The following is a 56,179-nucleotide window of genomic DNA, read 5'->3' as shown; positions in this document are numbered from 1 at the left end:
GGGGCTCGCGGAAGCGGGCGCGGAGTCTTAGATATAAGGTGGGAAGGTAACAATCTGGTTTGCCCCACCGCAATAATTGGAGTGTGTATGACTGACAATTCTGGCGCTTCTGAGAACAACAATTCTTTCCGTAGCACCCTGCATGATGAGCACGTAAGCCTTGGCGCAGAAATGCGCAATGTTGGTGGCTATGAAGTGCCGTTCCGCTACTCTTCGGAAATTGCAGAGCACAACGCAGTGCGTGAGGCCGTTGGTGTTTTCGACCTGTCGCTGATGGGTATCATCCGCGTCACTGGTGAGGATGCGGCGGCGTTCCTTGCACACTCCCTGATTTCGGCAATCAAGCCGCTGGCGTTGGGCCGTGCCAAGTACACCATGATTGTGCAGGAAGACGGCGGCATTATTGATGACCTCATCATTTACCGTCTCGGTAGTCACGAATTCATGCTGGTGCAGAATGCCGCAGCCGCTGAAGATGTGTACTCGACGCTGCGCGAGCGCGTTGGTGGCTACAACGTCGAGGTTGAGCGCATGAATGACAAGAATGTGCTCCTGGCCATTCAAGGGCCGAAGGCTGCGAAGCTTCTGCGCCGTCTGTTGCCACAGGATCTGCACGCGACTCTCGATGGCATGAACTACTACTCTTGCACTCTGCTCGAGGTCGCAGGTGTGGAAATGATTGTTGCCCGAACCGGCTACACCGGTGAGGACGGCTTCGAGATCTTCCCGCCGGCTGACCGCGCCGTCGAGGTCTGGCGTGCAATCATTGCAGCAGGTGGCAAGGTGGAAAACCCGGAGGATCCGGCTGACAACGGCGCTGACCTCGGCCTGCTGCCGTGTGGTCTGGCCTGCCGCGACACCCTGCGTCTTGAGGCTGGTATGCCGCTCTATGGCTACGAGCTGACTCGCGACCGCACTCCGCTGGAGGCCGGCCTGAAGTCCATCATGGGGCCGACCAAGGGGCAGTTTATTGGTCGCAACGCACTGATTAATCGTCCGCAGTCGAAGGAGCTACTGGTTGGTCTGCGTTTCTCCGGTGATGAAGCTCCCAAGCGTGGCACCAAGCTCATTGATGCGGAAGGTAACGAGGTTGGCGTGCTGACTTCCGCCAAGGTGTCGCCGACTTTGGGGCACCCCATCGGTTTTGCATACGTTCAGCGTTGGCAGTCCTCCACTGGCACGGAGCTGACCGTTGAAGGCGCCGACATTACCGCCACCGTCGTTCCGACGCCGTTCTACAATCGCCGTCACCGCAAGTAGGGGAGCGCGGGTGCTCCGCCGCATTGTGGCGGGCTCAGATCTGTTCAGGTTCGTCTCTTCGTATCTGTTGGGTAAATAAAAAATCCGCTGCAGTATTGTTGCAGCGGATTTTGGTTTTTAGGGCGAGCTAGCGCACCTTACCTAACTAAGTCCCGAGCCGACGAACCTCGCAGCCAGAGACGAACCTAGCGGAACAGGCCGGTGAGCCCATGATTATCTTCGCTTGGCTGCTCTTCCTGCTCCGATTCCGATTCTGTCGGCTCGCCGGAGGTTGTCGGAGTCGTTGAAGTATCGGGCGGCGTGGAAGTATCAGAGGTCGTCGAGCTCTCCGTCTCACTTGTCTCCGTTGTGCTCTCGCTCGGAGTCGTCGGCTCAGGTTCCTGAGGCAGTGGCTCAGTGGTCGTCGGAGTAGTGGAAATCCACATTTGCTGCGATGTCGGGTTCGCGGGGGTTTGCTGCAGCACCGTCCATACTTCCTGCTCGCCGACTTGTGCGCATTCAAGATTCTGGCCGTTGGCGCTCATTCGTATTTCCCCGGTCTGGTTCGGGCACAGCTGCCCGATGCGCGGCGTACCGCCTTCTCGAACCTTTGGTCCGGTCGTCGTCGGCGAACTCGTCGTCGACACCGTAGTAAGTTGGCTTGACGACGAGGTTTGCGTCGCGGCAACCTCCTCGCTTTCGCTGTTGGCGCAGCTGGTGGCCGTGGCTGCGAAGGTGAGGAAGCAGCAGGCCAGCGCCAGCTGCCGGCGGTTCTTGCGCCGGACGGCAGTGAGTTTAGGGTGCTGTACGGCTGACAGCTGAGTTCGCGTATTCACATCCATCTCACTTTCTGGGCTTCTCGGGCCTGCGTCGCGTGGTTTAATTCTCGGCTTTCTGGGGCGGCGTCTCCTGAAAAACCACTGGGGGTGCCAGCTATAGGGGAACTTGCCAAGTTATTGGCAAGGTAGTTGCTGACACCCAATAGATAGGTTGATTCAACCGGCAACTATACAGTCAACTTTTCGATTTGCATACTGGATGCTTCTAATCGTGGCAGAACGGGTGCGGTAGGGAAAGGCAATTCGTCTGTGAAGTCATAAGTGGTTTTGATAGCGTGTGTCCCATGTATCGGCGCACCCCGAATCGATTCCCCGTAAAGAGTAATGCGGATTTGTTCGCTCGGCGCAGTGGCGCGTGGATACTGGATTCGTTCCTTGTAGGAATCTTTGTTGCCATCATTATGGCACTTGGCAAACTTGCGTGGGAAGCAGCCATGGCGAACTGGGCGCTGCCGAGTCCGCCAGAGTTCAGGATTTTGTATGGTGTCATATTCCCAGCTGTCTTTTTCTTTGTGCGCGTGGTTGCAGAGGCTCGCGGTGAACAGACGTTTGGTAAAAGCGCATTTTTGCTACACGTTGTTCCAGCGCGGAAAGCAGACTCTGGGGCAACTCCGTTCGAAGTCGCTCAGCCAGAGGGAACATCGGAGCTCGAATCAGGAGACGATTCTTGGCACAGAGGTTGGCGGGCAGCGGTACGTAATTGTTACCTATTGTCGCTGATTTTCTTGCCTACGGGTTTTGAGCCAAACGTTGAACTGTTTTTTGGTGTCCTGATGATTTGGGTTGCTGTTTGCCGCTGGCACCCATTCGACTGGTTGGCAGGAAAACGCGTCGTTGTTGAAAGGCGTAGCGAGCGCTAACGTTCGAGCAAGCGTCAGGCCCTGGCTCTTTCCTCCTCGGCCTCAACCTCAGCGTTGAATTCTCGTTTAGAAGACTGCCACTGGTCTTCGGTCATACCGATACGCCAGTAGCCAGAAATGGAAACGTCTTTCTTCGGGATCTCAGATTCGACGAAGAGGAAGCGGCGCAATTCCTTGATCATCTCGGCGACACCGTGGATGAACCAGCTAGTTTTCTTACCTTCTGGAATGCCCGCCTCGCGCACTGCGCGGGATAGCTCTGTGCCGTGGGTTGCGCCGTTGCGGAGGACCCAATGGACTTCCACACCCTCTCGGGTTGGGAGCTCAAACTTCCGATCTTCGGACTCGATTTCGATGTATGCGGTTGCGGTCGTGCCTGCTGGGAGGTGCTTCAGTCCGGCGCTGATAGCTGGCGCTGCGGACTCGTCTCCGGCGAGTACAAAGTGTTCATATTCTGCTGCAGGTCCCCATGCGCCTCCTGGCCCTAAGAAGCCACGCTTGTCTCCGATTTCGGCTACGCGTGCCCACGGTCCAGCCAGGCCGGAATCGCCGTGGGTGACGAAGTCGACGTCAAAGTCGCCGGTTTCGGAGTCCACATTAATCAGAGTGTATGTGCGGGTGATTGGCAGTTTGTCTCGCGGCTGTTCGGCGCGAATTTTCGCAATATCGAACGGCCAGGAGTAATCAGCGTCCTCTGGCACAAACAATAATTTGATGTAATGGTCGGTAAACTCCAGCTCCTTGCCCACAAATGCAGGCGAGTTCATGCTCAAACGAACAAGGTCTGGGGAAATCTGGCGACGTCCAGTAACTGTTGCCTCGTGTGCCTTACGGGGCTTACGCTTCGGTGCTGCTGCTTTAGCTAGGCCAGCCATAGTTGTCACTGTCCTTCAACAAGTCTTGGGCTGTTTTGTACTGGCGGAAGTCTACACGCCACGTGATTAGGTAAGCCTAACACAAGTGTTTCTGGAAATTGCTGGGTGATGCGTTCTCAGGAGGGGGCGTAGTGGCCGGTCGTGAGAAAAACAAAGAACCCTCGCGCCCTATATGTAAAAGGTCACGAGGGTATTTGTGCCCCAGAGAGGAATCGAACCTCCGACACCGGCTTTAGGAGAGCCGTGCTCTATCCACTGAGCTACTAGGGCAATCATCTTCCGGGTAAAACAGCCGTGAAAACACATTCTCGGCGGCCGGAAAATTACTTCATCACTTTAACGCATCTGCGAGCTCTAGTGGCAATTGGGTCCTCGACCTGACACGCAAACATGCAGGAAGCTCGCTATTACCCCCATGTGCTTTTGTGCTCGGCGGTGCCGCCCGGAATCTGGCTAACATGGTTTATAACGAGCGACTTTCTTGCGCTTGCGGTCGCAACAGCGCTACTTATTTTCCGGTCGCTGTTTTGGAGGAGGATGACAATATGATTAAGCCAACTTTCACGGATGTCAACGGTGTCAAGATTAAGTGCTCCATGACCACGGACTCGGACAAGCCGCACCTTTTGGTTTCGCGCATGGAAGATGATGGCTCTTTGACTCCGATTCTGGAGATGAACGTGTACGACTCCAAGTACATGGCCAACGCTTGCGAGATTTACTTGAAGCAGGCCGCTTCGGCTAACCTCCAGGGTTCGATGGCTGGCCTGTCTCCAGATGAGATGGCTGAACAGTTCGGTTACGAGGGAGATCCGACCAATCACTAGTCGAAACGACGCCGCCCGCACTCAGGCCGAGAGCCCTGTATACAGCGGGTATGTCGATGTAGACGTCATCGGAATCGGCGCCGGTAGTCCGAGCCACATTACGCTCGAGGCTATCGGCGCTCTTGCTGATGTCGACGTAGTTTTTGCTCTCGACAAGGGTGATGCCAAAGCGGACTTGTTGGCTGCGCGACAGGCGATCGTCGATAAGCATGCGCCGCATGTCGAACTCGTTACCGTTCCCGACCCGCCACGTGACCGCACGCCCGATAACTACGGCGCAGTCGTCCGTGACTGGCATCAGCGCCGTGCAGAGCTGCTTGCCGACGCCTTCGTCGCTCACCTCGGACGAGAGGGCAAGCGCCGCGGTGCGTTCTTGGTCTGGGGTGACCCTTCCTTGTATGACTCAACATTGCGGATTTTGCAGCGCGTCCGCGACCTTGGACTGGACGTGCGCTCGCGAGTTATCCCCAGTGTGACGGCGATTTCCGCGCTGACCGCAGCGCATGGAGAATGCCTGAACCAGATTGGTAAGCCGGTATTGATTACCACTGGTCGGCGCCTGGGGGAGCGCGCGCCTGGTACGGATGCGGTGGTAATGCTCGATGGTGGGGCAGCCTGGCTCGAGCACGCGGACCCGGAGGAAGAGATTCTCTGGGGTGCATTCCTGGGAACGGAGCTGGAGACGCTCCGCCGTGGTCGTGTTGGCGATGTCGGCGAAGAGATTGCGGAGCTGAAAAAGGAGCTACGTGCGGAGCACGGTTGGATTATGGATATCTACCTGCTGCGCTCCGGCGCCTAGGACTGAGCAGTCGCAGCCGTGTTAGTTCGGCTAGCTGACTTTCTTACCCAAGAAGCCCTCTGCCCATCGATGGAGGGCTTTTTCGGCGGCTTCGACGCCGTCGGCGACGGTTACCTTGGTGAGGACCTGATCGTCGTTAGGCAACACGCGTGCGGGATCGCCTGCGGGACGGACGGTGATGCTGACGTGGTCGGCATTGATGACCTCGACGGTTGCTAGTGCGAGCATCTCGACGTTCGTCTGCTCAGCAACCGCAAAGCGGTAGGCGGTGTCGTTTTCCCACTCGGTGGTGGAGTTCCGAAGGAACTCGGCGACGGAGTCAGGGGCCAATTCTGTGAGTAATTGGGTTGCGACCGGGGCGTCATCGACGCGGGAATCGTGGCGCAGCGGACGGCAGTAGAAGCGGCCGGCATTTACTTCCATGGGTTCCATACCGTCCACTCTAGACGTCCTGAACAGTGTTTAAGGGCGCCGGGGGAGGGGCTGAAAAGAATCAAGCGGGGCTGGCTGCGAACCCCATCGCAACCAGCCCCGCTTAGAGCTTTAGAATTACTTCAGTTCCATCAGGACATCGCCCTTGCCGACACCCGAGCCAGCCTCGGTAGCCAGACCAGTGACAACGCCGTCCTTGTGAGCCTTGACTGGGTTTTCCATCTTCATGGCCTCAAGGACAACGACGGTATCACCCTCGGAGACTTCCTGGCCCTCTTCGACGTTGACCTTAATGACGGTGCCCTGCATCGGAGCAACCACAGCGTCACCGGAAGCAGCCTTCTTGGAACCGCCAGCGCGCTTCTTCTTGCTCTTCTTCTTGGCACCAGCGTTGCCGCCACCCAGGGCCAGGTCGCCCGGCAGGGCTACCTCGACGCGGCGACCGTCAATCTCGACGACGACCTTCTGAGCCGGGACGGTGTCGGTGTCAGCGTCAGAGTCACCGTCGTACGGAGCGATTGGGTTGTCCCATTCCTCTTCAATCCACTTGGTGTAGACGTCAAACTTCTCGCCATCGCCGACAAACGCCGGGTTTTCAACAATGTGGCGGTGGAATGGAATTACCGTTGCCAGACCCTCAACCTGGTACTCGGACAGGGCGCGAGCGGAGCGGCGCAGAGCCTCTTCACGGTTCTCGCCCCAGACGATCAGCTTGGCCAGCATGGAGTCGAACTGGCCGCCGATGACATCGCCCTCCTTGATGCCGGTGTCCATGCGGACACCCGGGCCGGACGGTTCGATGTACTTGGTGATGGTGCCCGGAGCCGGCATGAAGTTGCTGCCGGCGTCCTCGCCATTGATGCGGAACTCGAAAGCGTGACCGTGCATCTCCGGGTCTTCCTTGATGGACAGTTCCTTGCCTTCGGCAATGCGGAACTGCTCACGGACCAGATCGAGGCCGGTAATTTCCTCGGTGACCGGGTGCTCCACCTGCAGGCGGGTGTTGACCTCGAGGAAGTTGATCAGGCCATCAGCGCCGACCAGGTACTCAACGGTGCCAGCACCGTAGTAGCCAGCCTCGCGGCAGATGTCCTTAGCGGACTGGCGCAGGCGCTCATCCTGCTCCGGGGTCAGGAACGGAGCAGGTGCTTCCTCGACGAGCTTCTGGAAACGACGCTGTAGAGAGCAGTCACGGGTGGAGGCGACAACGACGTTGCCGTGCTTATCAGCGAGAACCTGGCACTCGACGTGGCGTGCCTTGTCCAGGTAGCGCTCTACGAAGCACTCACCGCGACCGAAGGCGGCAACGGCCTCGCGAGTAGCGGACTCGTAGAGGTCAGCGACCTCTTCCATCTCGTGTGCGACCTTCATGCCGCGGCCACCGCCACCGAAAGCAGCCTTAATGGCGATTGGCAGACCGTGCTCCTTAGCGAACGCGACGACCTCGTCTGCATCCTTAACCGGTTCCTTGGTGCCTGGAGCCATCGGAGCGTCAGCCTTCAGCGCAATGTGGCGAGCGGTGACCTTGTCGCCCAGGGCGCGGATGGACTCTGGCGACGGGCCGATCCAGATCAGGCCAGCGTTCTCAACAGCCTCAGCAAAGTCGCCGTTCTCCGACAGGAAGCCGTAGCCCGGGTGGATGGCATTAGCGCCGGACTTCTTTGCGGCATCCAGAATCTTATCGAAGACTAGGTAAGACTCAGCGGAAGTGGTGCCACCGAGAGCAAAAGCCTCATCCGCCATAGTTACGAATGGAGCGTCCGCATCCGGCTCAGCGTAAACGGCGACGGAAGGAATGCCTGCGTCCTTCGCAGCGCGAATAACGCGAACGGCAATCTCGCCACGGTTGGCGACGAGAACCTTCGTGATTTTTTCAGTGGTCTGCTCGGACACGAAATCCTCCATTTTTCGTGGGCACCCCGAGAATTGGCCCTCGGGGCAAGGTTGCGACAGTCATTTGTAGGAATCACAAGCAGCACTGCAGTTAACTGAGCGGTGAACCGCAATGCGGTTAACCACGCGGTAGCTAACAGCGTGTGACCCAATGCCTCCATTGTGTCACAGGTGCGGTAAGCAACCTCTTTTTGCTCGCTACATAAGGGGGTAGGGATTGTGACCTTGAGCAGCGTTCAAGTGAGTATGGGGGCAGCTGAAGTGGCTATTTTCCGCCCAAAAACCTAGGTTTGCGGCTAAAATTATCGCCCAAGAGTGCAACTGCCGCCCCCTTGATTGGGGGCGGCAGGGGGAAACCAAATCTCCGGTGTAGCGCCAGTCGCTGACGCTGGAAAAACGGTGGGGGAAGCGCCCACCGGTTGCGTCGATCGCCTACAGGCTTCCCGGCTCCGAACCGTGGGCAATGGGCATGCCAATCATATTGCCCCACTCAACCCACGAGCCGTCGTAATTGCGAACATTCTCGTGGCCGAGCAGGTGGTGCAGTACAAACCAGGTGTGCGCGGAGCGCTCGCCGATGCGGCAGTAGACAATCGCCTCATCTTCAAATTGAACGTGCGCGTAAATCTGCTCGAGCTCTTCGCGGTCGCGGAAACGCGAGTTCGGGTGAACGGACTGATTCCATGGAATGTTTACTGCGGTTGGAATGTGGCCACCACGCAGGACGCCTTCCTGCGGGTAATCGACCATGTGGGTTCGCGCACCGGCATACTCCTCCGGGGTGCGCACGTCGATAATCGGAGCCTTTCCAATGAGTTCACGTGTATCGCTGAAGTAGGCACGCAGTGTCTTATCGTCGCGCTCGACGACAGGGTAGTCAGTGTGTGGGTAATTGGGGACCTCGAAGCTGGTGTCTCGTTCTTCAGTCATCCAGGCGTCGCGGCCACCGTTGAGAAGGCGCACGTCGGGATGTCCAAAAAGCTCGAAGACCCAGAGTGTGTAGGCGGCCCACCAGTTGGACTTGTCGCCGTAGATTACGACGGTGTCGTCGCGCGAGATACCCTTCTCGCGCATGAGCTCGGCAAAGCCTTCAGCGTCGATATAGTCGCGGCGCACGGGGTCGTTGAGGTCGTGATGCCAGTCAATGCGAACCGCGCCCGGAATGTGTCCAATGTCGTAGAGCAGTGAGTCCTCGTCGGATTCAACAACGCGCAGACCGGGAGAGCCCAGTCGGGCAGCAAGCCAGGAGCTAGAGACGAGGCGCTCAGGGTGGGCGTACTGCTGGAACTGGGGGTGCGGGTCGTGCGGAACAGCCATCGGATACTCCCTTGGCGCAAGTTGGGTGGGTGGGACTTTCTGACGTTTATCGTCAATTGCATATCTAGTTTACGGGTCGCGTGGCGAACGGCGGAATAGTCCCCGGTGTGAGCGCTTTCCAACGGCAACAATTGCGTCCGCGGCCACCCCCTGGGATACGCCTCACAGTTGGGGGTAAAAGGAGTGTTTTCAGCGCGCTCGGAGTCAAGGTAGTGTCCTAAAATTTAGCTGAGAGTTAGCGCAAAAACTGTGTTGATTCGTATCACTGGAAAATGGGCTGAAATGGGCTATCTGCCTGGGTATTCGCTGCGTTACGGAGACAATTGAGTGCCGGAAGTCCATGTATTTTCTTAAAAGGAGTGCCTGTGCACAAGAACATTGTTGTATTCGAGATCGAGGGCGGCTCGGACAAGTACTTCGACGGACACCGCAAGGACACCATGCCAATCGTCAACGCTATCCGCGAAGCCGGTTGGTCCGCTGAGGTCGTCTACTACCGACCAGAGTGGAAGGACGACCTGTACGACTACGTCTCTCAGAACTTCGACGGCTACATCTCCCGCGTTAACCCGGGCAACATCCCGGGTGGTGAGAGGGGCTACTTCGAGCTTCTGACCAGCCTCTCGGTCGCTGGTTTGGTCGGTATGTCCACCCCGGGCGAGATGATGGCTTACGGCGCAAAGGACGCACTGGTCAAGCTCAAGGATACTGACCTGGTTCCGTCTGACACCGCTGCTTACTACGACGTCGAGGCATTCCACAGCACTTTCCCGACCTCCCTGTCCTACGGCGAGCGCGTCCTCAAGCAGAACCGTGGCTCCACCGGGTCCGGCATCTGGCGTGTGCGCATCGCTGACGAAGAGGTTGCTAAGAACGTTGAGCCGGGCACCCCGCTGCCGCTGGACACCAAGCTGAAGTGCACCGAGGCCGTGGACAACCACACCGAGACTCGCGAGCTTGGCGAGTTCATGGATTTCTGTGACCAGTACATCATCGGCGATAACGGCATGCTCGTGGACATGCGCTTCATGCCGCGCATCACCGAAGGCGAAATTCGCATTCTGCTGGTCGGTCCGCACCCGGTCTTCGTGGTTCACAAGAAGCCGGCCGAGGGCGGCGACGCTTTCTCCGCAACCTTGTTCTCTGGCGCGAAGTACACCTACAACAAGCCGGAAGAATGGCAGGACCTCATCGATATGTTTGCTGAGGCTCGCCCGGTCATTGCCGAGAACCTCGGTGGCGACAATATCCCGCTGATCTGGACAGCTGATTTCATGCTGGCAGACGGCGAGGACGGCGAGGACACTTACGTTCTCGGCGAGATCAACTGTTCCTGTGTTGGCTTCACCTCCGAGCTGGATATGGGTATCCAGGAGCTCGTTGCTCAGGAGGCCATCAAGCGCGTCGAGGCTGCTAACAAGTAGTCTCCACAGCTAAGAAAGCCGCACCAATTTGGTGCGGTTTTTGCTTTACGACGTCCTTGCGATGCTTACCTATTCCAGAACTGGGAGACCGAATAGCCGTAGCGATACAGAGCTCGGCGCACGACAGGCAGCGACAGTCCGATCACACTGGATGAGTCGCCATTGATGCCATCGACAAACCAGCCGCCTAGAGCCTCCAAGGTAAACGCGCCAGCGCACTTCAGTGGCTCGCCCGTCGCAGCGTAGGCACGGATGTCCTCTTCTGGGACTTCAGCGAAGTCGAGGGAAGTAATCGCCACCTCAAGGTGCTCGCCCTTTGGCGTCACGACACAGTGACCAGTAATCAGCTCAGCCGTCCGGCCGCTCTGTTGGTGCCAGCGCTCAATGGTCTTTTCTTCCGTGTGGGGCTTGCCCTGCAACTTTCCGTCGAGAAGCAGCATTGAATCCCCGCCAATGACAATGTCATTGGAGTAGGCCGGAGAGACAGCGTGTGCCTTGGCCTGTGCGAGTTCCTCGACGATGCGTACCGGCGATGCGTCCGGAAGGGCTGTAATCACGGCATCCTCGTCGACGTTGGGCGCTACTGTGATGGGCTCGATGCCTGCAGAGCGCAGAATGTGCAGTCGCGAAGGGGAAGTGGAAGCCAAGACGATTCGGGGGCTGCTCATAGTTAGTGATTTTAGTGAGGGCGGAATCGTAAAGCCTAATTTTCAAAGATAAAAGCGCCACCATCGGAAAACCCGATGGTGGCGCTTTGTGCTAGCGAATCGACGCAGCTAGCGTGCGGTAACGACTACGCGGTAAGCGGTAGCTGTACTAGTAGAAATGGACGTTGCGGAACGTGCCCGGTACGTGCTGGTGCGGCTGGTGGAAACCCTCTTCCAGCCGACCCCAGTTGTTGCGCGGGCCGCGGTCCTCTGGGGCACCGCCGGCTGCTGCCATACCTGCGAACAAAAGCGCGAGCGTGGCGGTTTCAGCGTCTGACGGGTTGCCCTTGAGGACGGACATGAACGGTGCAGCCGGGGCTGTAGCGGCGTCCTTGTCTTCGGTTGCTGGGGTGTTTTTGGAATCGGTCACAGCGGAATGTTCCCATGCTTCTTGGCGGGTACGTTAACAACCTTGCGATCCAGCAGACGCAGACCCTCGATGATCTGGCCGCGGGTCTCGCTCGGCGGGATAACGGCGTCGATGAAGCCGCGCTCAGCAGCCATGTACGGGTTGACCAGGGTGGCCTCGTACTCTGCCTCGTACTCCTTCTGCAGTGCGACGACATCCTTGCCCTCGGCCGCAGCAGCCTTGAGCTCCTTGCGGTAGATGAAGCCGACAGCGCCGGAAGCACCCATGACCGCAATCTGAGCGGTCGGCCATGCCAGGTTGATGTCAGCGCCCATGTCCTTGGAGCCCATCACACAGTAAGCTCCGCCGTAGGCCTTACGGGTGATGACGGTAATCTTCGGGACGGTGGCCTCAGCATATGCGTACAGCAGCTTGGCGCCACGGCGGATGATGCCGTCGAACTCTTGGTTGGTGCCCGGCAGGAAGCCTGGAACGTCAACCAGCATGATGATCGGAATGTTGAAGGCGTCACAGGTGCGGACGAAGCGAGCCGCCTTCTCGGATGCCTTGATGTCGAGGCAGCCAGCGAACTGAATCGGCTGGTTGGCGACGAAACCGACCGAGCGACCCTCCACGCGACCGAAGCCGATGACCACGTTCTGTGCGTAGTCCTCCTGAATTTCCAGGAAGTCCTCGTCGTCGACCAGACGGGTGATGACGTCCTTGATGTCGTACGGCTGGTTTGGGGAGTCCGGAATCAGCGTGTCGAGCTCGAGGTCAGTCTCAGTGATGTTGTCAGCGATGGAGCCCTCGAACGGCTCAGCCTCCATGCGAGGAGCCTCAGCGCGGTTGTTGGACGGCAGGTAGCTGACTAATTCCTGAACGAAAGTCAGAGCGTCTTCGTCATCAGCGGCGGTGTAGTGCGAAGTACCGGAGGTGCTCATGTGAGTACCAGCGCCACCCAGCTCTTCCTGTGTGACCTCTTCGCCAGTGACGGTCTTAATAACGTCCGGGCCGGTGATGAACATCTTGGAAGTGCCATCGACCATGACAATGAAGTCGGTCAGAGCCGGGGAGTAGACGTGGCCACCAGCGCAGGCGCCCATGATCAGGGAGATCTGTGGGATAACACCAGAAGCCTGGGTGTTTCGGAAGAAAATCTGGGAGTAGAGGCCGAGGGAAACAACGCCCTCTTGGATGCGGGCACCAGCACCCTCGTTGATGCCGATAATTGGGACACCGGTCTTGATGGCCAAATCCATGATCTTGACAATCTTTTCACCGTAGACTTCACCGAGCGCGCCACCGAAGATGGCGCCGTCCTGCGAGAAGACACAGACCTGGCGGCCATCGATGGTGCCGTAGCCTGTCACAACACCGTCAGTGACAGGGCGCTTGGCGTCGAGGCCGAAGTTCTTGGAGCGGTGACGTGCGAGAGCGTCAACCTCCACGAACGAGCCCTCGTCCAAGAGGAACTCGATGCGCTCACGAGCGGTCATCTTGCCCTTGTCGTGGACGCGGTCAATGCTGGCCTGGCCCATTGGAGCCTGGGTCTCTGCGAGACGGGCTCGCAGATCGGCCAGCTTTCCAGCAGTAGTGGTCAAATCCGGGGTTTCACCGGTTGATGTATTTGCGGCAGTCGTCATACCAACTAGTTTACGTTTCGAAAACGGGGGGAGGTAGTTGGGGGCAATCGCTGTTAACAAAAGTAGGGGTAATGACTAGCTCGTTGTACAGCAAAAAGCCTGCTCTTACAGTGGAATATTGCCGTGCTTGCGCGCAGGCCACGGTACTTTCTTTGAAGTTAGAAGGCGCAGATTTTTTATCACTCGAGTTCGTGTCTCGGAGGGGAGGATGACTTCATCAATTAACCCCCGTTCGGCGGCACGATAAGGCGTGAGCATGTGTTGCTCGTATCCCATTTCCAGTTCAGCAATGAGTTCTTTCACACTCTCGGGAGTGCCAAATCTATCGGCCGCTGGGTCTGCTGCGAGAGCTGCTTCGGTGGCGGTTCGAATCTCGGCACGATGGAGGAAGCGTACTGCGCCTGAGGCGCCCATCACGGCGATCTGTGCCGTCGGCCAAGCCAGATTTACATCCGCGCCGAGCCCCTTTGATCCCATCACGCAATACGCGCCGCCATAGGCTTTGCGCATGGTGACGGTGATTTTAGGAACGGTTGCTTCTGCATACGCATAGAGCAATTTAGCGCCACGGCGCAGAATTCCCTGGTGTTCTTGATTTGAACCGGGGAGAAAGCCGGGTACGTCTACGAGAAAGACGAGTGGAATGTTGAAACAATCGCAGGTTCGGACGAATCGCGCGGCCTTCTCCGCTGCATCGATATCTAGGCAGCCCGCGAATTCCATGGGCTGATTAGCGACAAACCCAACAGATTGACCGTTGAGACGGCCAAGGCCAATCACGACATTGGCTGCTCGGTTTTCCTGGATTTCCAGGAACTCCGCATCGTCGCAAAGCGCGTAGATGACTTCGTGCACGTCGTACGGCGTGGATGGGCTGTCGGGAATGAGACTGTCGAGGGTGCGATCGGTGTCGGTGATTTCGTCACTGGCATCGGAATCCCAGCTGGGCGCGGGGGAGGTTGTGTTGTTGGGGAGGTAGTCGAGCAAATCGCAGACCCAGTCGAGTCCATCCTGCTCGCTAGCGGCGGTGTAGTGGGAGTTTCCGGCGATCTCCATATGGGTGTCGGCGCCGCCGAGCTCGTGCTGGCTGATTTTTTCGCCTGTGACTGTTTCGATTACGTCAGGGCCGGTGACGAACATACGGGAGTTTTCCTCCACCATGACAACGAAGTCCGTCAGTGCTGGGGAGTAGGCATTTCCGCCCGCGCAGGCGCCAAAAATGACTGAAATCTGCGGAATGACGCCGCTGGCGCGAACGTTGTGGTGGAACGTCTGGGCAATAAAGTCCAGTGAGACTGCGCCATCTTGGATGCGGGCGCCGGCACCTTCGTACATGCCAATAAGGGGGCGGCCGGTAGTGATGGCAAGTTCCTGAATCTTGACCATCTTTTCGCCGTAGACCTCTCCGAGTGCACCACCGAAGATTGTGCCGTCCTGAGAGAAGATGCAGACCTCACGGCCGTCTATGGTTCCCCAGCCGGTGATGATTCCGTCGGTCGCGGGGCGTTTGGCTTCCATCCCAAATGCGGTAGTGCGGTGGCGGGCTAGCGCATCAAATTCGACAAAAGATCCTTCGTCCAGCAGGTAGTCAATGCGCTCGCGGGCATTCATGCGCTCAGTCAGTTTGAGCTTGTCGTAGCCCCGCGACCCCATCGGAGTCAGTGCAGCAGTGCGTCGGCGTAGAAGGTCTTCATTGAGGAAAGCGGTGGTGTGTTGCTCCGCCGCCAAACGTGAGGAAATAGTCATGTTATGGAATGTAGTGTTTGGGAAGGAAAATAGTAAAGCAGGCGAGCTGTGATGATTCTCACGCTGTAGAGCTCTTGAGAAAGGTCACGACTCAGTGAATCCGGCCATGGCGCTAGACTGCTGTGCATGACCAACCCCAGGATTGTTGCTTCCCGCAAGCCTCTTGACGCCACGCGTGTGCGCGCAGCCGCGCCGGGCTGGAATTCCATTGAGGTTGTCGAAACCACTGGTTCGACCAACGCTGATCTTCGGAAACAGGCGGCACTGGGGCAGGTGGCAGATCTCAGTGCGCTTATCGCCTCGGAGCAGACCGCAGGTCGCGGTCGACTGAGTCGTAGTTGGACGGCCCCGAAGGGTGCGTCCATTGCACTCAGCGCGCTGCTGCGCCCGGAAGGGCTCGCACCCGAGCAACTGGGTCTGTTGCCGTTAGTCGCGGGCCTCGCAGTTGTCGATGCTGTTGTGGAAGTTGCGGGTCTTGCGCCTGAACGCGTTTCCCTGAAGTGGCCGAACGATGTCCTGGTTGACGGTCGTAAGCTCTGCGGAATTCTGGTGGAGGCCGCGTCGCTGACACCGCCAATTCTCATTCCGGGAATCGGCGTCAACGTTTCCCTGCAGGAAGATGAGCTGCCGGTGCCACACGCCATTTCGCTATACCTGGCGGGAGCGGAAAACCTCGACCGCGACGACATCTCCGCTGGTGTGCTGCGTGCGCTGGGACGTCGTCAAGCGCAGTGGCGAAAGGGCGATGCGGAGCTGCTGCGGGACTACGAGGCGGTGTGCGCGACCATCGGTTCGAACGTGCGCGTGGAGTTGCCGGGGGATCGCGTGCTGGTGGGCAAGGCGGTTGGCGTGCGTGCCGACGGCGAATTGATCGTCACCGATGAAGCTGGCACAAGTCACTTTGTTGCGGCCGGTGACGTGTTCCATGTTCGTGCCACTGACGGCGGCTATGCGTCCCCGCAGGCTGATTCGGAGCGGGGGTAGTGCTGTATGACCTTTCCCGATGATGAGTTGGACACGCGCGAGGCAATTCTGCTGGACACCAATCCAACTTTTGGTCGGCTGGTGTGGCCGCTCTTGGAACTCATGGTTATCACGGGCGTCTGCTGGTTGCTGATTGGTTTTATCGACGGCCCTGCGATTGCTCCGGGAGATCTGCAAGGTGTGCGTCAGCTGCTGCTCTTCGCGTGGCTGGGGCTTATTCTCTGGCGCGTCGTTCGTCCGGTACTAAGTTGGTTGGGGGAGCGGTTCGTACTAACTGATAGGCGAATTATTCTGCGCCGTGGCATTCTGCGCCCGCAGGTGGTCTCGATTGATCTGCGTTCGGTACGTGCGGTCAATCGCAAGGGCGGCGTGCTGTATCTGCACACCCGCAGTTTCGGCCCGCCGCTGGCTGTGGAAGATATTCCCAGCTCTCGTAAGGTGGCTAAGTTGGTCTCCCGGTTGACTTAGAATTTTGGGTCATAACCTACAATCAGGGGTGTGATTGCTTCGGATACCCCTGAAAACTCCACTAATTCCACTTCTAATTCCGCTGCAGCGCTAACTGCTGCGCAGCATCCCGCGCATGCTGATGGCGTGCCGGTTGTGGCGGTGATTGGTGACGGTCAGCTGGCTCGTATGATGCAGACTGAGGCCATTGAGCTGGGACAGTCCATCCGTTTGCTCGCCGGTTCGCCGGATGCTTCCGCAGCGCAGGTGTGTGCGGACGTTATCATCGGCGACTACCACGTCTGGGAAGATGTTGAGCGCGCTGTCGCCGGTGCGCAGGCCGTGACTTTCGACCATGAGCACGTTCCCACCGAATTCCTCAACAAGCTGACCGAGATGGGCTACTCGGTTCAGCCTCAGCCGTCGGCGTTGCTGTACGCGCAGGATAAGCTGCTGATGCGCCAGCGCCTGGAGGAACTGGGCGCTCCAGTACCTGCCTACGCTGCAATTGAGTCCGCCGAGGATGCCGAAGCATTCTTCGACCGCGTTGACGGTGCCGTCTGCCTGAAGGCTCGCCGCGGCGGTTACGACGGTCACGGCGTGTGGTTCCCGAAGGACCGCGAGAATCTGCGCACGCTTGTCGACGAGCTGTTGGGCAAAGATGTGCCGCTGATGGCCGAGCGGAAGGTCGCGCTGGTTCGTGAGTTGTCGGCCATGTGTGCGCGCACGCCGTCGGGCGAGGTCAAGGCCTGGCCGGTCCTCGAGTCCGTGCAGCGTGACGGCATCTGTGTTGAGGCAATCTGCCCGGCGCCAGGGCTTGCCGACGACCTTGCGAGAGCGGCCGAAAAGCTCAGTGTGACCATCGCTTCCGAGCTGGGAGTAACCGGCGCGCTGGCAGTTGAGCTGTTCGAAACCGTCGATGCTGACGGCAATCCGGAGATTTTTGTCAACGAGTTGGCCATGCGGCCACACAACACTGGTCACTGGTCGCAGGACGGCTGTGAGACCAGCCAGTTTGAGCAGCACCTGCGTGCAGTTGCTGACATGCCACTGGGTTCCACTCGCCCGACTGCGCCGGTGACGGTAATGGTCAATACGCTCGGTGGCGATGAGGCCTCGGATGTACCTATTTCACAGCGTTTTGCTGAGGTATGGCGTCGTTTCCCATCAGCGAAGATTCACTGGTACGGGAAGGATTGGCGCCCTGGACGTAAGCTGGGGCACGTCAACCTGTGCGGCTACGACGCAAGCCCGGAAGGCATCGCGGAGACCCGGCGGGTTGCCAACCTCGCTGCTGGCTACATCGTCGATGGCGTGTGGGCAGACGGCTACACCGCATAGGTGGCTGGCGCTGTATAAGAATTAGATTGCTATCTCAAGGAGACAACATTGGCTGAAGCAAACCAGGTGGCAAGCCCGAAGTTGGCCAACGTAACCGGTCCGCTGGTCGGTCTGATTATGGGGTCGGACTCGGATTGGCCGACCATGGAGCCCGCAGCGGAGGTCTTGGCTGAGTTCGGAATTCCCTTTGAGGTAGGTGTGGTCTCTGCACACCGCACTCCGGAACGCATGATTGACTACGCAAAGTCCGCCGCTGACAAGGGGCTGCGCTGCATTATCGCTGGCGCCGGTGGTGCAGCACACCTGCCGGGCATGGTTGCGTCGGCCACTCCGCTGCCGGTTATCGGCGTGCCACGCGCGTTGGAGAACCTGGAGGGTGTCGATTCCCTGCTGTCAATCGTTCAGATGCCGGGCGGCGTTCCGGTGGCAACCGTCGGTGTGGGCGGCGCTAAGAACGCTGGCCTGCTGGCTGTGCGTATTCTCTCGGCCGGTTACCCGGAGCTCATTGTGGCGATGGAGAACTACCAGGCCAACATGCGCGATCAGGTCCTGGAAAAGGACGAGCGTCTGCGCAAGAAGCTGATGGGTGAGTAGGGCGCGCAACCAGCCCCGAACTACCCGCGCATATGAACTGCGGGGTAGTGGAACGTGTCCGGGTCGGCGGTCTCCCAGGCTTCGGCCCAGTTGTGGAAGCGAGTTCCGCTCAGCAGCTCGCCTGGCTGCAGCCAGTTGTAGAGCTCCGCGTAGGTCTCACCGACCTGCTCATTGGTGCGCCGCAGCAGGTGGGACGGCCCCAGCTCAGAGAAGCTATTCAGGCCCATCGATGCCAATAGGCTAGCTGCTTCCGCGACCGTGGCATTGTGATAGTTGGCCACACGCTGACCCTTGTCGTCGACATCCAGGGCCTTCCACAGGCTCGGATCCTGGGTAGCCACACCCACCGGGCAGGTGTTTGTATGACATAGCTGAGATTGGATACAGCCGGTGGCCATCATCATGCCGCGAGCCGAGTTCACAAAGTCAGCACCGATGCACATGCGCTTCACAATATCGAAGCCAGTAATGACCTTGCCGGACGCACCGAGCTTAATGCGATCTCGCAGACCGGCACCTACGAGCGCGTTATGGACGAGAATCAGGCCGTCGGTAAGCGGCAGGCCAACGCGGTCGGAGTATTCCAGCGGTGCAGCGCCGGTGCCGCCTTCAGCGCCGTCGACGATGATGAAGTCCGGGGTGATGTTCTCTTCCAGCATGGCCTTGCACACGGCGAGGAACTCAAGCTGGGAGCCAACACACAGCTTGAAACCGACCGGCTTGCCACCGTTGAGCTCGCGCATGGTGCCCATAAACCGAACAAGTTCACGCGGGGTGGAGTAGACGCGGTGGTACGGCGGGCTCATCACACCCTTGCCAACTGGTACGTGGCGAGTAGCCGCGATTTCCTCATTGACCTTGTGACCTGGCAGCATGCCGCCGAGTCCAGGCTTTGCGCCCTGGCTAACCTTCAGATAGGTTGCCTTGACCTGCGGAATCTTAGCCTTTTCGCGGAAGAGCTCCGGATCGAAGTCGCCATCCTCGGTACGCGCACCGAAGTAACCGGAACCCAGCTGCCAATAGAGGTCGGCACCATACTTCAAATGGTAAGGGCTGATAGCGCCCTCGCCGGTGTCCTGTACGAAGTTGCCCAGCTTCGCGCCCTTATTCATTGCCATGACAGCGTTAGGGGACAGAGAGCCGAAACTCATGGCTGAGATGTTGAAGATAGACGCTGAGTACGGCTGGGCGCAGTCCGGACCGCCAATATCTACGCGCGGATCCTCGATGACGTGCTGGCTCGGCGCCATCGAGTGGCGGACGTACTCGTAGCCGGGCGCATTAATCTTTCGCTCAGTACCGAATGACTTCTTCGAGGACAGCCCCTTCGCACGCTCGTAGACCACGGTACGGGTATCGCGGTCGAATGGAGCGCCGTCGAAGTTGCGTTCGATGAAGTACTGCTGCATCTCAGGGCGAATGGTCTCACCCATGTAGCGCAGATGGCCGATGACCGGGAAGTTCCGCAAGATGGAGTGCTTCCTCTGAAGCATGTCATAGATAGCCACAACATCCAGGAAGAGGATGAAGGCCATCAGAATCCACCACCATGGGCTCAGATCCCATACAGCCAGTGCGCCCAAGACGTTGATGAGGGCGAGAATCGCAAGAATATATGGTCGGGTAATCACGGTTTCCAGGTTATCGCGACTACTTAGAGCGCTTCTCGACGGGACAGCTGCGACTAAATCACACGGGCTTTTTCGGCCGTAGAAATAGCAGTGACACGCTCGCTATCGCCACCGCGCACGACGACGGCAGCACCTCCACGAACCCAAGCCGACAGCACATTACATGCCCATTTATCTGCGGTGACCTGTGAAGAATCAGGCACCAGCCAGCCGTCGGAAACGACGCGGGAACCGGGCGTGAGCTGCATCTCGTCCGCATAATCGCCAGCAGATGAAAGCAGTTCTGCAGCCGACTTTTCCCCAATAACGGGGGTTTGGTCGGAGTCCGGGCCTGCGCCTAGATATGCGTCTGGGTGGAAACGAACTTCCGGACCAAAGTCAATGACTCCCGGTGGAATATCATCACCGCATTCCACGACACCGCGGCCAAAGGGATCGTCGGTAAGCACTGCGAGGTAGGCATCTGGGAACTTCTCTTCCCACGTGCTGACGTTGCTGACAGTGGTGAATACGACCAGCGGCTCCTCATCGCTAACGGTGACGCCAGCACGCTCGCAGCCCAGGATGATGCAGGCGGACTGCCAAATCAACGGCAAGTCAATCCATACTTGGTCTCCGGCGACGAGGTCGAACTCATCGTGCAGCATGTTGGCGATCTTGCTGGCCCAGTTGTCCAGAGTTTGGGCCGATAGATCAGTACGACCGCCGGTAGTTTCGTCATAACAGGTCAAACGAGGCACGGACGGGTCGGCCTCGAGAAGTGTCTTCAGAATCTCCACGCCTCCAAGGGTAACGAGATTCTCTCCAGGCCGTCGGGAAGAGTCCCCTAACTCAACAGCAGGGTGAACAAAAGGACCGTCGGCAAGCAGGCGATCGTCGTAATCACGCCACAATCGCGCGCCTGCTCAAGGTTCCGGCCGAAGCGGGAGGCGAAGGTGTAGACGTTCTGGGCTGTCGGCAGGCCGGCGATAATCACAGCTGCCAGCAGCGCATGCCCGTTGAGACCGAAGACGAAATGACCGAACAGCAGAGCGAGCGCGGGGTGGAGGAAAAGCTTCAGCATAGACGCCACCACGACGGCGCGACGAGGGGAGCGGCCGGCTTCCATAAACGGCATGCCATGCAGGCTAATACCGAAGGCCAGAAGTGCCATTGGCACTGCGGCTTGCCCCAATAGCCCCACTGGATGCGCTACGAACTGAGGTACTTCGATAGCAAACGCATTAACCGCAAGCCCCACCATCGCCGCCAGAAAGATTGGGTTCTTCAGCGGTGCCATGATGACATTGCGCGGTCGGAAATGGCCGCGGTTGGTGAGGATTTCCAGCACCGTCATGGAAGCGGGCGCATAGAAGGCAATCTGAAAGATAAGGGCTGGGACGACGGCGGTAGCGTCGTGAAGCACTGCGACTGCGATGGGCACGCCGAGATTAGCGACGTTGTTGTAACTCGTCGACATCGCGCCGACCACAGCATCGGCGCCGCGCTGTTTGAACATGGGCGCCACAAAAATCCGGTAGAACGCCGCCGTGCCAAGCGCCGACAGTGCCGCGACACCAAACGCCGAACCGAAGATGCTCGCCGAATCCGCCGTTGCGAGAGTGTGCGCGAGCATGCACGGCATCGCGATCCAGAACACGACCATGTTCAGGGTAAAAGATGCCCGCTTATCGACGATCTCACTGCGCCCAAACAACCAGCCAACAATGATCAGTACTGCGACGGAACCAAAGCCGGTGAATATTTCGGTGAGAGCGGGCATAAGTGCATATTTTAGACAATAAAAAACGGACCCAATCCAATCCCCTCGGTGGGGAAGGACTGAGTCCGTTTTACGCTGTTATCGCATGTATCGTCATGCGGCCAGCGCGTAAATAAGGCCTTTCGGCGGGTGTTCGAATGATCGGCTCCCGCCGACCAGCCATCTTTAGCGGCTGGTGAACGGCAGGAGTGCCATCTCGCGGGCGTTCTTCACAGCGGTAGCGACCTGGCGCTGCTGCTGCGGAGTCAGACCGGTGACGCGGCGGGAACGAATCTTGCCACGGTCAGAGATGAACTGGCGGAGCAGGTTAATGTCCTTGTAATCAACCTTCTCAACGCCTGCGGCCTTGAGCGGGTTCTTCTTCGGGCGGCGGGACTGCTCCATCCGCGCCTTCTTGTTAGAGTGATTGCGCTTCATTGGTGCTCCTCGACTTACCAGCTGGACTTACGGACGCCCGGGAGTTCGCCACGGTGGGCCATCTCACGAACGCGGACACGGGACAGACCGAACTTGCGGAGGTAGCCGCGCGGGCGACCATCTGCAGCGTCACGGTTGCGGACGCGAATCGGGGACGCGTCACGCGGCTGACGGTTCAGCTCGTACTGTGCGTCCATGCGCTCTTCGTCAGTGGAGTGCGGGGACTTGATGATGCGCTTCAGTTCAGCGCGACGTTCTGCATAACGAGCGACGATTTCCTTGCGCTGCTCGTTCTTGGCAATCTTGGACTTCTTAGCCATGAATTAGCGCTCCTCGCGGAATTCGACGTGCTTGCGGACAACCGGATCGTACTTCTTAATGGTGATACGGTCCGGGGTATTGCGCTTGTTCTTACGGGTCACGTAGGTGTAACCGGTGCCCGCAGTGGACTTCAGCTTGATGATTGGACGAATGTCATTACGTGCCATTTTTTAGATCTTCTCCCCACGTGCACGAATCTGAGCAACAACAGCCTCGATACCGTACTTGTCGATGGTCTTCAGACCCTTCGGGGACACATTCAGAGTGATGTGACGCCCCTCAGAGGCGAGGTAGAACTTCTTACGCTGCACGTTGGGGTTCCAACGGCGCGACGTGCGCCGGTGGGAGTGGGACACGGTCTTGCCGAAAGACGGCTTGCGTCCCGTAACCTGGCAAATCGCCGACATAGGGATTCCTTTGCTTCCTTGCCGCCCAATGCCGACATCACTGGTGCGCCACGCCGGACTATTGAATAACCGAGGAATCCACCTGGCCTTTTCCGGGGCGCTGCCCACTGACACTCGACGCTGAGCGCGTAAACGAATAACTAGACAACAGCGAGAGAACAGTTTACACACGAGTTGCGGGATAACCTAATCGCTGTTCCACTGTGGTTTTCTCGGCGCGACTCTCGCGGGTCGTCATAGAGTTCGTGCTTGTCGACGGGCGTTAGTGCAGGGCCCTTTTTTAATTTTCGGGCTCGAGCCTGTAATATTCCATCGAGTGTCACATGCCGGTTTATAGAAATATTGACCCGGTACGTGTCATTGTAAGTCGTGTTCGTACCCAACTCAGGCACGATTCTCTCACTCTTAGCTGGGGGAAAGCGACCTGAAGTTCAATCCTGAGGGAAACGAGAATTAATGAAGAAGGACATCCATCCTGATTACCACCCGGTGGTTTTCAAGGACGCAGGCACGGGTCACTCTTTCCTTACCCGTTCCACCGCCACCTCCGACCGCACTGTCGAGTGGGAAGACGGTAACGAGTACCCGCTGATCGTCGTTGACGTCACCAGCGAGTCGCACCCGTTCTGGACCGGTGCTCAGCGTGTCATGGACACCGCTGGTCGCGTCGAGAAGTTCCAGCGCCGTTACGGTAACCGCATTCGCCGCGCGAAGAAGAACTAAGAATAGGAGGGGAATAAGAAAATGGCAGTACCAAAGCGTCGCATGTCGCGTGCTAACACCCGCGCTCGCCGTTCCCAGTGGAAGAGCAACAACGTCGCTCTCCAGGAAGTCAAGGTAAACGGCCGCGTCTACAACGTTCCTCGTCGCATCGCCAAGGCTGTTCAGCTCGGCCTGGTTGACGTCGAGAAGTTCTAACGCGCATCTTTTAGGATGCTGACAACGTTCCTCGCTGAACCGCGAAGCGCTTCGCGCGCCCAGAGTGCGTTCAGTGCGTAAGGAACAGTTGATAAAGAGCTTTTTAAACCTCACCCCATCGCTTGTACTCGGCGATGGGGTGAGGTTTTTCAGTTCTATGGCCAGGTTTTATGGGAGCACTCTCACGAAGAATCTGTGTCACATTTACACTCACCTTATATTTTCAAGGCACAATGGGCAGTATGAAGATTTTGGTAGTTGATGACGATCAAGCGGTACGCGAAGCGTTGCGGCGATCGTTGACTTTTAATGGCTACACGGTCGAGCTCGCCGAGGATGGCGCAGAGGCCTTGGAAAAGATTGCCAAGGATCGTCCGGATTTGGCTATTTTGGATGTCATGATGCCGAAGCTGGACGGCCTGGATGTTTGCCGTCGGCTGCGCAGCGAAGGCGATGATCTGCCGGTCATGATGTTGACTGCACGTGATTCGGTCTCCGAACGCGTAGCTGGTCTTGATGCCGGCGCAGATGACTACCTGCCCAAGCCGTTCGCATTGGAAGAGCTGCTCGCTCGTGTCCGTTCGCTACTTCGTCGTTCTGCTTTGGAAGTGCCTGCGATGGAGGATGCCGCAACTCTGCAGTTTGAGGATCTCTCCCTGGACCCGGAAACTCGTGAGGTCTTCCGCGGTGAACGCCGCATTAGCCTCACTCGTACAGAATTTGCGCTGCTGGAATTGCTGATGAGCAACCCGCGGCGTGTACTCTCCCGTACCGCCATCTTGGAGGATGTCTGGGGCTATGACTTCCCGACGTCCGGCAATGCGCTGGAGGTCTACATTGGCTACCTGCGGCGCAAGACGGAGGCAGAGGGAGAGCCGCGTCTGATTCACACCGTTCGTGGTGTCGGTTATGTGATGCGGGAGACCGCACCGTGATGTTGCGCCGTCGTCGTTCGACCGGCGGTGGCGTGCAATCAAATCAGCGTTCTGCCACGGAGGCCAATCCGGGGCAAGGTACCGTCGGTAAGCAAGAGAAGTCCGCGAATACTGAGACGATGGCAGGGGAATCGCTTCCCGGCCTGCCGCGGAGCTCGCGTATCCCTTCGCTGCGTTGGCGGCTGACTATTCTGACAGCGCTCATTGTGGCGATGTCGGTGGGGCTGATGACGCTGGCTGCTTTTTTTACTGTGCAGGCAGCGCTATACCGCGAGGTGGACAGTAACCTCCGTAACCAGGCGGAAAAGCTGCTGATGTCACCGTACGCTTCGGAGTTTGCCATTGGCCCCTCCTTTGAAGCGGACTCGAACAGGATTCTGAACCCCGATCTGGACGCGGTGTACTTTGCCCACGGCAGTGTGGCGGGCAAAGGCGGTGGCTCAATCTCTATTGGTGGCCCCGAACTTGCGGTGTTGCGGGGGAATCGACAGGAATCGATTCGCACCGATGAGTACAACGGCCGTCGTGTATACGCCGTCCGCTCCGAAGACGGTGCGACGCTGATCCTTTCTCAGGATCTGAGCTCGACGCAGTCGGTCCTGAAAGCGCTCAGTGCAGTGCTGCTGAGTATCTCTGCTATCGGAATCCTCTTCGCAATCGGATCAGGTATTACGGTGGCAACAACGGGTCTGCGCCCGGTCACTCGGCTGCGCATTGCTGCGGAGCGAGTGACGGAAACCGACGAGCTGCGCCCAATCCCTGTGGAGGGCGATGATGAGCTTGCGCGCTTTACCCGCAGCTTCAATGAGATGTTGGCTGCACTTCAAGCGTCGCGCATTAAGCAGGCGGAGCTGGTTGCAGATGCTGGTCATGAGTTGAAGACTCCGCTGACGTCGTTACGCACAAATATTGAACTGCTGATGATGGCCTCCCGTTCGGGAGCGGCAATCTCGGATGAGGATCGCGCGGATCTGGAAGCTGACGTCATCGCACAGCTGGAAGAGTTGTCGACGTTGGTCGGTGACTTGGTTGATCTGGCACGCGAAGATGGCCCGCAACAGGTTATTGAGCATGTCGATGTCGACGAAATCATTTCCACGTCGCTGGCGCGTGTTGAGCGTCGTCGTCCGGATATTACCTTCGATGTGCAGACAGCTCCGTGGTATGTCTACGGGGATTCGGCGGGTCTTGGTCGCGCAGTTTTGAACTTGATGGACAATGCTGCAAAGTGGTCGCCAGAAAATGGCACCGTGCGGGTTCGTCTGACGCCGCTCAGCGAGGTTGTTGCTGAATTCACGGTGGCGGACTCGGGGCCAGGTATCCCGAAGGAAGATCGAGACAAGGTCTTCGAGCGTTTCTACCGTTCCATTCAGTCGCGGTCGATGCCTGGATCCGGCCTGGGCTTGGCCATTGTGAAGTCGGTCATCGTCCGCCACGGGGGTACGATTACTGCCGATGAGTCCGATGATGGCGGTGCCTTGATGCGAGTAACGCTGCCGGGCAGTCCGCACAGCGGAAAAGGTGACGACTCCGATTCAGCTCAAGAGCCTAGCTAGAAACGCATAACCCCACGTCAAAGCTGATGTAATCCCCGCTGCGCGCGGCCTTTTAAGGAAGCGTGTGGCGGGGATTCGGTGTTTCATTCGGGGAATTATCGGCGAGACCGCAGACTGCTCTCAGCCAATTGTTAGACAGACAGTGCAAGGTATTACGTATGAGCAACTCTTTCAACGATTCCTCGCGGGGAGATGAGCGGGGACACTACTCCTCGCAATCTCACAACTTCAGCGAGAACCGTGCCATGGGGGATGCTGGTGAGACAAACCAGTTTTCTGTCAATGAGCGCGGCTGGGAGAATTCCCACTACAACACCATCCCGTCTCAGCCGAACGGCGCTTACGGAGGCGGTTCAGAGTGGGACGTTGCGGCCAATCAGCAGAAGACCAAGGGTGCCCAGGGGGCTAAGGGCATGGGGGCGCTGGCAGTCGCTGCCCTGATGCTGTGCTCGGCCGGTATCGGTGGCGGTGTCGGCGCATGGGTAGTTCACAACTCGCAGTCGTCGGCCCCCGCGGATAACGCGCTGGATAAGCCTGCGGAAACCCGTCAGGTAGCAGCAGCTGAGGGGTCCGTGGAGAAGGTCGCGCAGAAGGTCCTTCCCAGTGTCGTGTCCATCACCACTGCCTCGGAGCGGGGCACGGCGTCGGGGTCAGGTTCCATTCTGTCGTCCGACGGTCTGGTGCTGACGAATAATCACGTCGTCGCAGGCGCGGGTCCGGACGCACATATGGAAGTCCTGCTTTCCGACGGCACCACGCACCCGGCAACTCTGGTTGCAGGGGATGCGGCTACGGATATTGCCGTTATTCGAATTGAAGGTGTTAACGGGCTGCGCCCAATCTCGCTGGGCAACTCCTCGCAGGTTCAGGTTGGCCAGGAAGTGGTGGCCGTTGGTTCGCCGCTGGGACTGACCTCCACTGTTACGCAGGGCATTGTCTCCGCTAAGAACCGTCCGGTGACCGCCGCTGGTGAAGACGGTCAGTCCTCGGTCATTGATGCAATCCAGACCGATGCGGCGATTAATCCGGGTAACTCCGGCGGAGCGCTAGTGGACATGGAAGGCAACCTCATCGGTGTGCCCAGCGTGATTGCCTCTAACAGTGAGGCATCGGAACAGGCGGGCAGCATTGGCCTTGGTTTCGCAATTCCGGTTAATCAGGCTCGTCGCATAGCGGAAGACCTGATCGATTCCGGCAAGGCGCGGATGCCTGTCATTGGTGCCCAGATCGATTCGCGTCCGATTGCACGTGGTGCACTGGTGCGAGAAGTAACGCCAGGTGGCCCAGCTGATAAGGCGGGTCTGAAAGATGGTGACCTGATTACCAAGGTTGATGACCGCACACTTGACAACGGCGTTGCACTAATTGCGGCTATTCGGTCGCATCGGATCGGGGATTCTGTCACACTTACAGTTACAGATGAGCGAGGCGGCAACGAGCGAACGGTCGATGTCACCTTGGCAGAAGCCCAGGATTGATAGGCAGCGTGGTGGAGTGAGTACCTCACCATCTGTAGAAGAGTTTTCGAGTGAAACTTCGAGTGAAAAGCTGTGGGAGAAAGCGAGATAGAGCAGATGAGCGAAACCGTGAGTACTGAGCCAAGTGACGTCAACCTCGCTGAGATGGAGCGTCTTATCAACGACGACGGCCAGGTCCGAAATGCGTTCGTTGTCCTCGTGGGGGACCATTTCGAGAACCCGGATGGTGCGGCTTCGCTCATGGTTGAGCTGTTGGAAGAAGACGGCTACTCGGTCGATGCCGTGGTCAGCACTGGTGCAGTCAAGCGTGAGATCCGGAAGGCTCTAGATACCGCTGTTGTCGGTGGCGCAGATTTGGTCGTCACGGTGGGCGGTGTTGGAGTTGGTCCTCGTGCGAAGACTCCGGATGCCACTCGCAAGGTTCTTGATGTGCGGCTGCAGGGCATCGAGCAGGCTATTCGTAACTCCGGTATGGGAGCTGGCGCCTTGGATGCGGGGCTGTCCCGCGGTTTGGCCGGTGTGTCCGGTCAGACAGTGATTGTCAATCTCGCGGAGTCTCGCGCTGCAGTGCGCGATGGCATGGCGACAATTCTCCCGCTGGTCTCACATGTGCTTGATGACCTCTGCCGCTGGAGCGTCTAGGAATGGGCGACGCCAAACATCCCAATCAGCCCGAGCAAGAGCAAGAGCAAGCCGCGCCGCGCAGTGGCAGCCGTAGGCAACGTCGTCGCGCAGGTGCACCGGCGAAAAACTTTGCCCAGTCACGCAGTGCGAAAACTGCGCGCACAGTGCACTATCACGATGAATCCCCGGAGGATGCTCGTGATTTTGATGCGGACTACTGGACAAAACAGCGCCCACCCCATTGGGGATGAGCGCTGTGTAAAAAGCGTTAGTTAGCTTCTTATCGGAAGCTCGCAACTAGCAGCTAGAGGCTAGTTCAGCTCCGTCTTCGGCTTGCCGTTCTGCTCTGCCAGCAGGTCACGAATCTCAGTCAGCAGGTCAGCCTCGGTGACCTCCGGTTCAGCGGAGGTCTCCAGACGAGCCTCACGCATCGCGTTGAACTTGTTCATCGGAGCAACGATGACGAAGTAGACAACCGCTGCGACCAGCAGGAAGTTGATGACTGCGGTGATGACAGCTGCGAAGTCAAGGTAGGTCGACGGGTTGCCGCTGATGATTTCGAAGCCAAGGCCAGTGACCTCTGCGCCACCGATGGTGTTCAGCAGCGGCTCGAGCAGGCTGTCGGTGAAAGCAGTGACGATTGCGGTGAACGCAGCACCGATGACAACACCGACCGCCAGGTCGATGACGTTGCCGCGCATGATGAACTCTTTAAAGCCCTTAAGCATAGGAAATTTCCTTCTGTAGAAACGGAACAAACCAAACGAGACCTGTGAGTCATCGTGTTGCTCATGGCAGGCCCATACGATTTTGAGAAACGGGGCAGTGCGATATCAGGCAGTGCCACTCTTCTTCGCTCTAATCGTAGTTTTGAATTGCCTGGCCATTGTATCCCCGCACTAAGTTGTGGGACAAGTCAACTTTCTGCGAAAAACACTGTTCAGGACCATAAGATCTTTGAACCAGTGAGATTTTGGTCACTAACCCGCGAGTAACAGTGTGAGCGGAGATGCTAGCGATGTCGCAGCCACCACCTCCGCGGCGCCGGTGGGCAGAGCGACCAAGACCACCTCATCGTCGACGATGTTGACCACCCTTGCCCCGTGTGCAAGCGGCGCCGCCACCCCGCGCTCATCCGCTGTCGACACAATATCCACGCTGTCACCAGTGCGAAGAGCGGACACAATGCCCGCATCAGTCAACGTGATGGCAATAATTTTGCTTTCCGACGTCCCCGTCAGCGACTTGGCAAGTGACGGGCCGACCATTCGCTGCTCTGTAATTATCTCTCTCGGTGACATGCCGGTGGCCAGGGTGCGTCCCCGCACAGAGGCGATGTCCGTTACGGCTCCACCGGGAACGAGCTCCCGGGGAATGTCCTTGAAAGCCACATCTTGTTCTGCCACCGATGCGCCAGCGGCAATGGATTTGGCGCTAACCACTACCCGAATATGGCCGCTGCGGGGTGTCAATGACTCCACCGCCGCCAGGCCGACTGCGCATAGGAAAACAGTGAGGGCAACCATCCGCCGAATAGTTGTGGGGCGGAGCTTTCGGAATGGACGCGGAAACCGGGACGAATATTTTGGGCTCATATTAAGTTAGGCGCGAAAATCCCGGAATCGGTTCCATTAAATCTGTGAAATCCCCGCTGGCGTGATCACATAATCGGCAGGAATGTCGTGCTCATCGTAGGCAAGCTCCGTGCGCAATTCGGTGTTGAAAACTGCAACAGCGATGGCCGCAGCTCTCACCCCATCCGTATCACTGTCGCGTCGAGCGAAAACCAAGCTGCGATCGTAGTAACCAGCGCCACGCCCTAACCGCATCCCGGTTGCGGGGTCGGCCGCAACTGCCGGCAGGATAATGGCGTCGGCAACACCCAGCTCAGCTGGGCCAGCAGAGTCTTCCACCGAAACAGGTTCCAAGAGTCCAAATCGGCCCTTGTGGAAGCTGCCGTTGTAGTAACCCCAGTGCAGCGGTTGTGGTGGACCGGGCGGGCAGACGGGAAGCAGAATTCGTGCTCCGGAAACCGCGTTTGCCAGAGCCTCCACAAAGCCCTGGCCGGGCTTACCGCCAGTCGAACTAGAAACGCTTGCGCCGGGTTCGTCACCAGCGGGGACATAAGCGGCAATGACAGGTTTTGCGAGGTCGCCGACGGTGTTGGATAACCATTCTTGCAACCGCTGTACCAGTGCTTCGTCGTCAAGCATGCGCTCACGCTGCCCCTTGGCGGCGCGTGCGGCGAGTACCTCGTGCCGTGTGCGGGCTTTGAAATCGGACGTGGTTTCGGGAAGCGGAGCCATACCTGCAAACCTACTCTGTCGGGTAGGGGAGCGACCTCTGTCGTCAGCGCAGGAGAAAATTTCTGATTAATGCGTTGAAAAAGCGGGGTCAGCCTCCGAGCAAATGGAAGTTATATAGGTATCGTTGCCATTATGGTCTCATCGTCTAAAGAGTCTGGTTCGGACATGACTACTCCGGTTCGAACTGTCATCGTTCCTGCCGCGGGCATGGGTACGCGATTCTTGCCTGCCACCAAGACAGTGCCGAAAGAATTGCTGCCCGTAGTTGATACGCCGGGCATCGAGATGATTGCTGAAGAGGCCGCCGCCACTGGTGCGCAACGCCTGGCTATTGTCACAGCGCCGAGTAAGGATGGCGTGCTTGGGCACTTCGACCCGCGCCCGGACCTTGAGCAGACTCTCGCCGAGCGTGGCAAGGACAAAATTGCAGCGAAGGTACGCCGCGCCACCGAGGTTATCCGCGTGGAATCCGTTGTCCAGGATCGACCGCTGGGCCTGGGGCATGCGGTGCTGGTCGCAGAGCCGCTGCTCGCAGACGATGAGGACAGCGTTGCTGTCATGCTTCCCGACGATCTCGTGCTTCCCGTGGGTGTGATGGATCGCATGACGGAAGTGCGCGAGCGCTTTGGTGGCTCGGTGCTATGTGCGCTGGAAATTCCTCACGAAGAGGTCTACAACTACGGTGTCTTCGATATTGAGGACGCCACCCCGGCGGAGTCGGGTGAGCTTGGTGAGAACGCGGCTGATGCTGATGCTTGGGACGATGTGAAGCGAGTCAAGGGCATGGTGGAAAAGCCGGACCCTGCGGATGCTCCATCCAACTTCGTGGCAGTCGGACGTTACTTGCTCGATCGTGCCATCTTCGATGCGCTGCGCCGCATCCCGCGCGGTAAGGGCGGCGAATACCAGCTCACCGATGCAATTGAGCTGCTGATTCAAGAGGGGCATCCGGTTCATGTGGTCGTCCACAAGGGGTTCCGCCATGACCTGGGAAATCCTGGTGGCTTCATTCGCGCTTGCGTAGACTTTGGACTCAGGCATCCGGACTACGGCGAGGGGCTGCGCGAGTATATGCAGCAGCGTCTGGCGCAGGATGAACAGGCTTAAAGCCTTTTTATAGAGGCTGTACTTATCTAGAGGCTTGTACTGAGAAGCTGAATAGCATAAAGCGCACCGCGGGTTGGTGCCGAGGAAGGTAAAACATGCGTTCTGTGGAAGAACAGTTGGCGGCAATCACCGCACACGCTGTGATGCCTGATCCTGTGCGCGTTGCTATTTCGGAATCCCTCGGCATGCTGTGCGCTGAAGATGTCATCGCAGAGCAGCCGTTGCCGGGATTCGTGCAGTCAGCGATTGATGGTTATGCGGTGCGCGCTGTCGATATCGTCGGCGAATCTGGTTCTTTACCTCCGGATGCGCGTCAGAGTGATGTTGATTTTCGCGAGGTCGAGCTGCCTGTTGTCGGTGAGGTGACAGCCGGCTCTCACCACCCGATGCGGCTGCAGCCGAAGCAGGCCGTGCGCGTACAAACTGGTGCGCCGCTGCCATCGCTTGCCGACGCTGTCGTGCCCCTAAACTGGACCGACCGCGGTGGCCGTCGAGTTAATGTTCTCCATCCGGTCTACTCCGGTGACTTTGTGCGGAAGGTCGGCGACGACGTGCAGCCGGGTGACGTGGCGGTGTCCTTGGACTCGGTAATTTCGCCGTCGCAGGTTGGATTGTTGGCAGCAGTGGGGCGTTCGAAGGTTTTGGTGCACCCCAAGCCGCGTATGTCCGTGATTTCCATTGGTAATGAGTTGGTCGATGTTGACCGCACGCCAGGCCTCGGTCAGGTCTACGACGTCAACTCCTACGCGTTGGCAGCAGCCGGCCGCGATGCTGGGGCCGAGGTGCACCGAGTGGGTATTGCCACCGGTGAGCCCCGTCGCATTCGGGAAATCATCGAGGGCCAGCTCATTCGCAGTGAGCTTTTGGTCATCACGGGGGCTGTCGGCGGTGCCGCGGGTGAGCAGATTCGCCGTGTGCTGGCTGAATTGGGCGAGGTTGATGTCTCCCGCATCGCTATGCATCCTGGCTCGGTCCAGGGCTTTGGTCTGCTGGGAGATGACAAGATTCCAACGTTCCTGCTGCCGTCGAACCCGGTCGGCGCATTGGTCGTTTTTGAGGTTATGGTTCGTCCCCTCATTCGACTGGCGCTAGGTAAGCGCAATCCTCGCCGCCGCGCTGTCACAGCTCGTGCTGTCGGCCCGATCGAGTCGGCGGAGAAGCGTCGCGGGTATATCCGTGGCCAGCTCATGCGTGACCGTGAGACCGGCGAATACATGGTGCAGCCGCTGGGAGGTTCCGGCGGTGCACAAGCCCACCTATTGGCCGGTATGTCGGAAGCCAACAGCCTCATCGTGATTCCGGAAGACGTGCTCCACGTGCGTCCGGGAGATGTAGTGGACGTGCTGTTCATGGCGCGCCAGGCCTAACCGCACCCAACTACCGCGAGTATCGTTGCCGTGCGTACTTCTCGTCTAGTAACCAGTGGCGGCCGAGTCCGCCTGCGTGTGCCAGAGCGCTCTGATGCCCCTGCATGGCGGGCACTGCGGCTGCGTGACGAGCCCATTTTGCGCCCCGTGGAGCCAACCCTCGCCGACGACTGGGATAATGCCCACAGGGCTTCTGTTTTTCGCCGTAACCTGCGCAGTTGGCGTCGTTCAGAGGCTGCAGGAGACATGATTGTCTCCACCATTGAGGTAGATGGCCAGTTCGCCGGCATGCTCACACTCGGCGGTATTACGCCTTTCCCCGTCGCTCACGCCTGGATCGGTTATTGGGTAGGCAGCGGCTTTACATGTGGAGGAGTCGCCACTGCTGCAGTGGCGTTGGCATCGGATTATGCCAAGAGAGTTGGCGTCCACCGAATTGAAGCGACTGTGTTGGATAGCAATGTCCCGTCGATACGCGTACTGGAAAATTGTGGGTTCGAGTACGAAGGCGTGGCGCGGGAAGCCTTCCATATGGATGGTGCGTGGCGCGATCATCTGACCTATGCGCGGGTGGGGGAGGACAGTGCAGTGGATCTCATCGTGGCGAGTGGTCGTGCGCAATATGAAGAGGCGGAGAAATACCCACCGCAACGGCGCGCCTGAGTAGTCTGAGTAACGCACGCCGATAGGGTGATGACAACTCTACTATTGGGCGAATTCGCTCTAGATACGCTGACTGCCTTCGCAAATGCCTCTGTGGAAGGGCATGTGGGCGGCGTATGTGGGCCGGGGAGAGACGGCGAAACCCCGGGCGAAATCGCAAGGAGACACAAAATATGTCAACTTCACTGTTGCTGATACTCATCGTTGTACTGTGGCTGTTTGTGCTGGCCCCGCTGGTGGTCAATACGCGCAAGCCGATTCGTCGTACCTCCGATGCGCTAGGTAAGACCCGCGTGCTGCATCGTGGTGGCGAGGAGTTGGCCACGACGCGCCGCCGTCCGTCTTTTAAGGAGTCGGACGTGCGCGTGGCCGAAGAAGTCGACGATTCTCTCGAAACCGTTGACGCGCAGGTCGACGATGACTTCGATGTCAGCGACGTGCTTATCGACGACACCGTGGACGAGGCGGCCGACCCGGCCGTCGTTGACGGCGATATCGTCTACGAGCTGGAAGCGGCAGATGCAGAGGAGGAGACCCCGCAGGCGGATGATTCCGCTACCGAGGAAGCCACTGCTGAGTCTTCTGACCGCTCTGACATGGACGTGTCCGATGATGAGTCTGCAGACCAGTCGCTGCAGGCTGTCGTTAATGACGAGGATGCTGAATCTGACTCCGCCGTTGCCTCCGCCGAAGGTGACGTGGTTCGTGCAGATGAGTCCTCTTCCGATGTGAGCGTTGACGTTCGCCGTCAGTTTGTCGACGCCGATGACTTGATGTTCGAAGATGCCGTTGAATCTGACGCTGATTCCGGTGCCGCGGCTGACGCTGAGCACGCGGACGCTGAGGCTCTCTCTGAGACTGAAGAGGCAGCAGACACCGTAGACGAGCAGGCGGAACCCGACGAGACCGTCGAGGACGACAGCGACCACAGTGTCGAGTCCAACGATGACGCAGTCGCTGTCGATGACACCTTGACCGAAGATGATTACGCGTTCGCTGAGAAGCGCCGTGGTCGTGGTGGGTTCGATCCGATTTCGGATGCCCAGTACGCTGAGACTCGCTTTGCCCGCCGCCGCCGTTCGGTTGCTGGGCTGGCAGCGTTCATCGCGGTCACGGTCATCATCGCTGCTTTCGCGGGTGGTTGGACCTGGTGGATTCCACTGGTCGGTGTCGGCTTGATGACCCTGTACCTGGTCAACCTGCGCCGCACCGTGCGTGCAGAGCAGGAACTGCGGGCTCGCCGAATTCGCCGGATGAAGATGGCCCGCCTCGGCGTGCGTAACCGCGAGGATGACGAGCTGGGAATTCCACAGCGTCTGCGCCGTCCGGGCGCGGTAGTGGTCGAGCTTGATGATGAGGACCCGGATTTCGCAGATCTGGCCTACACTGACTACCGCTTTGATGACGACGATTATGACGAAATGCCACAGGCTCGTGTGAGCTAGTCCTGTGAGCTGAGCCGTAGAACAACCTTAAAGTTGTCTGAGCACGTCAGCGCGATTTTTTGTTAGAAACTCGGCCTGTTACGATGTCACTACCTAAGACATGACACACCGGGTGTGTTTGGCGGAAGGCTTCTCCCGAGGGGTTGGGAGAAGCCTTTTTGCATGTTTAAATCGCTGGCCTCTCGCAGCCGCAGTGCTACCGTGTTTTGACCGTGCCGTCGGGTAGCATGTCCCTCATGGATCGACCGGTAATGCGCGATATCGCGCTCGTGATTCTCCGCCTGATACTCGGAATTATCTTCATCTGCCATGGCTGGGACAAGATTTTTATCACCGGTATCGACAAGACGACCGGTTACTTTGTCGCCGCGAATATCCCGCAGGCGCACTTGACGGTCTGGGTTGTCGCTCTAGTCGAACTGGTCGGTGGCGCGTTGCTGATTCTGGGACTCTTGGCACCGACGGTGGCGATGGTCTTCATCATTGAGATGATTGGTGCCTGGTGGTCGATGCACTTGGGCAATGGCCTGTTTATCCGCGACAACGGTGCAGAGCTTGTGATGTCGCTCATCGGTGGTCTGGTGATGATTTTCGTTTTCGGTGCTGGCCGTTTCAGTTTGGACAGGCAGTTCATCAGGTAAGACCTCATTAGGTACAACCCCCTTAAGAGTTAAAGGCGGTGGAGATCCCCCGTGGAGTGCGAGGAAATTCGCGCAGCATTGTCAGCTCGTCTCGATGGCGAGCAGGCAAGCATTGCCGATGAAGTCATCGATGCCCATCTTGGGGCCTGTGAGGAGTGCCGAGCTTGGTATGAGCGAGCGGTGCGGCTGAACCGCGCCCTTACGGTTGGGCCTGCCGATGGTATGCCGGAGATTTCCACGGATGATCTCTCGGAGCGCATTTTGGTCTCCATCGAACCGGAGCGCCGCCGGCGTGAGCGCGCATGGCTGCTCATGGCCGGCACCGCCCGCGGGGTGCTCATTGCACTGGGCCTTTGCTGGGCGGTCTGGGGGATTGCGACACTGGTCGACGCCTCCGGCATGATGACGCTCGGACTTTCCTCGACGCAGCCGCAGGGCGGTGCAGGAATCGCGACAAGCACGGAAGCGCCTATCGACGGTTCCACTGCCACTGTTGACCCAATGGAGCTCGGAGCACGCCTTGCCATCCAGCTTGCGGCAATTCGGCTTGCATTGGCAGTGGGATTGTTCTGGGCTGCCTGGCGGCCACGCGCTGCCATGGGCATGGCGCCGGTCTACGGTGCCGTCGCCACGTTCAGCATTGGTTTTGGTATTCGTGACATTCTCATCGGCGCCCAGGGAGCATCTGAGATTGCTGGCCTGGCCTTGATGTTTGTCTCCGCTTTGACACTGGCCGTTGTGTGGCTGGGCGGTTATACGCCGACGGCAATCGCACAGGCATGGCGAGCCGCCTCCGGGTTGCCGGTCACAGGCGTGCCGCCACAGCGGGACTAGCTCCAGGACGGCAACCAGAACCGCCAATCGAAGTGGTTGAGAGGCAGCGGGTAGCCGGTCAAAATCGGCAGCCAGAACACAAACGCGGCCACCACTAGTGCGGCGTGTGCGCCAACGATTACTAACCCCACCGGCTTATCGCGGGGCCGCCAGTGTGAGAGATCGTCGGCAAGCAGAGCAAAGGCGATGAGTACAAATGGAATCAGCGCGGTGGCGTAGAAGAAGTACATCTGACGGTCGTAGCCGATGACCCACGGCAGCCACGAGGCGAGGAAACCGATGACCGGCAGCGCGTAGCGGCCGTCCCGGCGGCCGAGCCAGCGCCATGTGGCCCACAGGACCACGGGGACCAGCAACCACCAGATGGGCGGGGTGCCAAAGAGCATCATCCAGCCCTTGCACTCTTGGCCGCCACTGCAGGTGGTTTCGGTGGAGTAGTAGAGCATTGGGCGCCAGCTGACCAGCCACTCCCAGGGCTTGGACTCCCAAGGGTGTCTGTGGCCATTAGAGGTGGTCAGCTCGGCGTGGAACTTCAGCACGCTGTTTTGGTAGTGCAGGTAGTTCTGCACGGCCTCGGGAAGCCAGTCGGTGCCGGGGAGTCCCGTATCGCGCTCTTCGGGCGAGACATGGCGATAGACCGACGTTTCTTCGGCGAACCAGGAACGCCAACTTAAGAAGTAAACGCCCAGCGGAACCACCACCAGATCACGCAACGCCGGGGCGGTATCGCGGGCGAGCGCGCCGAGCACGGGCTTGTCCGCACCGGCATTCTTGCGTGACACCAGATCCGTGAAGACGGACCACAGGCCGAATGCGGCCATGTAGTACAGACCGGACCACTTCACCCCGGTGGCAAGCCCCAGCATGATGCCGGCGAGCAGTCGCCACCAGCGATAACTGAGATAGGGGCCGAAACTACCTAACTCCGTGGCAAATTCCAGGCGCTTGCGGGCATCGGCCTGGTCAATGAGAAGTGCCCACGCGGCCGCGATGATGAAGAAGGTCTGAATCATATCCAGCATGCCGACCCTGGAGGAGACAAACAGCACTCCGTCGGCAAGCGCGTAGAGACCAGCGATACCCACTGCCAACCGCGAGCCGCGAGAGATACGTCGGACGATGTCCATGAGCAGCAGGATGACCAGCGTGCCACACACCGCCGACATAGACCGCCAGCCCATTGGTGAATAACCGAAAATCCACTCGCCCAAGGCGATGACCTGCTTGGCCACTGGCGGATGCACAATCAGACCGTAGCCGGGATTGTCCTCAATGCCAGATGAGATGGGGTCGCGCGTGGACTCCAGAATCTGCCAGGCCTGTGGCACATAGTGCTTTTCGTCGAAGAGCGGGGTGCCATTGTCGGTCTTGGCAGCAAGCCCGATGAAACGCGTTAGCGCTGCGACGATTCCGAGAACCACAAAAGTGGCGGTATCCCATTTGTCCCACAGCCGCAGTGGCGGCAGCGGGGGAACCGGGGGAATCGGGCGCAGGAAACGCTTTTTCGCGCGGCGCTCGGTTTCCGGTGGTGGGGTTAAAGCGGCATCGGTCACGAATGTCAGTTTAAGCTATGGAATCATGACGCATTCGGCATCGAACTTCCAACCGCACGAGAACGAGCCCCTCAGCGAGGCTACGACGCTGGCTCCCGGCATCACTCTGGTGGCAACGCCGCTGGGCAATATCGCCGATGCCTCCGACCGCTTGCGCGGTGCGCTTATCGACGCCGATATCATCGCCGCGGAAGACACCAGGCGGGCGCGCAACCTAGCCACAGCGCTGGGCATTTCCCCCAAGGGGAAGTTTGTTTCGAACTTCGATCACAACGAAGAGAGCCGCACTGAGTCGCTGATTCAGGCGGCGAAGGCGGGACAGAAAGTCATTGTGGTGACCGATGCGGGGATGCCGGTGGTGTCAGACCCCGGCCTGGCTGTGGTGGCGGCTGCTCACGACGCGGGCGTGCCCGTGTCCTGCGTACCGGGGCCGAGCGCGGTGACTACCGCATTGGCTCTCAGCGGGTTGGGCGTCGGCCACTTTTGCTTCGATGGTTTTGCACCTCGTAAACAGGGGGCGCGCCGGATCTGGCTGGAATCACTGAAGACAGAGAAGCGGGCCTGTTGTTTCTTTGAGTCGCCGCATCGGTTGGCTGTTACGTTGGCCGATGCCGCGGAGATTTTGGGTGAGGAGCGGCGCGCGTCGGTAAGCCGTGAGCTGACCAAGCGTTTTGAAGAGACTCGCCGTGCGACGCTGGGAGAGCTGGCTGCGTGGGCGGAGGAAGGTGTCCGCGGCGAAATTACGGTGGTGATTGAGGGCGCGGGGCAGCAGGCGACGGAGGTATCCACGGAGGACTTGGTTGACCGCGTGGAGGAGCTTGTGGCTGATGGCATGCGGCTGAAGGATGCCGCGAAGCAGGTTGCGGCAGAGGCTGGAATGACAAAGCACCGTGATCTCTATCAGGCGGTTTTGGCTGCTCGTGAGGGAAATCGTTAGCCGATTGTTACTTTGTGCCAGAAAATGTTCCAGCGCACGCCAGTGAACAGGGTAAACGCTGTTATTGGGAGTTTTGTAATTCAGACGGGAAATGAGGAAAACCTGAGAGAATCCACATCCTGAGTTGAAATCCCAGGTCAATGGTGGACATGGTGGAGGAATGACGAATCCACCAGAGCATGAAATACAACAAGAAGTAGGGGAGTCAGTCGTCGGCGAAGTCAGGGCCGACGATTCTCACGCTCCCGTGAACCTCGGGGTTACCATCCCCGCCGTTGTCGCAATTCTGGCAATCATCGTCTGGGGCCTGGCGTGGCCGGATAGTTTCTCGACGTTTGCATCTAGCTCTCTGAACTGGGTCGTGGAGAACATCGGCTGGCTGTTTATCTTGGCCAGTACCGTCTTTGTCTTCTTCATTGTGTCCATCGCGATTTCCAAGTTCGGTCACATCCGCTTGGGCAAGGACAACGAGAAACCAGAGTTTTCCACGCCTAGCTGGATTGCGATGATGTTCGCCGCCGGTATGGGCATCGGTCTGATGTTCTACGGTGTCGCTGAGCCGCTGACCTTCTATCGCGATGGCGTGCCGGGCCACCAGCCGAAGGAAGTCGGTACCGCCATGGCTTCGACGATGTTCCACTGGACTCTGCACCCGTGGTCGCTCTACGCCATCGTCGGTCTCGCAATTGCTTACTCGACCTACCGCCTCGGCCGAAAGCAGCTGATTTCGGCGGCGTTCATCCCGCTCATCGGCGCGCGTCGCGCTGAGGGGCGGTTGGGCAAGCTTATCGACGCGCTTGCGATTTTTGCCACCGTCTTCGGTACGGCAGCCTCTCTCGGTGTGGGCGTACTTCAGATTTCCGCCGGTTTGGAAATCAACGGGTTCAACGCCATCAAGGGCGCACCTTTGTGGATTGGTCTTATTCTCGTTCTGGGCTGTGCCTTCTTGGTCTCTGCACTGTCGGGCGTGGGCAAGGGAATTCAGTACATCTCGAACTTCAACATGGTTGCCGCAGGTCTGCTGGCTCTGCTGGTGTTGGTCCTCGGCCCTACCGTGGTGATTCTGAACCTGATTCCGACCTCTATTGGCAGCTACCTGGATTCCTTCTTTGAGATGGCCTCCCGCTCCAGTGCTTCCGCTGACGGCACCGCCGGTGAATGGCTCTCTTCCTGGACAATTTTCTACTGGGCCTGGTGGATCTCATGGTCGCCGTTTGTCGGTATGTTCATCGCACGTATTTCTCGCGGCCGTACTATCCGTGAGTTCGTCTTCACCGTCGTCGCCGTTCCGTCGATTGTCTCTGCAGTGTGGTTCTCCATCTTTGGTGGCACCGCCATTACCCACGAGCAGCAGGGTGCGTCCATCTACGGTGACGGTTCGGCCGAGAGTCAGCTGTTCAATCTGCTGGAATCCTTGCCGGGTGGCGCGATTACCTCCGCTATCGCAATGATTCTGCTGGCTACCTTCTTCATTACCTCGGCAGACTCCGCCTCCACGGTGATGGGTACCATGAGTCAGTTCGGTCGACTCACAGCGTCGCGCACGGTCACTGCTATGTGGGGTATTTTCACCGCTCTGATTGCCATCGTCCTATTGGTCACCGGTGGCAGCGATGCCCTGTCGAACCTGCAGAACATCACCATTTTGGCGGCAAGCCCGTTCGTCATTGTTATCTTGGCGCTGATGGTTTCGCTGGTTAAGGGGCTTTCCGACGATCCGATGTACCTCGATGACAAGGAACAGCGTCAGTTTGCCCTGCGCATGGCTCGTGAGCGCCGCTTGGCGGAAGCGGCCGAACAGCGCGAGCGCCGCCGTGCTCGTAAATTGCGCAACTAGCTTTCCAACAGCAGCGGTGCGGCCTTGGCCTCAATCTCGGCCCATTCGCCCTCGGGTGTAGACCCGATGGTGATGCCACCGCCGATGCCAGCTTCGACCCGAACTCTCCCCGAGTTCGGGTCTTTTGTGTACTCAGCGGTACGAATACCGACATTGAGCTCAAGTGCATCACCGTGGGCCGCACCAATCGCGCCGCAGTGAGCGCCACGGGGTTCGGGTTCCCACTCGCGCAGAAGCTCAATTGCTCGCAGCTTCGGTGTACCGGTGACTGAGGCCGGTGGGAAGCAGGCTTCGATTAGTTCAGCGTGGCTGAGCTGATCGGGAAGTTCCGCGGAAACTGTGGAAAAGAGGTGCCACACGCCCGGTGCCGGACGCACACTGAGCAGGTCTGTGACCTTCACGGTGCCGGTCTTGGCAACTTGACCGAGGTCATGGCGCACCAGGTCGACAATCATGATGTTCTCGGCGACATCCTTGTCGCTGCGCAATAACTCGTTCGGGGGCCGGCCAGCGGGAATCGTGCCTTTGATGGGAGTTTCAGTCACGCTTGTGCCTGCGCGGATGAGGAACTCCTCAGGACTCAGCGAGGCCAGGATTGGAATTCCAGCGTCGAGGTTGCCGGGCAAGAATGCTGCTCGAGCCGGCTGATACCGCGCCACGCGGGAGGAAAACCACGCACCGGCGTGGGCTAGTGCAGAGTCGCTCGCTGCCAGCTCCGCGTGAAAGCGTGTGGAAATGCAGGTTTGGTACACCTCGCCTGCGGCAATTGCCTCCTTACAGTTTGTCACCGCAAGCTGGTGGTGTTCTCGGTCGCCCTGATCCCACTCCAGTGGTGTGGCCGCGGGGAGCGCGTCGGCACGCGTGTCTTCGTGCGAGTAGTTGATGGCCTCCTGAAGGGCTTGGAAATCCGGATTGAAGGGGTCACCGGTGCCGGGGCCGTCGAAATGCCACGTGCCGTCGTCGGCAAGCAACGCGACGCAGGTAGCGACCCCGTGCGCGCTGGTGCCGGAGTAGGGGCGGAACCCAAAGATCCACGCATCGGGGTCGGGGATGGTGAAAAGCGCTGCCGACTCGCAGGCAGTGAGCTCGACGTTGGCGGCGAGAACCGCGCGATAACCGAACCAGGAGCCGATGAGCGCGGCGGGACGATGACCGGCAGCGATAAGACGCGCCAGCGCAGTGGTCGCACGCGAAGTGAAGTCAGCAGCCGAGCCGGAGGAGGTAGACCGAGTGGACATAGGACATAAGCGTAGTGACTGCGCGAGCGCGCGATGACGCTAGGGGACAGTTCTTGGAAGACTTCATGAGGGCACAGTTCATCGTGATGGTAGGTCATCTATTACCCTGTTAAATATGTCTCGCATTTTCACAGCAGTTGCGTGGCCGTACGCTAACGGTCCGCGACATATCGGCCATGTTGCAGGTTTCGGTGTCCCCTCGGACGTTTTCGCTCGCTACCAGCGAATGATTGGCAATGACGTGCTGATGGTCTCCGGTACTGATGAGCATGGCACGCCACTGCTTGTGCAGGCGGAGAAGGAAGGCGTTTCTGTCCAGGAATTGGCCGACCGTTACAACCGCCAGATTGTGCAGGACCTCGCGGGTCTGGGGCTTTCCTACGACCTGTTTACGCGCACAACCACGCGCAACCACTACGCCGTTGTCCAGGAGCTCTTCCGTGGGCTCTACGAAAACGGCTATATGGTCAAGCAGACCACGATGGGTGCGATTTCCCCGTCGACCGGTCGCACCCTGCCGGACCGTTACATCGAAGGTACCTGCCCAATTTGTGGCGCTTCCGGTGCCCGCGGCGACCAGTGCGACAACTGCGGTAACCAGCTTGACCCGGCCGATCTGATTGATCCGGTGTCGAAAATCAACGGCGAGACCCCGAAGTTCGTTGAAACTGAGCACTTCCTGCTAGACCTGCCGGCTCTGGCAGAGGCCTTGACCGAGTGGCTGCAGGAGCGCAAGGACTGGCGCCCGAACGTGCTGAAGTTCTCCCTGAACATCCTGAAGGACATCCGTCCGCGTGCAATGAGCCGTGATATTGACTGGGGTGTGCCGATTCCGCTGGAGGGCTGGTCGGAAAACGGGACGAAGAAACTCTACGTTTGGTTCGACGCCGTCGTCGGTTACCTATCCGCTTCCATCGAGTGGGCCTGGCGCATTGGTGACCCGGAAGCGTGGCGCAAGTGGTGGAATGACCCGGAGGCGCTGTCCTACTATTTCATGGGCAAGGACAACATCACCTTCCACTCCCAGATTTGGCCGGCTGAGCTGCTGGGCTACCGTGGCGAGGGCTCCCGCGGGGGCGAGGTCGGGGAGCTCGGTGAGTTGAACCTGCCGACGGAGGTCGTCTCCTCGGAGTACCTGACCATGTCGGGCTCGAAGTTCTCCTCTTCCAAGGGCGTTGTCATCTATGTGAAGGACTTCCTGGCGGAGTTTGGTCCGGATCCGCTGCGCTACTTCATCGCGATGGCAGGCCCGGAGAACCAGGACACCGACTTCACCTGGGATGAGTTCGTCCGCCGCGTGAATAACGAGCTGGCCAACTCCTGGGGCAACCTGGTCAACCGCACCGTGTCCATGGCTTTCAAGAACTTCGGTGAGGTGCCAACTCCGGGCGAACTCACTGACGCTGACCGTGAACTGCTCGACCTGGCTGAGCGTTCCTTCGCCGAGGTCGGCGACGCGCTTGCGCTGTCCCGCTTCCGCGCCGGTATCACCGCCGCCATGCACTTGGTCGGAGAGGCCAACGCCTACATTGCTGCGCAGGAGCCGTGGAAGCTGGCGAAGGACGAGTCCCAGCGCGAGCGTCTCGCCACCGTGCTGTGGACAGCACTGCAGGTAGTCAGCGACGCCAATGTGCTGCTGACCCCGTACCTGCCGGAAAGCTCGCAGAAGGTCTTCGAGACCCTGGGCGGCGAGGGGATCTGGGCCGCAATGCCAGAAGTCCAGGAAGTCCAGGACGACATGCCGGTCGAACCGGTCGGCGCTGACCTGCCGGCAGAGGGTAGGAGCTACCCAATCATCACCGGTGACTACGTCAATCAGAAGGCCGCCTGGCGTCGCTTCGACATTGAGCCGGGTACGGCGCTGGCCAAGCCGAAGCCGATTTTCACCAAGCTCGACTCTGAGTTGGCTGAGCACGGCCCCGAGTGGGCACAGGTGAAGTAGGGGCTCAGTAGAGGTATGGGAAAGCGCAAACGCAAGATTGCAGAACCCGCGGAGTATCTCACTCCGCTGTTTGACGCCCACACGCATCTCGCGTCCTGTGGGGCGCAAACTCCGGAAGAGATTGCGGCGCTCATGGACCGGGCCGCCGCAGCGGGCGTCGTCGGAGTCTGCACGGTCGGCGATGGCATGCCGGAAACCGAACTGGCCTTTGCCGCTGCGCACGCGCACCCCAACGTCTGGGCCGCCGCCGCCATCCATCCGACGCGCGCGCACGAGCTTGACGACGACGCCAAGGCCCGCTTAACCGAAATGGCTGCCGACCCCAGGGTTGTGGCCGTGGGGGAGACGGGATTGGATTGGTACTGGCTGGATTCCCTCGACGGCTGCGCGTCGAAGAGCGAACAGCTGGCTGCGTTGCAGTGGCATATGGAGCTCGCAGCAACCGTCGGCAAGCCGTTGATGATTCATAACCGCGACGCCGATGAAGACCTGATGGCGGCGTTGGACGGCTACGACAATACGGTCATTTTGCACTGTTTCTCTTCGCCCATCGAGGTTGCCCGCGAAGCCATTGCACGCGGTTACCTGCTGAGTTTTACCGGCAACGTGACCTTCAAACGCAATGATTACCTGCGGCAGGCTGTGGCTGAGGCGCCGGCGGAGCAGCTGCTGGTGGAAACCGATGCCCCGTACATGACCGCGGAGCCTTTCCGAGGTGCGCGCAACGAGTCCACTTTTATCGGTCATCAGGCGCGTGCGATGGCCGCAGCCCGAGAAATCGGGGCGGAGGAGATGGCACAGATTTTGACGGATAATGCACGTCGGGTGTACGGCATTTAAGCACGTGCTGGCGTATTGCCGCCCCTGAGCTGTGGAAATGCAGCCGGGGCGGTTTGTTGTATTTCCCGTCACTTTTATCGATATATTTTAGACAACACTGAATCTTTACCGTACTGTTACAAACTGTATTTCTTTCATTTGCTAGCTGCCCCATCCTCCGAAAGGCTGTGACGAACCCCGTGAGTGCTGCGAAGAAGCGTCATCTCAATCGTGCTAATGACGGAGTCTCCACTTCGTCCAAGATTGCCGCAGGCGGTCTGGTCGCTGCTGTTGCTCTGGGTGGCACTGTCGCAGCATCCAACTATGACACCATCACCGTCGAAATCGACGGCAAGGTCGAGCAAATCGCAACCTGGTCCAAGGATGACAAGGCCATTCTGCAAAAGGCTGGTGTCGAAACCACCGGTGGCGACCTGGTTCAGCGTCAGGGCGATCTCACGGACGGCGGCAAGCTGGTCTACCGCTCTGCCAAGCCGGTCACGATGATTGTCGATGGCAAGCCGCAGGAGCACAAGACCAATGCCATCACTACCGATGAGCTGATTGAAGGTCTGAAGAAGCAGGGGCTCATCTCCGATAAGGACAAGGTAGAGGTCGAAAAGGGCGAGATTTCCGCTAAGGGGGTCGAACTCGACGTCGTTCGTGCCAAGAATATTGTGCTTCACGACGATGCCAAGGACATCGACCTGACCGTCCCGGCTATGACCGTCGGTGATGTGCTGGCTCAGCGTGGCATTGAACTGCGTGAAGGTGACACCGTCGAGCCGGGTCTGGATGCTCCGGTCACCGAGGGGATGCGCATCGCTCTGTCTCGTCTGATTGATAAGACCATCACCGAGACTGAGGAGATTCCAGCTCACGAGAACATCATTGAAGATGATTCGATGTTCGAAGATGAGCGCATCGTTGAGCAGGAAGGTGAACCGGGCCAGGTAGAGCGTCAGGTCAAGGTCACCTCTCGCGATGGTGAAGAGCTCGGACGCGAGGTCCTGGAAGAAAAGGAGCTAAAGGCTCCGGGTATCTCCACTATTCGCCAGGGCACTAAGTCCCGCATTGCAGCTCCGGCTGCCGGCTACGGCGTGTGGGATCAGCTGGCTCAGTGTGAGTCCGGCGGCGACTGGGCTATCGATACCGGTAACGGTTTCTCCGGTGGTCTGCAGTTCACCGATTCCACTTGGGCAGCTTACGGCGGTACTGAGTATGCACCGCGTGCATCGCAGGCTTCCCGCGAGCAGCAGATTGCTGTCGCTGAGCGTGTCCAGGCTGGTCAGGGTTGGGGCGCATGGCCCGCTTGTACCGCTTCCATGGGGCTTCGTTAAAGCTAGTTCCGTCTAGCCATAACGAGCTAAGCCTATTTTTTGTGTTGACCCCGTAGTATCTAACTGTGACTAAAGCAGAAGTTTCTTTCTTGGGGCCGGTCGAAGTACGCGACTTGGCGGCGCAGTTGGATATTGTCCCGACGAAGAAATTGGGGCAGAACTTCGTCCACGACGCCAACACCGTGCGTCGAATTGTCGCTGCGGCGGACTTGCCGGAGGATTCCTACCCTGTTGAGGTTGGCCCCGGCTTGGGCTCGCTGACCCTCGGGCTGCTCGAACACTGCGGCCGCGCGGCGGCTGTTGAAATCGATTCGCGGCTGGCGGCGCGTCTGCCCCAGACAGTCACTGAGCGCGCCGAGGGCTGCGCACTTGAGCTCATTGAGAAAGACGCGCTGAAGGTCAGCCGCGAGGACTTTCAGACTGCCCCAGATGCGCTGGTGGCCAATCTGCCATACAACGTTTCTGTACCGGTGCTCCTGCACATGCTTGCCGAGCTGCCCACCATCCGTCGCGTGCTCGTGATGGTGCAGTCTGAGGTCGCTGACCGGCTGGCGGCTCAGCCGGGCTCCAAGATCTACGGTGTCCCCAGTGTCAAGGCCGCCTACTACGGCACAGTGCGTCGCGCCGGTGCCATTGGTCCGCACGTCTTCTGGCCGGTCCCCAAGGTTGATTCCGGGCTCGTTCGCATTGACTGCTACGCTCGCTCCGACGCTCCAGAGAACTCCAAGACCGCCGATGCCCCCGAGGCCCCGTGGGAAATCTCGCCGCAGTTCCGCGCACGCCTTTTCCCGCTTATCGACGCTGCTTTTGCGCAACGCCGCAAGACCCTCCGGGCGGCCCTATCGGGGATTTACGGATCTGGTGCCGCAGCCGAAGAGGCGCTTATGGCAGCGGGGATTGACCCCAAGCAGCGAGGAGAGAAGCTTGAAATTGCCGATTTCGTTCGTCTCGCTGAGGTCTCACGAGACCAGCGCTTTTAATAAAGGACAGGCAATCTTTCCCCATGCACCGTGACGACACCCCCAGTAGGGCCGAGATCGGCCGGCGCGAACCGCGCAGCCTGGCTTGGACTAAGTTCTGGCCTGACGACGACGGCTGGGTGTGCAACTGCATAGTTTTCCGCGGTGACCGCTTGCTGCTTCTGCTGCGTGAATACGAGGGCTTCCTCGGGGGCCAGTGGGATTTGCCCGGTGGCAAGCTAGACGCGGGGGAGGAGCCCGTGGAGGCCGCTGTGCGCGAACTGCGTGAAGAGGCCGGCTTGCGCGCAGCGGAGGTCAGCGAATTTGCCCATTATTCCAATCCGGACTTGGGCGGGGAGAATTTCCGCTTCCACACGGTGACCTTTCTAGTACGCGAGGCCGACGACACGCAGAATGTCCAGCTCAGCGGCGAGCATCCGGAATTTAAATGGGTAACCCGAGAGCAGTTCGATGAGCTGCCGGTGGCCTGGTATGTCCGGCGTGTGCTTGGCAACGTCGAATGGGGCACAATAAATACTCATCATGGCGAATCTGATTAATTGCGAGAATATTTCTAAGTCCTTCGGGCTCAAGACTCTGCTCGACGGCGTCAGCCTCGGTGTTCAAGAGGGCGACCGCATCGGTGTTGTCGGTTTGAACGGTGGCGGCAAGTCCACACTGCTGAAGATTCTGGCAGGCGTGGAGCCAGCGGACTCCGGACGTATTTCGCGAGCCAACGACATGGCCATGGCGCATGTCACCCAGGGCGCCGAGCTCGACCCGAATTCCACCGTGTTTGAGTGCGTCATTGCACCGCTGGGACTCGCTGAACACGAGTGGGCGGGTAACGCTTCCATCCGCGAGGTCCTCGATGGCATCGGTATCAATGACCTCGGTATGGATACCAAGGTCGCCAATCTCTCCGGTGGTGAGCGCCGTCGCGTTAACCTGGCGGCCGCGCTGGTCCGAGATCTGGATCTGCTCATTCTCGATGAGCCAACGAACCACCTCGATATTGAGGGTGTGCAGTGGTTGGCCGATCATGTTCTTTCGCGCCGGGCAGCCCTGGTCGTCGTCACGCACGATCGTTGGTTCCTGGATACCGTTGCCACGAAGACGTGGGAAGTCCACGATGGCACCGTCGATTTTTACGATGGCGGTTACAACGACTGGACGTTCGCGCGTGCCGAGCGTGCGCGCCAAGCCGATGCCGCCGAGCAGCGTCGCCAGAACCTTGCGCGTAAGGAACTCGCGTGGTTGCGCCGGGGTGCGCCGGCCCGCACCTCGAAGCCTCGCTACCGCATCGAAGCAGCTGAGGCTCTCATCGCCGATGTCCCGGCGCCGCGTGATTCCGTGGAGTTGATGGCGTTTTCGCAGCGTCGACAGGGCAAGGTGGTCGTAGAGCTAGAGCATGCGTCCCTGGAAACGCCCGATGGTAGGGAATTGCTTAACGACGTCACGTGGCGTCTGGCCCCCGGCGAGCGCATTGGCCTGGTCGGTGTCAACGGCTCGGGTAAGACGACTTTGTTGCGCGCATTGGCGGGAGACTACCCCTTAAGCGATGGCAAGCGGATTGAGGGCAAGACGGTGCGTCTGGGTTGGCTGCGACAGGAGCTCGATGATCTGCCGCTGGATATGCGTGTGCTCGACGCTGTGGAGGACGTGGCGACCTACATTGACCTGGGCAAGAAGCAGATTAGCGCCTCGCAACTGGCGGAGCGACTGGGTTTTTCCCCGAAGCGGCAGCGCACCCCAATCGCAGACCTCTCCGGCGGTGAGCGTCGCCGCTTGCAACTCACACGCGTGTTGATGAGTGAGCCGAACTTCCTGCTGCTCGACGAGCCGACGAATGACCTGGATATTGACACGCTGCAGGAATTGGAAGACCTGCTGGACAATTGGCCGGGCACGTTGGTGGTCATCTCGCACGACCGCTACCTGATTGAGCGTATTGCCGACTCGACCTGGGCCCTCTTCGGCGATGGCGAGCTGACGAACTTGCCAGGCGGGATTAGTCAGTACCTCCAGCGTCGCGCACAGCTGGCTGACTCGGCCGCTAGTGGTGGTGCCTCTCAAGCAAATGCCGGTAGTCCGCAGACCCGTGGCGCAGCTTCAGAGGAGGATACCTCGAAGCTCTCGGCTGCGGAAGCTCATGCTGTCCAGAAGAAGATGAGTGCTCTGGAGCGGAAGATGGCGAAGCTCAGCCAGCAAGAAAGTGAACTGCATGCGCAGATGGCGGAAGCGAGTGCTGATGTAGCCAACTTGGACACACAAAAGCTGGCGGACCTCGATCGCCGTGCTGCGGAGGTGGTTGAGCAGAAGGCAGAGCTGGAGATGGAGTGGCTGGAGCTAGGGGAGCAGCTCGAGGGCTAGCATCTTACTTCAGCTACTAGCCGAACATTTTAGGTATGAGCCGGGTACTCGTGGTCAGCGTGCCCGGTTCTTTCAATTTGCACCGTGGCGTGTTCAATCCCGTGGACGTCGTGAAGCAGTGCCTGCGCGCGGTCGAGCAATGCGTGCTCGTCGCCGTTGGGGAGCGTGTCGCAGCGCACGAGATGGACAGATGCCAGTAGGTCGCTGCCGTTGAGGGACCAGACGTGGAGATCGTGGACATCGACCACTCCGTCCAAGTCAGACAGGTCAGCAGTGATTCTCTCAGTGTCGACGCCCTTCGGGGTGTACTCCAGCAACACGTGGAGACAGTCGCGCACCAGAACGGCGGCTCGGGGGACGATGAAGAGCGCAATCACGATAGAGACCACCGAGTCGATGGCAGTCCAGCCGGTGTATGCGATAGCGATAGCGGAGATAATGACGGCGACCGAACCAGCGGCGTCGACAAGCACGTGCAGATACGCGCCGCGGACGTTGACGCTTTCCTTGGCAGCGCCGGCGAGCAGAAACGCCGCAATCACATTGGTGAGCAGGCCGATGACTGCGATGATGAGCATCGACGTGGTTTGAATCTCAGATTGCTCCACTGACCCGAATCGCCGGATTGCGCCCCAGAGAATCACAGCGGCAATGATGAAAACTGTCAGACCGTTGACGAGAGCAGTCAGAACCTCAACACGACGGTACCCGTACGTCGCGCGGTGATTGGCTCCGCGCTGGGCGATAGCCAAACCGGCAACTGCCATAAGCAGGCCTGCGGAGTCCGTCACCATATGGCCGGCATCTGCCAGCAGCGCCAGTGAACCCGAGACCAAGCCGCCGATGAGCTCGGCGAGAAATACGACAAGAGTTAGACCCGCAGCTGCGAGCAGGCGACGGGCAGGAGTATTCGCGGGGTCAATATGAGCGTGGTCATGGCCGTGTGAATGACCGTGTGAATGACCGTGGCCGTGTGAGTGGCCAGAGTGTTCAGTTGTGTCCATAACCCCTAATGATAACAGGGCTATTCAGCCTCCGGAAGATAGCTATCCGCCCACGCATAAATCAGGTCAGCAGCGCGCGCGGCGGACTTAGCGCGAGTGAGCAAGTGGTCTGCGCGATCCAAGCTCATCAGGGATTTTGGATAGCGAGAGACCTGGAAAATCTTCTGGGCGCTATCGATACCAACAGTCTGGTCGGTCGGGGAGTGCAGAATAAGCAGTGGCTTGCGCAGCTGGCTGAGATAAACCTCCGGGTTGTAGTCCGCCAACACTTCCAAGAACTCACGGGAGATGGGAATGCCACGACCTTCAATCTGCAGAACCTGCGTGCCGTGCTCATCGACCGTCGAAATGTCACCGGCGATGCGCACAATCGAGTGTGCCGGATCGAAGGGTGCACCGATTGTCGTTACCGCCTTGATTTTCGGCATATCGTGGCCGGCGTTCAGCGCCGCTGCGCCACCGAGCGAGTGCCCAATCAGTAGCGAGGGGGCCTCAAATTCTGCCTCCATGAACTCGTAGGCGGCCTTAAGGTCATCGATGTTGGTCTGGAACGTCGTCTCACCGAAATCACCAGTGGACTGCCCGAGGCCAGTGAAGTCGAACCGGAATGCCGCAATGCCCTTCTTCGCCAGCGCCTTGCAGGTGCGTGACGCGCCGGGCACCATCCGATTACACGTGAAGCAATGACCAAATAGCGCCCACGCGCGTGGCTGACCGTCCGGCAAATCAATTGATGCAGCCAGAGTCTCGCCGGTCGATCCCGTAAATTTTAGGTGCTTTGTTGGCATAGGTTATATCCGCGTCTCAGTGTGTGCTCAATGTGTGTACGTTTTCGCTTTACGACGCCCGTTGTGGTGGCGACCGTACGCAATATTAAGCCCGGGTGCCACAAATAAGTGAGGGATTGGGCGAAAAATTCGACCAATCCCTCAATCTCCTAGTGGCTGTGAGTTAACGCACCGGAACCCCCGGCCCCAGCGGAATGCCCGCGAGATACCAGAGGACGAAGAATAGGAACCAGCCCACCATCATGCACAGCGAGTACGGGATAGCCAGCGACATCAGCGTGCCGACACCCGCAGGCTTGTAGTACTTCTGCAGGAAAGTCAGCGCCAGCGCAAAGTACGGCGACATCGGCGTAATGATGTTGGTCGGGGAGTCACCAATACGGAATAGCTGCTGGGAGACCTCTGGAGAGACGTTGACGTACATCAGCATCGGCACAACGACCGGCGCCATCAGAGCCCACTGTGCGGAGCCCGAGGTAATCAGCATGTTGAGAACAGCCACCATCAGGACGAAGGCAGCAAAGAGCAACAGTGGCGGCAGATCCGCCTTGGTCAGGAATTCGGAGCCCTTGATGGCGGTCCACTGGCCGATATTGGACCACTTGAAGTAGGCCGTGAACTGCGAAACAGCGAAGAAGAGCACCATCATTGTGGTCAGTGTGCCCAGGCCACGTTCCATGAAGGCGGGCACATCTGCAGAGGAGGTGATGGTCTTGGCGCCAATGCCGTACGCAATACCGACCACGGCGAAGAAGAGGGCAATGGACACCACGACGTCGGTAAGCAGCACGGAATTCAAGATGCCGTCGCCTTCGCCGCGCAGAGGCGAACCCGGGATGAATAGGGCAGCGAACCACAGCGCCAGGAAGATGACGGCGGCGATGTTGCCGTAGCGCAGGCCATGGCGTTCGGAGGGATTTAGAACGAGCTTATCGCGGCCGCTGTTGGAGCTGCTCGACGCGGTGTCTTGCTCCTTTTTCTTAGCGTTTTCCTCAGCAGCCTCCTCCGAAGCGCCCGGCTTGGTGAACTCGGCAGCTTCGTGGTCAATATGATCGTCGTGGATGGTCTTCTCCACGTGCTTGGTGATGAACAGCTCAGTAACAGCCGTAATAATCAGAGCCAGCACAATCGACGAGGCCATGGTGAAGAAGTAGTTGGCCAGCGGCGAAACTACGTATTCCGGATCTACGAAGTGCGCCGCCTGCGTGGAGATGCCTGCCAGCAGCACATCGGTAATGTTGAGCACCAGTGATGAATTGAACCCGGCCGACGAGGCGGCAAAGGCGACCATCGCACCGACAATAGGGTTACGACCAACGGCGGCGAATGAGGCGGCACCCAGCGGAATGAGAATCACGTAGACGGCATCAGAAGCGATCGAACCAGTCACGCCGGCCAGTGCAACAATGAATGTCAGCAGGACAGGGGAGTGCACCTTGGAAATTGCCGCACGGATTGCCGAGCCGATGTAACCGGAGTACTCCGCAATTGCGACACCGAGCATGCACACCAGAATCAGGCCAACTGGTGCGAAGTCCGTGAAGTTCGTTACCGCCTCAGAAACCATCTTTTGCAGGTACTCTGCGGTAGCAAGGCTTTCCACCTCGATGATGTCACCCGACGCGGGATCCTTGGCCTGCATACCCGCAGCCTCACCGAGCCACGAAGAAACGATGACCACACCGGCAAGAATCACGAATAGCCAAAATGGATTTGGCAGTGCGTTGCCGATACGTTCCAGTGTTGCTAGGAACCCCTTTGGCTTCGGTGGCGCTTTGTCCGGTTCCAACGTTTTTGACTGTCCCATATATATAAATCCCTCTGTGTTAGACGTTGGTAAAAGGTTAGGGGAAAGTAAGTTGCGTCACAACGTAAAAGGCCAGAGGCATATGTATGTCGGGTGCGAGCGGGCGCATAAGGGAAAGTTAAGGGAATAGCTAGGGAATAGCTAGGGAATAGCTGTAGTGCACCTTCTTCGACTAGAGTTAATCAGGTTATGGGCAAGAAGAAGTCGAAGAAAGAAAAGGTCAGCGCCAACAACGCGGTGGTGGCCACCAATCGTCGTGCCCGCCATGACTACAACATTCTGGACACCTACGAATGCGGTGTCGTTCTCGTGGGCACTGAGGTCAAGGCGCTGCGCGAGGGCAAAGCATCGCTTAACGACGCCTTCGCGACCATCGATGACGGCGAAGTGTGGCTCCGCGGGCTGCATATCCCGGAGTACTCCTACGGTTCGTGGACTAATCACTCACCGCGTCGCTCGCGCAAGCTGTTGTTGCACCGCAAGGAGATTGACACCCTGTGGGGCAAGGTCCGCGATGGCAACAACACGCTTGTACCCCTGAAGCTGTATTTCACCGACGGCCGCTTGAAGGTCGAGCTCGCACTCGCCCGCGGTAAGCAGGATTATGACAAGCGCCAGGACATCAAGCGCCGCACGGAGGAGCGCGAAGCTACTCGTGCGCTGGGCCGTCGTGTGAAGGGCATCAAGGGGTAGAAGAGGTCTTCATTAGAAGAAACCCTTTTTAGAAGGGGAACTCAGTCGCATCGACTGGGAGGATGAGTAGGCCAATGACGTTTTCGTGACGGTCAAACGCAACTCGAGCCATCCATTCGCCAGCCTCATGTTTGAGGGTGGTGATGACGAGACTTGTGCCGAGAATCTTCGACAGGAGTTTCTGCGAGGTCGGTTCCTTAGTCCTGGTTCCCCCGAGGCTGGTGACTTGGGTGTCGTCGAAAGATTCGAACGCCCCAGTCTCGGTGAGAACATCTTCCCAGACAGAGTAGATAGTGGACCAGGGGAGATCCTTCCGGAGCTTTGGGGAAATCATGCTTACGGTTTCTGCTTCTTCGCCGTTGATGATGTGGCGAAGGAATTTTTCGCCGAGCTCGGCGATATGTGTAGTTTTTGTGGCAGTCATCAATTCTCCTGAAACGGGGTTTTGGACACTTCCGAACCGCTTGAATGCCGCTTGCCGGGAGATATTGAGTACATTTCCAATCTCTGCCCATGAATGGCCCGCTGCGCGAGCCTGCGCCACGGCATCTTCAAGTTCTTGTTCGGCAATGTTCGTTGCTTGCAGTCGGTGACGGATTGTCGTCAATGGATCCATGACTGCAGTCAACCATTGGTTGACGTCAGTGTCAACCCGGAGTTGACATTCGGGGGGGGTGTCCCTATGTTTTTGTCAAGTGCCAGACCGATGTTGACGAGCACAGTCTTGGGAGTAGTTTCTTAGGCGTGCCTAGGAGCCGGCCAGCGTGTGCTGGTCGGCTTCGTCTTTGGGGCTTTATGCGGCGACGGGGCGTGGCGGGATTTCGCGGAAGAACTCCTTGTTTTTCAGCATCGCGTAGATGACATTGCATCGGCGTCGTGCCAGGCAGATGACTGCTGCGTTGTGGCGTTTTCCTTCAGCGCGTTTGCGTTCGTAATACCGCCGTGACGGTTCGTGGCTGCGGATAACTGCGAATGCGGAGTAGAACAAGGCGTTTTTCAGTCGTTTATTGCCTGACCGTGCCGGGAATTCACCTCTGATCGACGAACCGGATCGTCTAGTCACGGGTGCTATTCCAGCATAAGCAGCTAAGTGGCCAGCACTAGCGAAGTCGGAGCCATCACCGATCGCAAGAAGGATCTGCGCTGCGGTCTTGATGCCGACTCCGGGCATACTCATCAAGACCTCACAAAGAGGGAAATCAGCGAGCATCTCTTCAACCTGCTCAGCAATGGTGTTTCGTTGCTCTTTGAGGGCCTGGATGTTTGCAGCCAGTTGAGGAATTACTAACTCGGCGGCATCGCTTCCAGGCACGGTGACTGTTTGAGCTTTCAGCGCTGTAAAAATGTCGTCTACCAGCGGGGTGGGGTCTTTACGTGTGCGCTTGATCATCCAGTTCAACACTCGTTGGTATCCGGCTCTTTTTAGCCCCTGCGGTCCCTTGTAATGGATCAATAATTCCAGGATCGGCGTGCGAGTCAGGGTGCTACCAGCAAAAACTCGTTCCAGGCTGGGGTAGATCTGGGTGAGGACACTGCGAAGCCGATTGACAGTGCGAGTGCAATCGCGGGCGATGTCATCATCGAAGCCGGACAGCATCTTTAGGGCGGAGAGTACCTCATCATTGCGGTCGACGGCACGTAGCGTGTGGGGCATTGTGCGGGCGGTGTCGGCGATGATGAATGCGTCGCGTTTGTCTGTTTTTGCACGTCCCGGATAGAGATCTGCAGCTTTGCGCATCGCAAGACCTGGCAGGTATCCGACTTCGCAACCGCAGTCCCGGGCTACAGCAATCGGTAGTGCGCCGATGGTGTTGGGTTGGTCGACGATCACGAGCACGGTGCCAAGCTTCTGAAGCTGGTGAAAAACGCCTGCTAGTTCGGATTCGAGTTGAGGCAACGGTTTGTCGAAGACCTTGTTGCCATCACGGTCTAAGGCGCAGGCGTGGTGTTCAGATTTGCCGACGTCTAACCCAAGGAATATGTCGATGGAATGCTCCGGAGACATGATGAGCTCCTAGAAAACGAGATGGGTATGGCGTTGTTCCAGTCGCTGGTGTCATGACCTTCGTTGCAAGCACCCACGTTACAAAGAGACCTAGTTTAAAACTGGCCGTGTCCCTATCAGCTGTCATCGAAAGTCCTGGCACCCGGCGGCAAC

General features: G+C 58.7%; 56 protein-coding genes and 1 tRNA gene. 30 read left to right on the top strand and 27 right to left on the bottom strand.

From position 1 onward, the window contains the following. Positions 1 to 87 precede the first annotated feature (87 nt). The gene (gene gcvT / locus ADB08_RS04775) at positions 88 to 1,260 is read left to right on the top strand and encodes a glycine cleavage system aminomethyltransferase GcvT (protein WP_049171343.1); all 1,173 of its coding nucleotides are present in this window, start codon (positions 88 to 90) and stop codon (positions 1,258 to 1,260) included. Positions 1,261 to 1,445: 185 nt separating this feature from the next. On the opposite strand, the gene ADB08_RS04770 is transcribed toward gcvT, so the two are convergent. Next, positions 1,446 to 2,081, bottom strand: a complete 636-nt coding sequence (locus ADB08_RS04770) for a hypothetical protein (protein WP_048733659.1) — start codon at positions 2,079 to 2,081, stop codon at positions 1,446 to 1,448. A gap of 281 nt (positions 2,082 to 2,362) precedes the next feature. Between ADB08_RS04770 and ADB08_RS04765 the strand changes: the two genes are divergently transcribed. Next, positions 2,363 to 2,938 carry an RDD family protein gene (locus tag ADB08_RS04765; RefSeq protein ID WP_070545928.1) on the top strand — a complete coding sequence of 192 codons (576 nt, stop codon included), beginning with the start codon at positions 2,363 to 2,365 and terminating at the stop codon, positions 2,936 to 2,938. 14 nt (positions 2,939 to 2,952) lie between these two features. Here ADB08_RS04765 and ADB08_RS04760 read toward each other — a convergent pair whose 3' ends face one another. Both ADB08_RS04760 and ADB08_RS04755 read right to left on the bottom strand, forming a co-directional pair. Next, entirely contained in the window at positions 2,953 to 3,813 is an 861-nt protein-coding gene (locus tag ADB08_RS04760) for a siderophore-interacting protein (RefSeq protein ID WP_016423293.1), read from the bottom strand. Positions 3,814 to 4,010: 197 nt separating this feature from the next. Continuing rightward, a tRNA-Arg gene (locus tag ADB08_RS04755) sits at positions 4,011 to 4,083 on the bottom strand. Positions 4,084 to 4,358: 275 nt separating this feature from the next. On the opposite strand from ADB08_RS04755, the gene ADB08_RS04750 reads away from it, so the two are divergent. Beyond that, complete coding sequence (locus ADB08_RS04750) at positions 4,359 to 4,640, top strand: hypothetical protein (protein ID WP_016423292.1); 282 nt, start codon at positions 4,359 to 4,361, stop codon at positions 4,638 to 4,640. After that, a complete protein-coding gene (gene cobF / locus ADB08_RS04745) occupies positions 4,591 to 5,439 on the top strand; it encodes a precorrin-6A synthase (deacetylating) (RefSeq protein WP_049171337.1) in 849 nt (282 codons plus the stop codon). The genes ADB08_RS04750 and cobF overlap by 50 nt, the downstream gene beginning before the upstream one ends. A 30-nt stretch (positions 5,440 to 5,469) precedes the next feature. Here cobF and ADB08_RS04740 read toward each other — a convergent pair whose 3' ends face one another. The 3 genes from ADB08_RS04740 to ADB08_RS04730 all read right to left on the bottom strand — a co-directional run bounded on the left by ADB08_RS04740 (position 5,470) and on the right by ADB08_RS04730 (position 9,081). After that, positions 5,470 to 5,871 (bottom strand): hypothetical protein, encoded by a 402-nt coding sequence (locus ADB08_RS04740; protein WP_042388876.1) that lies wholly within the window; start codon positions 5,869 to 5,871, stop codon positions 5,470 to 5,472. A 117-nt stretch (positions 5,872 to 5,988) separates the two neighbouring features. Next, positions 5,989 to 7,776 carry an acetyl/propionyl/methylcrotonyl-CoA carboxylase subunit alpha gene (locus ADB08_RS04735; protein ID WP_049171331.1) on the bottom strand — a complete coding sequence of 596 codons (1,788 nt, stop codon included), beginning with the start codon at positions 7,774 to 7,776 and terminating at the stop codon, positions 5,989 to 5,991. Between the two features lie 420 nt (positions 7,777 to 8,196). Then, positions 8,197 to 9,081: a sulfurtransferase gene (locus tag ADB08_RS04730; RefSeq protein WP_048733645.1), complete on the bottom strand. Its 885-nt coding sequence runs from the start codon at positions 9,079 to 9,081 to the stop codon at positions 8,197 to 8,199. 365 nt (positions 9,082 to 9,446) lie between these two features. On the opposite strand from ADB08_RS04730, the gene ADB08_RS04725 reads away from it, so the two are divergent. Further along, entirely contained in the window at positions 9,447 to 10,505 is a 1,059-nt protein-coding gene (locus ADB08_RS04725) for a Cj0069 family protein (RefSeq protein ID WP_049171326.1), read from the top strand. Positions 10,506 to 10,570: 65 nt separating this feature from the next. Here the strand turns inward: ADB08_RS04725 and ADB08_RS04720 are convergent, their stop codons facing one another. The 4 genes from ADB08_RS04720 to ADB08_RS04705 form a co-directional block, all read right to left on the bottom strand. Further along, positions 10,571 to 11,173 (bottom strand): Maf family protein, encoded by a 603-nt coding sequence (locus ADB08_RS04720; RefSeq protein WP_049171323.1) that lies wholly within the window; start codon positions 11,171 to 11,173, stop codon positions 10,571 to 10,573. Positions 11,174 to 11,321: 148 nt separating this feature from the next. Continuing rightward, positions 11,322 to 11,582 carry an acyl-CoA carboxylase epsilon subunit gene (locus ADB08_RS04715; RefSeq protein WP_016423284.1) on the bottom strand — a complete coding sequence of 87 codons (261 nt, stop codon included), beginning with the start codon at positions 11,580 to 11,582 and terminating at the stop codon, positions 11,322 to 11,324. Beyond that, positions 11,579 to 13,207, bottom strand: coding sequence for an acyl-CoA carboxylase subunit beta (locus ADB08_RS04710; protein ID WP_016423283.1), 1,629 nt, complete (start codon positions 13,205 to 13,207; stop codon positions 11,579 to 11,581). The genes ADB08_RS04715 and ADB08_RS04710 overlap by 4 nt, the downstream gene beginning before the upstream one ends. A 105-nt stretch (positions 13,208 to 13,312) precedes the next feature. After that, a complete protein-coding gene (locus tag ADB08_RS04705; protein ID WP_049171320.1) occupies positions 13,313 to 14,953 on the bottom strand; it encodes an acyl-CoA carboxylase subunit beta in 1,641 nt (546 codons plus the stop codon). Positions 14,954 to 15,079: 126 nt separating this feature from the next. On the opposite strand from ADB08_RS04705, the gene ADB08_RS04700 reads away from it, so the two are divergent. From ADB08_RS04700 to purE, 4 genes are all read left to right on the top strand, one after another. Then, positions 15,080 to 15,937: a biotin--[acetyl-CoA-carboxylase] ligase gene (locus ADB08_RS04700; RefSeq protein ID WP_049171316.1), complete on the top strand. Its 858-nt coding sequence runs from the start codon at positions 15,080 to 15,082 to the stop codon at positions 15,935 to 15,937. A gap of 6 nt (positions 15,938 to 15,943) precedes the next feature. Continuing rightward, positions 15,944 to 16,405, top strand: a complete 462-nt coding sequence (locus ADB08_RS04695) for a PH domain-containing protein (protein WP_049171313.1) — start codon at positions 15,944 to 15,946, stop codon at positions 16,403 to 16,405. A gap of 30 nt (positions 16,406 to 16,435) precedes the next feature. Then, positions 16,436 to 17,725, top strand: coding sequence for a 5-(carboxyamino)imidazole ribonucleotide synthase (locus ADB08_RS04690; protein ID WP_080969567.1), 1,290 nt, complete (start codon positions 16,436 to 16,438; stop codon positions 17,723 to 17,725). A 117-nt stretch (positions 17,726 to 17,842) separates the two neighbouring features. Further along, entirely contained in the window at positions 17,843 to 18,319 is a 477-nt protein-coding gene (gene purE / locus ADB08_RS04685) for a 5-(carboxyamino)imidazole ribonucleotide mutase (RefSeq protein ID WP_049171375.1), read from the top strand. Between the two features lie 20 nt (positions 18,320 to 18,339). On the opposite strand, the gene ADB08_RS04680 is transcribed toward purE, so the two are convergent. From ADB08_RS04680 to rpmB, 7 genes are all read right to left on the bottom strand, one after another. After that, a complete protein-coding gene (locus tag ADB08_RS04680; RefSeq protein ID WP_049171310.1) occupies positions 18,340 to 19,950 on the bottom strand; it encodes an FMN-binding glutamate synthase family protein in 1,611 nt (536 codons plus the stop codon). 53 nt (positions 19,951 to 20,003) lie between these two features. Then, on the bottom strand, positions 20,004 to 20,729 hold the full coding sequence (locus ADB08_RS04675) for a TIGR03089 family protein (protein ID WP_049171307.1): 726 nt from the start codon (positions 20,727 to 20,729) through the stop codon (positions 20,004 to 20,006). 47 nt (positions 20,730 to 20,776) lie between these two features. Continuing rightward, a complete protein-coding gene (locus ADB08_RS04670) occupies positions 20,777 to 21,712 on the bottom strand; it encodes an AEC family transporter (RefSeq protein WP_049171304.1) in 936 nt (311 codons plus the stop codon). Positions 21,713 to 21,877: 165 nt separating this feature from the next. Then, a complete protein-coding gene (gene rpsR, locus ADB08_RS04665; RefSeq protein WP_005511410.1) occupies positions 21,878 to 22,129 on the bottom strand; it encodes a 30S ribosomal protein S18 in 252 nt (83 codons plus the stop codon). 14 nt (positions 22,130 to 22,143) lie between these two features. Continuing rightward, positions 22,144 to 22,449: a 30S ribosomal protein S14 gene (gene rpsN / locus ADB08_RS04660; RefSeq protein WP_005511414.1), complete on the bottom strand. Its 306-nt coding sequence runs from the start codon at positions 22,447 to 22,449 to the stop codon at positions 22,144 to 22,146. 3 nt (positions 22,450 to 22,452) lie between these two features. After that, positions 22,453 to 22,617 carry a 50S ribosomal protein L33 gene (gene rpmG / locus ADB08_RS04655; RefSeq protein WP_005511413.1) on the bottom strand — a complete coding sequence of 55 codons (165 nt, stop codon included), beginning with the start codon at positions 22,615 to 22,617 and terminating at the stop codon, positions 22,453 to 22,455. A 3-nt stretch (positions 22,618 to 22,620) separates the two neighbouring features. After that, positions 22,621 to 22,857, bottom strand: a complete 237-nt coding sequence (gene rpmB, locus ADB08_RS04650; protein WP_016423274.1) for a 50S ribosomal protein L28 — start codon at positions 22,855 to 22,857, stop codon at positions 22,621 to 22,623. Between the two features lie 456 nt (positions 22,858 to 23,313). Here rpmB and ADB08_RS04645 point away from each other — a divergent pair, with 456 nt between their 5' ends. The 6 genes from ADB08_RS04645 to ADB08_RS04620 all read left to right on the top strand — a co-directional run bounded on the left by ADB08_RS04645 (position 23,314) and on the right by ADB08_RS04620 (position 28,386). Beyond that, positions 23,314 to 23,580 (top strand): type B 50S ribosomal protein L31, encoded by a 267-nt coding sequence (locus tag ADB08_RS04645; protein ID WP_005511390.1) that lies wholly within the window; start codon positions 23,314 to 23,316, stop codon positions 23,578 to 23,580. A gap of 21 nt (positions 23,581 to 23,601) precedes the next feature. Beyond that, positions 23,602 to 23,775, top strand: a complete 174-nt coding sequence (gene rpmF / locus ADB08_RS04640; protein WP_005511439.1) for a 50S ribosomal protein L32 — start codon at positions 23,602 to 23,604, stop codon at positions 23,773 to 23,775. 242 nt (positions 23,776 to 24,017) lie between these two features. After that, entirely contained in the window at positions 24,018 to 24,710 is a 693-nt protein-coding gene (locus tag ADB08_RS04635; RefSeq protein WP_005511429.1) for a response regulator transcription factor, read from the top strand. Continuing rightward, complete coding sequence (locus ADB08_RS04630; protein WP_016423272.1) at positions 24,710 to 26,266, top strand: sensor histidine kinase; 1,557 nt, start codon at positions 24,710 to 24,712, stop codon at positions 26,264 to 26,266. Before ADB08_RS04635 ends, ADB08_RS04630 begins: the two co-directional genes overlap by 1 nt. 158 nt (positions 26,267 to 26,424) lie before the next feature. Further along, on the top strand, positions 26,425 to 27,744 hold the full coding sequence (locus tag ADB08_RS04625) for a S1C family serine protease (protein ID WP_016423271.1): 1,320 nt from the start codon (positions 26,425 to 26,427) through the stop codon (positions 27,742 to 27,744). A gap of 72 nt (positions 27,745 to 27,816) precedes the next feature. Further along, positions 27,817 to 28,386, top strand: coding sequence for a MogA/MoaB family molybdenum cofactor biosynthesis protein (locus ADB08_RS04620; RefSeq protein WP_126108175.1), 570 nt, complete (start codon positions 27,817 to 27,819; stop codon positions 28,384 to 28,386). A gap of 293 nt (positions 28,387 to 28,679) precedes the next feature. Here ADB08_RS04620 and mscL read toward each other — a convergent pair whose 3' ends face one another. From mscL to ADB08_RS04605, 3 genes are all read right to left on the bottom strand, one after another. Next, positions 28,680 to 29,096 carry a large-conductance mechanosensitive channel protein MscL gene (gene mscL, locus ADB08_RS04615; protein ID WP_016423268.1) on the bottom strand — a complete coding sequence of 139 codons (417 nt, stop codon included), beginning with the start codon at positions 29,094 to 29,096 and terminating at the stop codon, positions 28,680 to 28,682. A 252-nt stretch (positions 29,097 to 29,348) separates the two neighbouring features. Next, positions 29,349 to 29,894 carry an SAF domain-containing protein gene (locus tag ADB08_RS04610; RefSeq protein ID WP_224433571.1) on the bottom strand — a complete coding sequence of 182 codons (546 nt, stop codon included), beginning with the start codon at positions 29,892 to 29,894 and terminating at the stop codon, positions 29,349 to 29,351. 105 nt (positions 29,895 to 29,999) lie between these two features. Further along, positions 30,000 to 30,674, bottom strand: a complete 675-nt coding sequence (locus ADB08_RS04605; protein ID WP_049171297.1) for a 5-formyltetrahydrofolate cyclo-ligase — start codon at positions 30,672 to 30,674, stop codon at positions 30,000 to 30,002. A gap of 132 nt (positions 30,675 to 30,806) precedes the next feature. Between ADB08_RS04605 and ADB08_RS04600 the strand changes: the two genes are divergently transcribed. From ADB08_RS04600 to ADB08_RS04575, 6 genes are all read left to right on the top strand, one after another. Continuing rightward, positions 30,807 to 31,781, top strand: coding sequence for a UTP--glucose-1-phosphate uridylyltransferase (locus ADB08_RS04600; protein ID WP_049171295.1), 975 nt, complete (start codon positions 30,807 to 30,809; stop codon positions 31,779 to 31,781). A 95-nt stretch (positions 31,782 to 31,876) separates the two neighbouring features. Further along, positions 31,877 to 33,148 (top strand): gephyrin-like molybdotransferase Glp, encoded by a 1,272-nt coding sequence (glp, locus tag ADB08_RS04595; protein WP_005511382.1) that lies wholly within the window; start codon positions 31,877 to 31,879, stop codon positions 33,146 to 33,148. A 30-nt stretch (positions 33,149 to 33,178) separates the two neighbouring features. Continuing rightward, a complete protein-coding gene (locus tag ADB08_RS04590) occupies positions 33,179 to 33,811 on the top strand; it encodes a GNAT family N-acetyltransferase (RefSeq protein ID WP_049171292.1) in 633 nt (210 codons plus the stop codon). A 173-nt stretch (positions 33,812 to 33,984) separates the two neighbouring features. Beyond that, the gene (gene glpR, locus ADB08_RS04585) at positions 33,985 to 35,256 is read left to right on the top strand and encodes a gephyrin-like molybdotransferase receptor GlpR (protein ID WP_016423263.1); all 1,272 of its coding nucleotides are present in this window, start codon (positions 33,985 to 33,987) and stop codon (positions 35,254 to 35,256) included. A gap of 236 nt (positions 35,257 to 35,492) precedes the next feature. Then, the gene (locus ADB08_RS04580; RefSeq protein WP_038629133.1) at positions 35,493 to 35,897 is read left to right on the top strand and encodes a DoxX family protein; all 405 of its coding nucleotides are present in this window, start codon (positions 35,493 to 35,495) and stop codon (positions 35,895 to 35,897) included. Between the two features lie 51 nt (positions 35,898 to 35,948). Continuing rightward, positions 35,949 to 36,731, top strand: a complete 783-nt coding sequence (locus ADB08_RS04575; protein ID WP_016423261.1) for a zf-HC2 domain-containing protein — start codon at positions 35,949 to 35,951, stop codon at positions 36,729 to 36,731. Here ADB08_RS04575 and ADB08_RS04570 read toward each other — a convergent pair. Further along, positions 36,728 to 38,224 (bottom strand): dolichyl-phosphate-mannose--protein mannosyltransferase, encoded by a 1,497-nt coding sequence (locus tag ADB08_RS04570; protein WP_371450014.1) that lies wholly within the window; start codon positions 38,222 to 38,224, stop codon positions 36,728 to 36,730. The two genes, ADB08_RS04575 and ADB08_RS04570, sit on opposite strands and share 4 nt — an antisense overlap. Positions 38,225 to 38,309: 85 nt before the next feature. On the opposite strand from ADB08_RS04570, the gene rsmI reads away from it, so the two are divergent. After that, positions 38,310 to 39,221, top strand: coding sequence for a 16S rRNA (cytidine(1402)-2'-O)-methyltransferase (gene rsmI, locus ADB08_RS04565; RefSeq protein ID WP_049171286.1), 912 nt, complete (start codon positions 38,310 to 38,312; stop codon positions 39,219 to 39,221). Between the two features lie 160 nt (positions 39,222 to 39,381). Beyond that, positions 39,382 to 41,058 (top strand): BCCT family transporter, encoded by a 1,677-nt coding sequence (locus ADB08_RS04560; RefSeq protein ID WP_049171282.1) that lies wholly within the window; start codon positions 39,382 to 39,384, stop codon positions 41,056 to 41,058. On the opposite strand, the gene ADB08_RS04555 is transcribed toward ADB08_RS04560, so the two are convergent. After that, positions 41,055 to 42,296, bottom strand: a complete 1,242-nt coding sequence (locus ADB08_RS04555) for an aminodeoxychorismate synthase component I (RefSeq protein WP_049171279.1) — start codon at positions 42,294 to 42,296, stop codon at positions 41,055 to 41,057. The two genes, ADB08_RS04560 and ADB08_RS04555, sit on opposite strands and share 4 nt — an antisense overlap. Positions 42,297 to 42,411: 115 nt before the next feature. Here ADB08_RS04555 and metG point away from each other — a divergent pair, with 115 nt between their 5' ends. The 6 genes from metG (at position 42,412) to ADB08_RS04525 (ending at position 49,729) form a co-directional block, all read left to right on the top strand. Continuing rightward, complete coding sequence (gene metG / locus ADB08_RS04550; protein ID WP_049171277.1) at positions 42,412 to 44,238, top strand: methionine--tRNA ligase; 1,827 nt, start codon at positions 42,412 to 42,414, stop codon at positions 44,236 to 44,238. Positions 44,239 to 44,253: 15 nt separating this feature from the next. Then, on the top strand, positions 44,254 to 45,078 hold the full coding sequence (locus ADB08_RS04545) for a TatD family hydrolase (RefSeq protein WP_049171274.1): 825 nt from the start codon (positions 44,254 to 44,256) through the stop codon (positions 45,076 to 45,078). Positions 45,079 to 45,245: 167 nt separating this feature from the next. After that, positions 45,246 to 46,397: a resuscitation-promoting factor gene (locus ADB08_RS11855; RefSeq protein WP_275451927.1), complete on the top strand. Its 1,152-nt coding sequence runs from the start codon at positions 45,246 to 45,248 to the stop codon at positions 46,395 to 46,397. A gap of 65 nt (positions 46,398 to 46,462) precedes the next feature. Beyond that, positions 46,463 to 47,377 (top strand): 16S rRNA (adenine(1518)-N(6)/adenine(1519)-N(6))-dimethyltransferase RsmA, encoded by a 915-nt coding sequence (rsmA, locus tag ADB08_RS04535; RefSeq protein WP_049171269.1) that lies wholly within the window; start codon positions 46,463 to 46,465, stop codon positions 47,375 to 47,377. A gap of 23 nt (positions 47,378 to 47,400) precedes the next feature. Next, positions 47,401 to 47,916: an NUDIX hydrolase gene (locus ADB08_RS04530; RefSeq protein ID WP_049171266.1), complete on the top strand. Its 516-nt coding sequence runs from the start codon at positions 47,401 to 47,403 to the stop codon at positions 47,914 to 47,916. Further along, positions 47,900 to 49,729 carry an ABC-F family ATP-binding cassette domain-containing protein gene (locus tag ADB08_RS04525; protein WP_049171263.1) on the top strand — a complete coding sequence of 610 codons (1,830 nt, stop codon included), beginning with the start codon at positions 47,900 to 47,902 and terminating at the stop codon, positions 49,727 to 49,729. Before ADB08_RS04530 ends, ADB08_RS04525 begins: the two co-directional genes overlap by 17 nt. A 29-nt stretch (positions 49,730 to 49,758) precedes the next feature. Here the strand turns inward: ADB08_RS04525 and ADB08_RS04520 are convergent, their stop codons facing one another. The 3 genes from ADB08_RS04520 to ADB08_RS04510 all read right to left on the bottom strand — a co-directional run bounded on the left by ADB08_RS04520 (position 49,759) and on the right by ADB08_RS04510 (position 53,328). Continuing rightward, entirely contained in the window at positions 49,759 to 50,733 is a 975-nt protein-coding gene (locus tag ADB08_RS04520; protein ID WP_016423250.1) for a cation diffusion facilitator family transporter, read from the bottom strand. Positions 50,734 to 50,753: 20 nt separating this feature from the next. After that, positions 50,754 to 51,521 carry an alpha/beta hydrolase family protein gene (locus ADB08_RS04515; protein ID WP_049171259.1) on the bottom strand — a complete coding sequence of 256 codons (768 nt, stop codon included), beginning with the start codon at positions 51,519 to 51,521 and terminating at the stop codon, positions 50,754 to 50,756. A 163-nt stretch (positions 51,522 to 51,684) separates the two neighbouring features. Beyond that, complete coding sequence (locus ADB08_RS04510; protein WP_049171254.1) at positions 51,685 to 53,328, bottom strand: AbgT family transporter; 1,644 nt, start codon at positions 53,326 to 53,328, stop codon at positions 51,685 to 51,687. 189 nt (positions 53,329 to 53,517) lie between these two features. On the opposite strand from ADB08_RS04510, the gene smpB reads away from it, so the two are divergent. After that, positions 53,518 to 54,021: an SsrA-binding protein SmpB gene (gene smpB / locus ADB08_RS04505; protein ID WP_038626299.1), complete on the top strand. Its 504-nt coding sequence runs from the start codon at positions 53,518 to 53,520 to the stop codon at positions 54,019 to 54,021. A 28-nt stretch (positions 54,022 to 54,049) separates the two neighbouring features. Here the strand turns inward: smpB and ADB08_RS04500 are convergent, their stop codons facing one another. Then, positions 54,050 to 54,637 carry a DUF3887 domain-containing protein gene (locus tag ADB08_RS04500; RefSeq protein ID WP_049171250.1) on the bottom strand — a complete coding sequence of 196 codons (588 nt, stop codon included), beginning with the start codon at positions 54,635 to 54,637 and terminating at the stop codon, positions 54,050 to 54,052. Positions 54,638 to 54,814: 177 nt separating this feature from the next. Continuing rightward, entirely contained in the window at positions 54,815 to 56,026 is a 1,212-nt protein-coding gene (locus ADB08_RS04495; RefSeq protein ID WP_011273191.1) for an IS110 family transposase, read from the bottom strand. Positions 56,027 to 56,179: the final 153 nt, after the last annotated feature.

The sequence above is a fragment of the Corynebacterium sp. 239_CJEI genome (assembly GCF_001055995.1).
GTDB lineage: Bacteria > Actinomycetota > Actinomycetes > Mycobacteriales > Mycobacteriaceae > Corynebacterium > Corynebacterium jeikeium_D.
Note: the sequence above shows the minus strand (reverse complement) of the source record. Positions and strands in the feature narration are given on the sequence as shown.

Bases quoted from the DNA above. Each gene is read 5' to 3' on its own strand.
- ADB08_RS04500 (WP_049171250.1), bottom strand. From the start codon at position 54,637: ATGGATCCATTGACGACAATCCGTCACCGACTGCAAGCAACGAACATT.
- ADB08_RS04515 (WP_049171259.1), bottom strand. From the start codon at position 51,521: ATGCCAACAAAGCACCTAAAATTTACGGGATCGACCGGCGAGACTCTG.
- rpmG (WP_005511413.1), bottom strand. From the start codon at position 22,617: ATGGCACGTAATGACATTCGTCCAATCATCAAGCTGAAGTCCACTGCG.
- mscL (WP_016423268.1), bottom strand. From the start codon at position 29,096: ATGCTTAAGGGCTTTAAAGAGTTCATCATGCGCGGCAACGTCATCGAC.
- ADB08_RS04525 (WP_049171263.1), top strand. From the start codon at position 47,900: ATGGCGAATCTGATTAATTGCGAGAATATTTCTAAGTCCTTCGGGCTC.
- ADB08_RS04765 (WP_070545928.1), top strand. From the start codon at position 2,363: ATGTATCGGCGCACCCCGAATCGATTCCCCGTAAAGAGTAATGCGGAT.
- ADB08_RS04625 (WP_016423271.1), top strand. From the start codon at position 26,425: ATGAGCAACTCTTTCAACGATTCCTCGCGGGGAGATGAGCGGGGACAC.
- ADB08_RS04735 (WP_049171331.1), bottom strand. From the start codon at position 7,776: ATGGAGGATTTCGTGTCCGAGCAGACCACTGAAAAAATCACGAAGGTT.
- rpsR (WP_005511410.1), bottom strand. From the start codon at position 22,129: ATGAAGCGCAATCACTCTAACAAGAAGGCGCGGATGGAGCAGTCCCGC.
- ADB08_RS04635 (WP_005511429.1), top strand. From the start codon at position 24,018: ATGAAGATTTTGGTAGTTGATGACGATCAAGCGGTACGCGAAGCGTTG.
- rsmI (WP_049171286.1), top strand. From the start codon at position 38,310: ATGACGCATTCGGCATCGAACTTCCAACCGCACGAGAACGAGCCCCTC.
- ADB08_RS04770 (WP_048733659.1), bottom strand. From the start codon at position 2,081: ATGGATGTGAATACGCGAACTCAGCTGTCAGCCGTACAGCACCCTAAA.
- ADB08_RS04510 (WP_049171254.1), bottom strand. From the start codon at position 53,328: ATGGGACAGTCAAAAACGTTGGAACCGGACAAAGCGCCACCGAAGCCA.
- ADB08_RS04730 (WP_048733645.1), bottom strand. From the start codon at position 9,081: ATGGCTGTTCCGCACGACCCGCACCCCCAGTTCCAGCAGTACGCCCAC.
- ADB08_RS04530 (WP_049171266.1), top strand. From the start codon at position 47,401: ATGCACCGTGACGACACCCCCAGTAGGGCCGAGATCGGCCGGCGCGAA.
- rpmB (WP_016423274.1), bottom strand. From the start codon at position 22,857: ATGTCGGCGATTTGCCAGGTTACGGGACGCAAGCCGTCTTTCGGCAAG.
- ADB08_RS04670 (WP_049171304.1), bottom strand. From the start codon at position 21,712: ATGCCCGCTCTCACCGAAATATTCACCGGCTTTGGTTCCGTCGCAGTA.
- ADB08_RS04705 (WP_049171320.1), bottom strand. From the start codon at position 14,953: ATGACTATTTCCTCACGTTTGGCGGCGGAGCAACACACCACCGCTTTC.
- ADB08_RS04710 (WP_016423283.1), bottom strand. From the start codon at position 13,207: ATGACGACTGCCGCAAATACATCAACCGGTGAAACCCCGGATTTGACC.
- ADB08_RS04760 (WP_016423293.1), bottom strand. From the start codon at position 3,813: ATGGCTGGCCTAGCTAAAGCAGCAGCACCGAAGCGTAAGCCCCGTAAG.
- metG (WP_049171277.1), top strand. From the start codon at position 42,412: ATGTCTCGCATTTTCACAGCAGTTGCGTGGCCGTACGCTAACGGTCCG.
- ADB08_RS04580 (WP_038629133.1), top strand. From the start codon at position 35,493: ATGGATCGACCGGTAATGCGCGATATCGCGCTCGTGATTCTCCGCCTG.
- ADB08_RS04700 (WP_049171316.1), top strand. From the start codon at position 15,080: ATGACCAACCCCAGGATTGTTGCTTCCCGCAAGCCTCTTGACGCCACG.
- purE (WP_049171375.1), top strand. From the start codon at position 17,843: ATGGGGTCGGACTCGGATTGGCCGACCATGGAGCCCGCAGCGGAGGTC.
- gcvT (WP_049171343.1), top strand. From the start codon at position 88: ATGACTGACAATTCTGGCGCTTCTGAGAACAACAATTCTTTCCGTAGC.
- ADB08_RS04695 (WP_049171313.1), top strand. From the start codon at position 15,944: ATGACCTTTCCCGATGATGAGTTGGACACGCGCGAGGCAATTCTGCTG.
- ADB08_RS04600 (WP_049171295.1), top strand. From the start codon at position 30,807: ATGGTCTCATCGTCTAAAGAGTCTGGTTCGGACATGACTACTCCGGTT.
- glp (WP_005511382.1), top strand. From the start codon at position 31,877: ATGCGTTCTGTGGAAGAACAGTTGGCGGCAATCACCGCACACGCTGTG.
- ADB08_RS04520 (WP_016423250.1), bottom strand. From the start codon at position 50,733: ATGGACACAACTGAACACTCTGGCCACTCACACGGCCACGGTCATTCA.
- cobF (WP_049171337.1), top strand. From the start codon at position 4,591: ATGAGATGGCTGAACAGTTCGGTTACGAGGGAGATCCGACCAATCACT.
- ADB08_RS04645 (WP_005511390.1), top strand. From the start codon at position 23,314: ATGAAGAAGGACATCCATCCTGATTACCACCCGGTGGTTTTCAAGGAC.
- ADB08_RS04610 (WP_224433571.1), bottom strand. From the start codon at position 29,894: ATGGTTGCCCTCACTGTTTTCCTATGCGCAGTCGGCCTGGCGGCGGTG.
- smpB (WP_038626299.1), top strand. From the start codon at position 53,518: ATGGGCAAGAAGAAGTCGAAGAAAGAAAAGGTCAGCGCCAACAACGCG.
- ADB08_RS04720 (WP_049171323.1), bottom strand. From the start codon at position 11,173: ATGAGCAGCCCCCGAATCGTCTTGGCTTCCACTTCCCCTTCGCGACTG.
- glpR (WP_016423263.1), top strand. From the start codon at position 33,985: ATGTCAACTTCACTGTTGCTGATACTCATCGTTGTACTGTGGCTGTTT.
- ADB08_RS04630 (WP_016423272.1), top strand. From the start codon at position 24,710: ATGTTGCGCCGTCGTCGTTCGACCGGCGGTGGCGTGCAATCAAATCAG.
- ADB08_RS04605 (WP_049171297.1), bottom strand. From the start codon at position 30,674: ATGGCTCCGCTTCCCGAAACCACGTCCGATTTCAAAGCCCGCACACGG.
- ADB08_RS04495 (WP_011273191.1), bottom strand. From the start codon at position 56,026: ATGTCTCCGGAGCATTCCATCGACATATTCCTTGGGTTAGACGTCGGC.
- ADB08_RS04555 (WP_049171279.1), bottom strand. From the start codon at position 42,296: ATGTCCACTCGGTCTACCTCCTCCGGCTCGGCTGCTGACTTCACTTCG.
- rpmF (WP_005511439.1), top strand. From the start codon at position 23,602: ATGGCAGTACCAAAGCGTCGCATGTCGCGTGCTAACACCCGCGCTCGC.
- ADB08_RS04545 (WP_049171274.1), top strand. From the start codon at position 44,254: ATGGGAAAGCGCAAACGCAAGATTGCAGAACCCGCGGAGTATCTCACT.
- rpsN (WP_005511414.1), bottom strand. From the start codon at position 22,449: ATGGCTAAGAAGTCCAAGATTGCCAAGAACGAGCAGCGCAAGGAAATC.
- ADB08_RS04750 (WP_016423292.1), top strand. From the start codon at position 4,359: ATGATTAAGCCAACTTTCACGGATGTCAACGGTGTCAAGATTAAGTGC.
- ADB08_RS04560 (WP_049171282.1), top strand. From the start codon at position 39,382: ATGACGAATCCACCAGAGCATGAAATACAACAAGAAGTAGGGGAGTCA.
- ADB08_RS04740 (WP_042388876.1), bottom strand. From the start codon at position 5,871: ATGGAACCCATGGAAGTAAATGCCGGCCGCTTCTACTGCCGTCCGCTG.